The 57,280-nt window shown below is 53.6% G+C and carries 53 protein-coding genes, 1 tRNA gene and 1 other RNA gene (2 of these 55 only partly in view); 24 read left to right on the top strand and 31 right to left on the bottom strand.

Annotated features, from left to right (window positions below; genetic code table 11):
- From pdxY to anmK, 5 genes are all read right to left on the bottom strand, one after another.
- Positions 1–222, bottom strand: partial view of a pyridoxal kinase PdxY gene (gene pdxY, locus GSQ70_RS13165; RefSeq protein ID WP_158782960.1) — the 5' end (the start) only. The gene continues 639 nt to the left of window position 1, outside the view; only the first 222 of its 861 coding nucleotides appear in the window; its start codon is at positions 220–222; its stop codon lies off the left edge, out of view.
- A 57-nt stretch (positions 223–279) separates the two neighbouring features.
- Complete coding sequence (gene tyrS, locus GSQ70_RS13160) at positions 280–1,554, bottom strand: tyrosine--tRNA ligase (protein WP_158782959.1); 1,275 nt, start codon at positions 1,552–1,554, stop codon at positions 280–282.
- A 135-nt stretch (positions 1,555–1,689) separates the two neighbouring features.
- Positions 1,690–2,346, bottom strand: coding sequence for a pyridoxamine 5'-phosphate oxidase (pdxH, locus tag GSQ70_RS13155; protein WP_158782958.1), 657 nt, complete (start codon positions 2,344–2,346; stop codon positions 1,690–1,692).
- Between the two features lie 64 nt (positions 2,347–2,410).
- On the bottom strand, positions 2,411–2,722 hold the full coding sequence (locus GSQ70_RS13150) for an MliC family protein (RefSeq protein ID WP_158782957.1): 312 nt from the start codon (positions 2,720–2,722) through the stop codon (positions 2,411–2,413).
- 60 nt (positions 2,723–2,782) lie between these two features.
- Positions 2,783–3,904, bottom strand: a complete 1,122-nt coding sequence (gene anmK, locus GSQ70_RS13145; RefSeq protein WP_158782956.1) for an anhydro-N-acetylmuramic acid kinase — start codon at positions 3,902–3,904, stop codon at positions 2,783–2,785.
- Between the two features lie 274 nt (positions 3,905–4,178).
- On the opposite strand from anmK, the gene slyB reads away from it, so the two are divergent.
- Entirely contained in the window at positions 4,179–4,646 is a 468-nt protein-coding gene (gene slyB / locus GSQ70_RS13140; RefSeq protein WP_158782955.1) for an outer membrane lipoprotein SlyB, read from the top strand.
- Between the two features lie 31 nt (positions 4,647–4,677).
- Here slyB and slyA read toward each other — a convergent pair whose 3' ends face one another.
- The gene (gene slyA, locus GSQ70_RS13135; protein ID WP_199257258.1) at positions 4,678–5,121 is read right to left on the bottom strand and encodes a transcriptional regulator SlyA; all 444 of its coding nucleotides are present in this window, start codon (positions 5,119–5,121) and stop codon (positions 4,678–4,680) included.
- 142 nt (positions 5,122–5,263) lie between these two features.
- Between slyA and GSQ70_RS13130 the strand changes: the two genes are divergently transcribed.
- From GSQ70_RS13130 to GSQ70_RS13115, 4 genes are all read left to right on the top strand, one after another.
- Positions 5,264–5,500 (top strand): DUF1656 domain-containing protein, encoded by a 237-nt coding sequence (locus tag GSQ70_RS13130; RefSeq protein WP_158782953.1) that lies wholly within the window; start codon positions 5,264–5,266, stop codon positions 5,498–5,500.
- A gap of 4 nt (positions 5,501–5,504) precedes the next feature.
- The gene (locus tag GSQ70_RS13125; protein ID WP_158782952.1) at positions 5,505–6,362 is read left to right on the top strand and encodes an HlyD family secretion protein; all 858 of its coding nucleotides are present in this window, start codon (positions 5,505–5,507) and stop codon (positions 6,360–6,362) included.
- Positions 6,359–8,377 (top strand): FUSC family protein, encoded by a 2,019-nt coding sequence (locus tag GSQ70_RS13120; RefSeq protein WP_158782951.1) that lies wholly within the window; start codon positions 6,359–6,361, stop codon positions 8,375–8,377. Before GSQ70_RS13125 ends, GSQ70_RS13120 begins: the two co-directional genes overlap by 4 nt.
- 149 nt (positions 8,378–8,526) lie before the next feature.
- Positions 8,527–8,856: a NirD/YgiW/YdeI family stress tolerance protein gene (locus tag GSQ70_RS13115; RefSeq protein ID WP_158782950.1), complete on the top strand. Its 330-nt coding sequence runs from the start codon at positions 8,527–8,529 to the stop codon at positions 8,854–8,856.
- Here the strand turns inward: GSQ70_RS13115 and GSQ70_RS13110 are convergent, their stop codons facing one another.
- Complete coding sequence (locus GSQ70_RS13110) at positions 8,857–9,096, bottom strand: DUF1289 domain-containing protein (RefSeq protein WP_158782949.1); 240 nt, start codon at positions 9,094–9,096, stop codon at positions 8,857–8,859.
- 236 nt (positions 9,097–9,332) lie between these two features.
- On the opposite strand from GSQ70_RS13110, the gene eptA reads away from it, so the two are divergent.
- From eptA to GSQ70_RS13080, 6 genes are all read left to right on the top strand, one after another.
- On the top strand, positions 9,333–10,964 hold the full coding sequence (gene eptA / locus GSQ70_RS13105) for a phosphoethanolamine transferase EptA (RefSeq protein ID WP_158785307.1): 1,632 nt from the start codon (positions 9,333–9,335) through the stop codon (positions 10,962–10,964).
- Between the two features lie 46 nt (positions 10,965–11,010).
- Complete coding sequence (locus GSQ70_RS13100) at positions 11,011–11,604, top strand: TetR/AcrR family transcriptional regulator (protein WP_158782948.1); 594 nt, start codon at positions 11,011–11,013, stop codon at positions 11,602–11,604.
- Between the two features lie 43 nt (positions 11,605–11,647).
- Positions 11,648–12,751: an alkene reductase gene (locus GSQ70_RS13095; RefSeq protein WP_158782947.1), complete on the top strand. Its 1,104-nt coding sequence runs from the start codon at positions 11,648–11,650 to the stop codon at positions 12,749–12,751.
- Positions 12,752–12,806: 55 nt separating this feature from the next.
- The gene (gene gloA / locus GSQ70_RS13090) at positions 12,807–13,214 is read left to right on the top strand and encodes a lactoylglutathione lyase (protein WP_158782946.1); all 408 of its coding nucleotides are present in this window, start codon (positions 12,807–12,809) and stop codon (positions 13,212–13,214) included.
- A 104-nt stretch (positions 13,215–13,318) separates the two neighbouring features.
- Positions 13,319–13,969 (top strand): ribonuclease T, encoded by a 651-nt coding sequence (gene rnt, locus GSQ70_RS13085; protein ID WP_158782945.1) that lies wholly within the window; start codon positions 13,319–13,321, stop codon positions 13,967–13,969.
- Positions 13,970–14,092: 123 nt separating this feature from the next.
- Positions 14,093–14,953, top strand: coding sequence for an NAD(P)-dependent oxidoreductase (locus tag GSQ70_RS13080; RefSeq protein ID WP_158782944.1), 861 nt, complete (start codon positions 14,093–14,095; stop codon positions 14,951–14,953).
- A gap of 62 nt (positions 14,954–15,015) precedes the next feature.
- Here GSQ70_RS13080 and GSQ70_RS13075 read toward each other — a convergent pair whose 3' ends face one another.
- Positions 15,016–15,354: a Grx4 family monothiol glutaredoxin gene (locus tag GSQ70_RS13075; protein ID WP_158782943.1), complete on the bottom strand. Its 339-nt coding sequence runs from the start codon at positions 15,352–15,354 to the stop codon at positions 15,016–15,018.
- A gap of 370 nt (positions 15,355–15,724) precedes the next feature.
- Between GSQ70_RS13075 and GSQ70_RS13070 the strand changes: the two genes are divergently transcribed.
- A complete protein-coding gene (locus GSQ70_RS13070) occupies positions 15,725–16,555 on the top strand; it encodes a C40 family peptidase (protein WP_158785306.1) in 831 nt (276 codons plus the stop codon).
- Between the two features lie 48 nt (positions 16,556–16,603).
- Here the strand turns inward: GSQ70_RS13070 and GSQ70_RS26410 are convergent, their stop codons facing one another.
- Positions 16,604–16,693 carry a YnhF family membrane protein gene (locus tag GSQ70_RS26410; protein ID WP_158782942.1) on the bottom strand — a complete coding sequence of 30 codons (90 nt, stop codon included), beginning with the start codon at positions 16,691–16,693 and terminating at the stop codon, positions 16,604–16,606.
- A 292-nt stretch (positions 16,694–16,985) separates the two neighbouring features.
- Here GSQ70_RS26410 and purR point away from each other — a divergent pair, with 292 nt between their 5' ends.
- On the top strand, positions 16,986–18,011 hold the full coding sequence (purR, locus tag GSQ70_RS13060) for an HTH-type transcriptional repressor PurR (protein ID WP_158782941.1): 1,026 nt from the start codon (positions 16,986–16,988) through the stop codon (positions 18,009–18,011).
- Positions 18,012–18,083: 72 nt separating this feature from the next.
- On the opposite strand, the gene punR is transcribed toward purR, so the two are convergent.
- Complete coding sequence (gene punR / locus GSQ70_RS13055) at positions 18,084–18,995, bottom strand: DNA-binding transcriptional activator PunR (protein ID WP_158782940.1); 912 nt, start codon at positions 18,993–18,995, stop codon at positions 18,084–18,086.
- A gap of 111 nt (positions 18,996–19,106) precedes the next feature.
- Between punR and punC the strand changes: the two genes are divergently transcribed.
- On the top strand, positions 19,107–20,297 hold the full coding sequence (gene punC, locus GSQ70_RS13050; RefSeq protein ID WP_158782939.1) for a purine nucleoside transporter PunC: 1,191 nt from the start codon (positions 19,107–19,109) through the stop codon (positions 20,295–20,297).
- A gap of 293 nt (positions 20,298–20,590) precedes the next feature.
- Positions 20,591–21,739, top strand: coding sequence for a cyclopropane fatty acyl phospholipid synthase (gene cfa / locus GSQ70_RS13045; RefSeq protein WP_158782938.1), 1,149 nt, complete (start codon positions 20,591–20,593; stop codon positions 21,737–21,739).
- A 61-nt stretch (positions 21,740–21,800) separates the two neighbouring features.
- Here the strand turns inward: cfa and GSQ70_RS13040 are convergent, their stop codons facing one another.
- Positions 21,801–22,454: a riboflavin synthase subunit alpha gene (locus GSQ70_RS13040; protein WP_158782937.1), complete on the bottom strand. Its 654-nt coding sequence runs from the start codon at positions 22,452–22,454 to the stop codon at positions 21,801–21,803.
- Between the two features lie 231 nt (positions 22,455–22,685).
- Between GSQ70_RS13040 and GSQ70_RS13035 the strand changes: the two genes are divergently transcribed.
- Positions 22,686–24,059, top strand: coding sequence for an MATE family efflux transporter (locus GSQ70_RS13035; RefSeq protein ID WP_158782936.1), 1,374 nt, complete (start codon positions 22,686–22,688; stop codon positions 24,057–24,059).
- 150 nt (positions 24,060–24,209) lie between these two features.
- Positions 24,210–24,286 (top strand) — tRNA-Val (locus GSQ70_RS13030).
- 35 nt (positions 24,287–24,321) lie between these two features.
- Here the strand turns inward: GSQ70_RS13030 and GSQ70_RS13025 are convergent.
- From GSQ70_RS13025 to GSQ70_RS13010, 4 genes are all read right to left on the bottom strand, one after another.
- Entirely contained in the window at positions 24,322–25,194 is an 873-nt protein-coding gene (locus tag GSQ70_RS13025; RefSeq protein WP_233268304.1) for an alpha/beta hydrolase, read from the bottom strand.
- Positions 25,195–25,205: 11 nt separating this feature from the next.
- Positions 25,206–25,448: a phosphopantetheine-binding protein gene (locus GSQ70_RS13020; protein WP_158782935.1), complete on the bottom strand. Its 243-nt coding sequence runs from the start codon at positions 25,446–25,448 to the stop codon at positions 25,206–25,208.
- A 25-nt stretch (positions 25,449–25,473) separates the two neighbouring features.
- The gene (locus tag GSQ70_RS13015) at positions 25,474–29,394 is read right to left on the bottom strand and encodes a non-ribosomal peptide synthetase (protein ID WP_158782934.1); all 3,921 of its coding nucleotides are present in this window, start codon (positions 29,392–29,394) and stop codon (positions 25,474–25,476) included.
- Between the two features lie 74 nt (positions 29,395–29,468).
- Positions 29,469–31,754, bottom strand: a complete 2,286-nt coding sequence (locus GSQ70_RS13010; protein ID WP_158782933.1) for a TonB-dependent siderophore receptor — start codon at positions 31,752–31,754, stop codon at positions 29,469–29,471.
- A 506-nt stretch (positions 31,755–32,260) separates the two neighbouring features.
- Here GSQ70_RS13010 and pykF point away from each other — a divergent pair.
- A complete protein-coding gene (pykF, locus tag GSQ70_RS13005) occupies positions 32,261–33,673 on the top strand; it encodes a pyruvate kinase PykF (protein ID WP_158782932.1) in 1,413 nt (470 codons plus the stop codon).
- Between the two features lie 305 nt (positions 33,674–33,978).
- Complete coding sequence (locus tag GSQ70_RS13000; RefSeq protein ID WP_016169824.1) at positions 33,979–34,215, top strand: major outer membrane lipoprotein; 237 nt, start codon at positions 33,979–33,981, stop codon at positions 34,213–34,215.
- Between the two features lie 57 nt (positions 34,216–34,272).
- Here the strand turns inward: GSQ70_RS13000 and GSQ70_RS12995 are convergent, their stop codons facing one another.
- The 7 genes from GSQ70_RS12995 to sufA all read right to left on the bottom strand — a co-directional run bounded on the left by GSQ70_RS12995 (position 34,273) and on the right by sufA (position 40,900).
- Entirely contained in the window at positions 34,273–35,235 is a 963-nt protein-coding gene (locus GSQ70_RS12995; protein ID WP_158782931.1) for a L,D-transpeptidase family protein, read from the bottom strand.
- 72 nt (positions 35,236–35,307) lie between these two features.
- Entirely contained in the window at positions 35,308–35,730 is a 423-nt protein-coding gene (sufE, locus tag GSQ70_RS12990) for a cysteine desulfuration protein SufE (protein ID WP_158782930.1), read from the bottom strand.
- Between the two features lie 22 nt (positions 35,731–35,752).
- Positions 35,753–36,973, bottom strand: coding sequence for a cysteine desulfurase SufS (gene sufS, locus GSQ70_RS12985; protein WP_158782929.1), 1,221 nt, complete (start codon positions 36,971–36,973; stop codon positions 35,753–35,755).
- Positions 36,970–38,253 carry a Fe-S cluster assembly protein SufD gene (sufD, locus tag GSQ70_RS12980; protein WP_158782928.1) on the bottom strand — a complete coding sequence of 428 codons (1,284 nt, stop codon included), beginning with the start codon at positions 38,251–38,253 and terminating at the stop codon, positions 36,970–36,972. The genes sufS and sufD overlap by 4 nt, the downstream gene beginning before the upstream one ends.
- On the bottom strand, positions 38,228–38,974 hold the full coding sequence (gene sufC / locus GSQ70_RS12975) for a Fe-S cluster assembly ATPase SufC (protein WP_158782927.1): 747 nt from the start codon (positions 38,972–38,974) through the stop codon (positions 38,228–38,230). Before sufC ends, sufD begins: the two co-directional genes overlap by 26 nt.
- A gap of 52 nt (positions 38,975–39,026) precedes the next feature.
- Positions 39,027–40,520, bottom strand: a complete 1,494-nt coding sequence (gene sufB, locus GSQ70_RS12970) for a Fe-S cluster assembly protein SufB (protein ID WP_158782926.1) — start codon at positions 40,518–40,520, stop codon at positions 39,027–39,029.
- A gap of 5 nt (positions 40,521–40,525) precedes the next feature.
- Positions 40,526–40,900, bottom strand: a complete 375-nt coding sequence (sufA, locus tag GSQ70_RS12965; RefSeq protein WP_158782925.1) for a Fe-S cluster assembly scaffold SufA — start codon at positions 40,898–40,900, stop codon at positions 40,526–40,528.
- Positions 40,901–41,292: 392 nt separating this feature from the next.
- Here sufA and GSQ70_RS12960 point away from each other — a divergent pair, with 392 nt between their 5' ends.
- On the top strand, positions 41,293–41,697 hold the full coding sequence (locus GSQ70_RS12960; RefSeq protein WP_158782924.1) for a hypothetical protein: 405 nt from the start codon (positions 41,293–41,295) through the stop codon (positions 41,695–41,697).
- Positions 41,698–41,722: 25 nt separating this feature from the next.
- Here GSQ70_RS12960 and GSQ70_RS12955 read toward each other — a convergent pair whose 3' ends face one another.
- Positions 41,723–42,154, bottom strand: a complete 432-nt coding sequence (locus GSQ70_RS12955; RefSeq protein WP_158782923.1) for a hotdog fold thioesterase — start codon at positions 42,152–42,154, stop codon at positions 41,723–41,725.
- Positions 42,154–45,213, bottom strand: coding sequence for an FAD-binding and (Fe-S)-binding domain-containing protein (locus GSQ70_RS12950; RefSeq protein WP_158785304.1), 3,060 nt, complete (start codon positions 45,211–45,213; stop codon positions 42,154–42,156). The genes GSQ70_RS12955 and GSQ70_RS12950 overlap by 1 nt, the downstream gene beginning before the upstream one ends.
- Positions 45,214–45,433: 220 nt before the next feature.
- Here GSQ70_RS12950 and ydiK point away from each other — a divergent pair, with 220 nt between their 5' ends.
- The gene (gene ydiK / locus GSQ70_RS12945) at positions 45,434–46,546 is read left to right on the top strand and encodes an AI-2E family transporter YdiK (RefSeq protein ID WP_158782922.1); all 1,113 of its coding nucleotides are present in this window, start codon (positions 45,434–45,436) and stop codon (positions 46,544–46,546) included.
- 264 nt (positions 46,547–46,810) lie between these two features.
- Positions 46,811–46,918, top strand: an RNA gene (rprA, locus tag GSQ70_RS12940) — antisense sRNA RprA.
- Between the two features lie 61 nt (positions 46,919–46,979).
- Here the strand turns inward: rprA and ppsA are convergent.
- Complete coding sequence (ppsA, locus tag GSQ70_RS12935) at positions 46,980–49,361, bottom strand: phosphoenolpyruvate synthase (RefSeq protein ID WP_158782921.1); 2,382 nt, start codon at positions 49,359–49,361, stop codon at positions 46,980–46,982.
- 472 nt (positions 49,362–49,833) lie between these two features.
- Here ppsA and GSQ70_RS12930 point away from each other — a divergent pair, with 472 nt between their 5' ends.
- Together GSQ70_RS12930 and GSQ70_RS12925 are read left to right on the top strand one after the other, a co-directional pair.
- Entirely contained in the window at positions 49,834–50,667 is an 834-nt protein-coding gene (locus GSQ70_RS12930) for a pyruvate, water dikinase regulatory protein (RefSeq protein WP_158782920.1), read from the top strand.
- Between the two features lie 168 nt (positions 50,668–50,835).
- Positions 50,836–51,882 (top strand): 3-deoxy-7-phosphoheptulonate synthase, encoded by a 1,047-nt coding sequence (locus tag GSQ70_RS12925; RefSeq protein WP_158782919.1) that lies wholly within the window; start codon positions 50,836–50,838, stop codon positions 51,880–51,882.
- 498 nt (positions 51,883–52,380) lie between these two features.
- Here the strand turns inward: GSQ70_RS12925 and GSQ70_RS12920 are convergent, their stop codons facing one another.
- From GSQ70_RS12920 to btuC, 6 genes are all read right to left on the bottom strand, one after another.
- Entirely contained in the window at positions 52,381–53,820 is a 1,440-nt protein-coding gene (locus GSQ70_RS12920) for a protein adenylyltransferase SelO (RefSeq protein ID WP_158782918.1), read from the bottom strand.
- A gap of 106 nt (positions 53,821–53,926) precedes the next feature.
- Positions 53,927–54,667: an EAL domain-containing protein gene (locus tag GSQ70_RS12915; RefSeq protein ID WP_158782917.1), complete on the bottom strand. Its 741-nt coding sequence runs from the start codon at positions 54,665–54,667 to the stop codon at positions 53,927–53,929.
- Positions 54,668–55,053: 386 nt separating this feature from the next.
- Positions 55,054–55,512 carry a C40 family peptidase gene (locus tag GSQ70_RS12910; RefSeq protein ID WP_158782916.1) on the bottom strand — a complete coding sequence of 153 codons (459 nt, stop codon included), beginning with the start codon at positions 55,510–55,512 and terminating at the stop codon, positions 55,054–55,056.
- Between the two features lie 62 nt (positions 55,513–55,574).
- Entirely contained in the window at positions 55,575–56,315 is a 741-nt protein-coding gene (gene btuD, locus GSQ70_RS12905; protein ID WP_158782915.1) for a vitamin B12 ABC transporter ATP-binding protein BtuD, read from the bottom strand.
- Positions 56,316–56,861 (bottom strand): glutathione peroxidase, encoded by a 546-nt coding sequence (locus GSQ70_RS12900; protein WP_158782914.1) that lies wholly within the window; start codon positions 56,859–56,861, stop codon positions 56,316–56,318.
- 42 nt (positions 56,862–56,903) lie between these two features.
- Positions 56,904–57,280, bottom strand: partial view of a vitamin B12 ABC transporter permease BtuC gene (btuC, locus tag GSQ70_RS12895; protein ID WP_158782913.1) — the final stretch only. The gene runs 607 nt beyond the window's last position; the window shows 377 of its 984 coding nt (coding positions 608–984); its start codon lies off the right edge, out of view — the gene reads right to left on this strand; it ends in the stop codon at positions 56,904–56,906.

The raw sequence follows: 57,280 nt of genomic DNA, 5'->3' as shown, positions 1-57,280 counted from the left end.
GGTCCTGAGGCGGTCAATGTCCGCAATCCCTTTAACAATCTCCGTCAGGTGACTGGCCGGCATCACCATCCCGGTCCAGTGTCCGTACTGCGTGTGGTTAGAAAACTGCACGGTATTCAGCGGCCAGACGTTTGCCCCCATGCGGCGCATAGGGAATTCAGACGCGCTGTTGCCCGCATGACCGTAAACGGTATGCGACTGAACAGAAAGAATATTTTTCATAGCGAAACCCGAACCTTGCCAAAAAAGAGGCCGGTCAGACCGGCCTGTTGGGAGAGATTATTTCCAGACGATCAGGCAGTAATTTTTCTTACCGCGACGGAGCAGCGTAAAGCGACCGTGCAGGCGGTCTGCTGCATCGAAAGCGTATTCCGTATTTAACTGCACCTGGCCGTTAATGTTGACCGCTTTTGACTCAATCAGTTTGCGGGCCTGCCCACGGGAAGGAGCCAGATCGCCTGCCACCATCGCCTGTTGCAGATCTTCACCCTGTGCCAGCTCGACAAATGGCATACCGTCCTGCGCCAGCTGCTCAAAATCCGCTTCGGTCATCTCGCTCAGGCTGCCGGAGAACAGGCTTTTGGTGATACGCTCGGCCGCGGTCAGCCCTTCTGCACCGTGAACCAGGCGGGTCACCTGCTCGGCCAGCACATACTGGGCACGTGGCGCTTTACCACTGTTTTTATCTTCTTCTTCCAGCGCATTGATCTCTTCAATGCTCATAAAGGTGAAGAACTTCAGGAAGCGGTAGACGTCAGCATCTGCCGTGTTGATCCAGAACTGGTAGAACTTGTACGGGCTGGTTTTCTTCGCGTCCAGCCACACTGCGCCACCTTCGGTTTTACCGAACTTGGTGCCGTCAGATTTAGTGATCAACGGAACGGTCAGGCCAAATACCTGGTTCTGGTGCAGACGACGGGTCAGATCGATACCGGAGGTGATGTTGCCCCACTGATCGGAGCCGCCGATCTGCAGCGCCACGCCATGACGCTCGTTGAGGCAGGCAAAGTCGTACCCCTGCAGCAGGTTATAGGAGAACTCGGTAAAGGAGATCCCCTGATCGTCACGGTTCAGACGCTGCTTAACCGCTTCTTTATTGATCATCTGGTTGACCGAGAAGTGCTTGCCGATATCACGCAGGAAGGTCAGCACGTTCATGTCGCCGAACCAGTCGTAGTTGTTGGCCGCAATGGCGCTGTTGTCGCCACAGTCAAAGTCAAGGAACGGTGCCACCTGATGGCGGATTTTCTCTACCCACTCGTTGACGGTTTCGTTGGTGTTCAGCTTGCGCTCAGCGGCTTTAAAGCTCGGGTCGCCAATCAGGCCGGTCGCTCCACCCACCAGCGCCACCGGGCGGTGACCCGCATCCTGGAAGCGCTTCAGGCAGAGTAACGGCACCAGATGGCCCAAATGCAAGCTGTCGGCAGTCGGATCGAAGCCGCAATAGAGTGCGATTGGCCCTTGCGCCAGTCGTTCTGCTAACGCGGTCTCATCCGTTACCTGGGCGACTAAGCCCCGCTCTTGCAATTGTGTGATCAGGTTACTGCTGGCCATCTGTGACTCCATGTAGAAAAGTCTGCACCTTTGCTGGTACACAGCTTTCCGCTACTCGCGGACGAAAAAATAAGGCATATAGAATAAAGCGCTGACGCACTCTGTGCCAGCGCTTAACGGGATTATTTCGCGGATTTAGGGGGCGAGACGATCAATTTTCCAGGCTTCATCTTCACGCTGGTAGAAAAAACGGTCATGCAGCCGGTGTTCCCCGCCCTGCCAGAACTCCATTGAGTCTATTTTGATGCGGTAGCCGCCCCAGAAACTGGGCAGGGGAACTTCGCCCTGCTGGAACTTCTGCTTCAGCTCCAGAAACTTGCCTTCCAGCACACCACGAGCGGAAATCCGGCTGGACTGCTTCGACACCCACGCGCCAATCTGGCTTTCGCGCGGGCGGCTGTGGAAGTATTTCACCACATCGAGAATCGACAGCTTCTCCACCGTGCCCAGCACCATCACCTGTCGTTCCAGCATGTGCCACGGGAACAGTAAGCTGATGCGCGGATTTTTTTCCAGATGCTGAGCTTTACGGCTGCCCAGGTTGGTGTAGAACACCATCCCGCGCTGGTCAAAGTGCTTCAGCAACACAATGCGCTGATAGGGCTGGCCGCGCTCATCAACCGTCGCCACGCTCATCGCTGTGGCATCGGGCAGTTGCGCCTCTACGGCCTGGCCCAGCCAGCGTTCAAACAGCGCCAGCGGGTCGTCTGGAAGATCGTTACGGCGCAGGCCGCCACGGGTATATTCACGGCGCAGATGGGCAATCTGCTGCAGGTTATCGCTCTCGTTCATCGCTCAGGCTTCTGCTGGAAGGGGATAAAACATTGTGCGCCTCATCCCGATGGATTTCAACGGGTTAACCTGCGGTAAGACGGCAGTCATTGACGATCAATTTGCCGTTACGCTCGATAAAAGCCCCGTCGCCTTTGGACCAGAATACATAGTTACCATCGCTGTAGCGCGTGCCGGAAGCCGCTTCCTGCTGTTTCAGGGTCAGCGGATTGCCGTCCAGAATAAGGTTAACTTCCTGTCGTGAATTATCCTGAATCACCGTCAGTGGCAGAGTGCCGCAAGTGTAGTGCAGCGTTTTAGGCTTCTCCGGCTCGGAGTGGAACATGCTGCAGCCGGAAAGCAGCACCAGGCTGGAAGCGATCACAATTTTTTTCATACTGTCTCCTTGAGGTGAAGAGTAACTTTAGCAAACCGCTAAAGATTCGCCGTGATGCACTCAGCGATAGCGCGGCATGTTTGCCGGGTAGATCGCCCCGAGCACCGTCGCTTCGAGTGCACCCGTAACCGACGGCAGGTTCCCGGGCTCTCCGGATAAGGTCCGGTAGGCCAGCCAGGCAAAGGCCAGCCCTTCCATATCGTCGCCGCTGATGCCGACGCTATCGGTAGTACTGACTTCGGTTCCGGCCAGTTGGCTGGTCAGCCGCACCATCAGGTGGGGGTTGCGACTGCCGCCACCGCAAACCAGTAACCGCTCGCAGCCACCGCTCAGCATCACCTGTTCGGCAATGGTGGTGGCGGTGAGTTCCACCAGCGTGGCCTGAACATCCTGTGGAAGCAGGCCAGGGAAGTGGGCCAGTTGCTGTTCAACCCACCCCAGATTGAAATACTCGCGGCCAGTTGATTTGGGTGCGGGCAACGAGAACCAGGGATCGGCCAGCATCTGTTGCAATAGCGGATAAACTACCGTACCGCTGCTGCCCCATGCGCCATCCAGATCGTAGCTCTGGCCTTTATTTCGCCAGATCCACGCATCCAGCAGCATATTACCCGGCCCGGTGTCATAGCCGCCAACCGGCTTACCGGGGATCAACAGGGACAGGTTAGCGATGCCGCCTATATTCAGCACCATCCGACGCTCGACCGGATGCATCAGGATCGCCTGATGAAAGGCGGGAACGAGCGGTGCGCCCTGCCCGCCAAGGGCCATATCACGACGGCGAAAATCTCCCACCACAGTGATACCGGTGGCAGCCGCGATCTGATTATTGTCACCAATCTGCAGCGTATTAGGCGCTTCGCCCTGCGGTTCATGCCACACGGTCTGCCCGTGACAGCCGATCGCCGTGATATCTTCTTTATCCAGCCCTTCGCGCTGCAAGAGCGTTTTTACTGCCTCGGCAAACAGACGTCCGAGACGGGTATCCAACTGCCCAAGCTGGGACAGCGTCAGCGACTGGCCCTGACAGATGGCCAGAATGTCCTGCCGCAGAGCCGCAGGGATCGGGTGGCAGTAGCTGGCCTGCTGCGCCACCATCTGGCTGTCAATGGCTGCCATCACCACGTCCACACCGTCCAGACTGGTCCCTGACATCACCCCGATATAGCGTCCTGATTTCATGTTTTCTGCCTTAACCGCAAGATTTTTTCCTCTCTTTCCCTACAGCGTCGCAAAATTGTTTGTGCAATTCTATGATTAACTGTGCATTTTCAAACAGCGTGCTTCTTAAACGGCTTTTTTCAGCTGATTGAGTACCGGTTTAGGCCCGCTGCGCTATCTTTTGAACAACGTTTTTTTGCCGGAATTAAGCGACAAGCATTGCTTGTGCCATATAATTAAGTTATTGATCGCTGCGCAATTGACTGCAGCAATGAGAAAAAAAGGAGTTCTGACGATGTTTAAGCGTATTTTAATCGTGGCACTGACCGGTGTGACATTAGCAGGATGCACCAATACGAGCACACTTTCCGGCGATGTTTACAGTGCTTCTGAAGCGCGCCAGATACAGAACGTGACCTACGGTACGCTGGTCTCTGTTCGTCCGGTTCAGATTCAGGGCGGCGATGAAAGCAATGTGATCGGTGCAATCGGTGGTGCGGTGCTGGGTGGCTTCCTCGGTAACACTCTCGGTGGCGGTACAGGCCGCAGCCTGGCAACAGCAGCTGGTGCAGTGGCGGGTGGCGTAGCCGGACAGGGTGTTCAGGGCGCGATGAATAAAACCCAGGGTGTGGAACTGGAAATCCGTAAGGATGACGGCAACACCATTATGGTGGTGCAGAAACAAGCCGCCAGCCGCTTCTCCGTGGGGATGCGAGTGGCGATGGCCTCCAACGGCAGCCAGGTGACTGTTTCACCCCGCTAAAAGACAAAAAAACCGGCTGATGCCGGTTTTTTTATTCGTCGCGATTTTGCAGTTCGAGAATGTTTTTTTCCAGCCGGGCAATCAGCGTCACCATCTTGTCGATCTCCTGCTGAGAGATTCCGGACAGAATGTCATCCCGGGTGGCATCAATCACATGCTCAACCTCAGTGATAATCGGCGCAGCTTCCTCTGTCAGCTTAATCCGCTTTGCACGGCGATCGCTGGCGCAGGTGGTGCGGGTGATTAACCCCTTCTCTTCCAGCTGATCCAGCGTGCGAACCAGTGATGGTTGTTCTATACCTATAGCCTTGGCCAGCTGAATCTGCGACTGGTCCGGTGGCAACTGATGAATGTTATGTAGCGTTACCCAGTGAGTCTGGGTCAGTTCCAGCGGCTTCAGGCGTTGATCGATCAACGACCGCCAGATGCGCACTAATCTTGCGAGATCCGTTCCTAGTGGGGTATCCAATTTCATCTCCTTATAATTAGCTTGCTACCTATCAAGCCTCATTCTAGACTATTCTGCGAGTTTACAGGACAAAATACAAATTCATCAGTTATGAACCCGTATTGATAACCCTGCCCGCAACTGGCGGCCAGGCAAGAAGGATTTATCAGTGAGCCATTCAGTCCACACCTCTTCAACACCGCTGACCGATCTGATTTTCGGCGCATCGGTCTATTTTCCACCGCTGTTCAAAGCCGTGCTGTTGGGATTTTTCTTCTGGCTGCTGATCCATCCTCTGCTGAGGAACTGGATCTACTCCGGCGAAATCTGGCATCCCACTCTTCTGGATCTCTCTCTCTTTATTCTTTGCGTCAGCGCTTCGCTGTGGCTGCTTATCACCTGGTGATCTCATGAAATTCAGCACGTTAAAATACTTTTCCACTCTGATTTTTTTCGCCGCAGCGCTGTGTGCCGGATGGTGGCTGTGGAATTACTACATGCAGTCTCCGTGGACCCGTGACGGCAAGGTCCGCGCCGAGCTGGTCAATATCACCCCTCAGGTGTCGGGTCGTATTGAACAGCTGCCGATTCAAGACAACCAGTTTGTCACTAAAGGAACCAAACTGCTGGTACTGGATGATGAGCCTTACCGTATCGCGGTGCTCAACGCCGAGTCGCAGCTGGCTAAGGCCCAGTCGGATTTGATGAAAGCGCAGCATGAAGCCCGCCGTCGTCAGAATCTGCCGCGCAACGTAATTTCCGCTGAAGACCTGGACGCCGCCGATCTTAATGCCAAATCGATGGATGCCGCGGCGAAAGCCGCTCAGGCAGAGTTGGATCAGGCGAAGTGGAATCTTTCCCAGACGCAGATTTACGCGCCGACCGATGGCTGGATCAGCAACCTGGTGGTGCGTCCCGGTAATTATGCCACCAGCGGCACGCCGATTTTCGCGCTCGTCGACAGCCACTCTTTTTACGTGATGGGCTATTTCGAAGAGACCAAGCTGCGCCATATCCGTCCTGGTTATAAAGCGACTATCCGTCTGTACAGCGACAACCGTCAGTTAACGGGAGAAGTGGAAAGTATTGGCCGGGCGATTTACGACCAGAGCGTGGAAACCGACAGCGGACTGGTGCCGGATATCAAACCTAACGTGCCCTGGGTGCGCCTTGCGCAGCGCGTGCCGGTACGCATTCGCCTGACTAATGTGCCGCAGGATCTGCCGCTGGTCGCTGGTACCACCTGCACCGTTTCAATCCACCCATGAATCTGAGCTGGCTGGAGTGGCAGCAGCTGCCGTGGATCAAAGCGACCGGCGGCCAGTGGCGCTATGCCCTGCGCAACTCGATTGCGATGTGTCTGGCGCTGAGCATCGCTTACGGGCTGGATCTGGATGAGCCATACTGGGCGATGACCTCGGCGGCCGTGGTCAGTTTCCCCACGGTGGGCGGTGTGATCAGTAAAAGCCTGGGGCGAATCGCTGGCAGCCTGATCGGGGCCAGTGCGGCGCTGCTGATTGCCGGTCATACGCTGAATGAACCCTGGTTGTTCGCGCTGGCTATAGCCTCATGGCTGGCCCTCTGCACTTATATCGCCAATCATTATCAGAACAATGTCGCCTACGCATTCTCGCTGGCGGGTTACACCGCCGCGATCATCGCATTTACCACGGTAAATATCACTGATATCAGCGACCTGTGGGACATTACTCAGGCGAGGGTCTGTGAAGTGATCTCCGGTATTCTGTGTGGCGGGCTGATGATGATGATCCTGCCCAGCACCTCTGACGGCGACACGCTGATCAAATCCCTGAAGGATATGCACACCCGGCTGCTGGAACATGCGGGCCTGCTGCTGCAGAAGGAAACCACTGATAACGTGCGCAGCGCTCATGAAACGGTCATCAGTCAGATCCTGACCATGAATCTGCTGCGTATCCAGGCGTTCTGGAGCCACTACCGCTTTCGTCGCCAGAACAACGTGCTGAATTATGTGCTCCACCAGCAGCTGCGGCTGACCAGCGTGATCTCCAGTCTGCGCCGGATGTTGCTTAACTGGCCCGATCCTCCGGAAATTTTATTTACTGCCCTGCAGCAGTTGCTCAGTGAGCTGGCAAAAAGCGACTGTGACAAATACCGGCTGGCGCAAATTCTGAGAAGTGCCGCCCCGTTGGATGAAGGTGACTTTCGCCATCAGGCTTTCTGGCACCGCCTGCGTTACTTCTGCTGGATGTACCTGAACATCAGCCGCTGGCTGCGCCAGTTTGAGCGGGCCGATGCCGATACCACGCTCTCTCCTCCTCCGGTTCCGGCGCTGGCAAGACACAGCGACAGCGCCGAAGCGAGCTGGAGCGCATTCCGTACCTTTGTGGTGATCCTGCTGGGCTGTGCTTTCACCATCGCCACCCAGTGGGATTCAGGCGATGCGGCTCTCACGCTGGCAGCGATCAGCTGCGTGCTCTACTCGTCGGTGCCTTCCCCGACCAGCAGCGTATCCCTGCTGCTGAAGACGCTGCTGCTGCTGTCGGTCGCCACATTTCTGATCAAATTTGGCCTGATGGTGCAGATCAGCGTGCTGTGGCAGTTCCTGATCTTCCTGTTCCCACTGCTGATCACTTTGCAGCTGTTTAAGCTACAGCAGAAAAAGCGGGCCAGCCTCTGGGCACAGCTGATCGTCTTCGGCGGTTCTTTTCTGGCGGTGACCAACCCGCCAACCTATGACTACCAAAGCTTTCTCAATGATAATATCGCTAAAGTCTGCGGCGTGATGCTGGTGTGGCTGGCCTTCCAGATCCTGCGTCCCAGCTCCGACAAGCGCCGCAGTCGCCGCCATATCCGCGCCCTGCGCCGCGAATTTCTCGATCAGCTCAGCCGCCATCCTCACCTGAGCCAGAGCCGGTTTGAGTCGCGGATTTATCACCGAATTAATCAGCTGGTGGCCAGCCGCGATGAATCCGCCAGAGTCTGGCTGCTGCGCTGGGGAGTGGTGCTGCTGAACTGTTCGCATATCGTCTGGCAACTGCGTGACTGGAAAACCGACTCCCCGACGCTGGCCAGAATGCGCGACGCAACCCTGAAAGATTTGCACCGAATCATTAGCGAACGCGGCGTTAAACACAGTTCGCTGAATGAAACGCTTGATGAATTGCAGGATATGGTGACGGTGCTTGCAGCGGAGGACAACGCACGGGGAACCGAGCTGGCGGGCATCATCTGGCGGCTTTACTGCTCGCTGGCGCAGCTCAAACAAGCGCTGCCTGAAGAAGCCCGGGAAGCTCGCTGATTTCCATCAAACCGCAGCGGGAGCATGGCTGTTATGAGCAAAAATCCGGATTGCGAATTTCTTACAAACATGAGACTACATAATGCTGCGGATCTGATTTATAGTTTCAGACCTGCGCATTAATGGATTTTGATTTGTAAGGATACACAATGAAGAAACTGGTTATTACTGCCTGCCTGGTGGCCTGCTCTTTCATGGCGTACGCCAATGAACGAGCTAAATCCGTAACCGTTAAACAGGCTCAATCGATGCGTGATGACAGCCACGTTTCGCTGACGGGAAAAATCACCGGCCATGCGGGTGATGATGATAAATACTGGCTACAGGACAGTACCGGTCGCATCAGGATTGATGTTGACGATGATGACTGGGATGACGAAAACGTCGCTATTGGTAAGACCGTCCGCGTGGTAGGCGACACGGACAGAGATGACGGTCACACCGAAATCGATGTCGACCATATCCGCGTGGTCAACTAGTTAAAACAGCGAAGGCTGATCCGGCTCGTCGGGAAGGTCTTTTTTCCCGGCGCGCCGGAGGCGCAGAAAACGCTGGTGACACAGCCGCAGCACGTCCCGCTTCTGCGCGTCACTGAATTTCATCCAGTTAAAACGCTCATCGCGACTCCGCATACAGCCCCGGCAATAGCCGCGGTCATCAGACTGGCAAATCCCCCGACAGGGACTTGGAACCGGGAAAAATTCAAGTTGCTCAGCCACCCTCACTCCTGATCCGTTCACAGCTCTTTATTGAAGATCGGTTATTCTTTCTGCGCAAGTAGCCGCAGGGATTATTTGCTCTCCGTCAGCTGACACTCATAATGAACAAACTGTAAGCTATTCATGCAAGGATTGTAATATAAGTGTTAGTAACTTCTCGTTGTTGAACCCCGGTTAAGGTTTCACTAAGGTTACAACGCTATTCTCCAGGCAGAATTATTTGTCTCTGGAAAGCCATAAACCTGTTGAATAAGTTACGTTGTAACGAAAACACTTTTAATCTCTTTGCTGCGCTGTTCTTCACTTTTATTCTTAATGCTGTCTTTCTCAGCCGTGCCTGGGAGACCATTCCCTACACTTCAGCGCGGGACTATCTTTTTGCCGCCACGTTGCCGGTGGTGCTGTTCAGCGCCTTCCTCTTTATCTTCAGCGTGGCCGCCGTTCCCTGGCTTCGTAAACCCCTGCTTATCATTTTGGTACTTGCCAGCGCTGCCGCTAACTATTTTATCTACAGTTTCGGCACGGTTATCGACACCAATAAGATTCAGAACGTGTTCGAGACTGATGCTCAGGAAGCCACCGCCCTGTTCAGCCTGCGCTATCTGGTGTGGATGACCGTGATTGGTGTGATCCCGGCGGTCTTTATCGCGCTGATCCGTATCGGCACCAACCGGCCATGGTGGATGAATATTACCTTTCGGGCAGTGACCGCGCTGGCTTCAGTGCTGTTGGTGTTACTGGTTGCCGCGCTGTTCTATAAAGATTACGCCTCGCTGGTGCGCAATAATAAAGGCCTGGTGAAGATGATCACTCCGGCCAACGTGGTCAGTAGCGTGGGTCACTATGCGGATAACCGCTGGTTTGCCGGTGACCAGACGCTGGAGCAAATTGGCCTGGATGCGAAAAAAGGCCCGCTGATCAACGCTGAAAAGAAAAAAACGCTGGTGATTTTCGTACTGGGTGAAACCGGTCGGGCAGAAGACTTTTTACTGGGTGGCTACGCCCGGGAAACCAATCCGAAGCTGAAGCAGGACAACGTCATCTATTATCCTTACGCCAGCTCCTGCGGCACGGAAACGGCTATTTCGGTGCCCTGCATGTTCTCCAACATGCCGCGTGAGCATTACGATGCCAGCCTGGCACACCACCAGGAAGGCGTGCTGGACGTGATGGTCCATGCCGGCGTGAACGTGCTGTGGCGTGAAAACGACGGTGGTTGTAAAGGTGCCTGCGACCGCGTACCGCACACCGATATGACCAAATGGAAGGTCAGCGGGCTGTGCAGGAGAGATTACTGCCTGGACGACGTGTTGCTGCACCGCCTGAATAATTACATCGACAGCGTGAAGGATGACACGGTGATTGTGCTGCACCAGATGGGCAGCCATGGTCCCGCTTATTACCTGCGCTATCCCGAAGAGATGCGTAAGTTTACGCCTACCTGCGACAGCAACCAGATTCAGGACTGCGACCATCAGGCGCTGGTGAACACCTATGACAACTCGATCCTGTACACCGATTCAATGGTCGATAACACCATCAGCCTGCTGAAATCTTACAGCGATAAATTTAACGTGGCGCTGGTTTATCTGTCCGATCACGGTGAATCGCTGGGCGAGCACGGCATGTATCTGCACGGCGCACCTTACGTTTTCGCCCCGAGCCAGCAGACGCACATTCCGTTGCTGCTATGGATGTCACCGGATTACGCCAGCACTTACGGCATTAATCAGCAATGTTTGCAACAGTCGGCGAAAACTTCCGCAGTTTCGCAGAACAATGTTTTCCATACCCTGCTTGGGATGATGAACGTACAGACGAAGGAGTACCAGCCGTCGCTGGATTTAATCAAATCGTGCCAGGTTTAATCCCGGCGATTTGTATCAGACCGATCGGTCTGTTATGGTAACGGCCATGAAAACGACCCGGTACGACACCCGAGAACATATCCTGATGACTGGTGAGCAGCTGTGCGTGCAGCGCGGCTTCAACGGTATGGGATTGATCGAGCTGCTGAAAGTGGCTGAGGTGCCGAAAGGGTCGTTTTATCACTACTTCTCGTCGAAAGAGGCGTTTGGGGTAGCGATGCTTGAACGTTATTTTGCCCTTTATCATCAGCGACTTCGCGAATATCTTGAAGAGAGCCAGGGGAATCAGCGTCAACGTATCCTTGATTATTATCAGCAGTCACTGAACACTTTCTGCCAGGAACATGCTTTTGCGGGCTGCCTGTCGGTAAAACTTTCTGCTGAAGTTTGCGACCTGTCGGAACCGATGCGTATCGCGCTCGACGCAGGGTCAAAAGCGCTGATCTCCACGCTGACCGCAGCGCTGGAACGTGCTGAGCAACAGGGGAGCTTACGGCTGATCAATACCCCCGAAGCCTGCGCGCAGAATCTCTATATGTTGTGGCTGGGTGCCAGCCTGCAAAGCAAAATCTCCCGTGACAGCACGCCGCTGGTGAACGCATGGCAGGAGATGACGCGGATGCTGCCTGAGCCACTTTAAAAAAAACACCGTTACTAGTCGACCGGTCTACCAGGAGTGAAGCATGGAACTGAAAAAGCTGTTTACCCCATTAAAAACCGGGGCAATCACCGTACCGAACCGCGTATTTATGGCCCCGCTGACACGTCTGCGCAGCATTGAGCCGGGAGACATCCCCACGCCGTTGATGGGCGAATACTACCGCCAGCGTGCCAGCGCCGGTCTGATTATCACCGAAGCAACCCAGATCTCTTTCCAGGCCAAAGGCTATGCCGGTGCGCCGGGTCTGCACTCCCCTGAGCAGATTGCCGCGTGGAAAGCGATCAATGCGGGTATCCATGAAGCTAACGGTCACAGTGCGGTTCAGCTGTGGCATACCGGCCGTATCTCGCACACCAGCGTACAGCCGGATGGTAAAGCACCGGTCTCCTCTTCTGCTATTAACGCAGAAACCCGCACCTCGCTGCGTGATGCCAATGGCAACCCTGTGCGCGAAGCCACCTCCACGCCTCGCGAGCTTGAGCTGAGTGAAATTGGTTCTGTGGTAAACGATTTCCGCCAGGCAGTGATCAATGCCCGTGAAGCCGATTTTGACCTGGTGGAGTTGCACTCTGCCCACGGTTACCTGATCCATCAGTTTCTGTCTCCTGCTTCCAACCAGCGTACTGACGCCTATGGCGGCAGCGTGGAAAACCGTACCCGCTTTGCACTGGAAGTGGTCGATGCCGCCATTAACGGCTGGAGCGCCGACCGTATCGGCATCCGTATCTCTCCTCTGGGGCCGTTCAATGGCCTGGATAATGGCGAAGATCAGGAAGCCGCCGCGCTCTATTACATCGCCGAGCTGGCGAAACGTAATCTGGCCTTCCTGCATATCTCCGAGCCGGACTGGGCTGGTGGCAAGCCTTACAGCCTGGAGTTCCGTAAAGCAATCCGCGCCGTGTACCCTGGCGTGATCGTCGGTGCAGGCGCTTATACTGCTGAAAAAGCCGAAGATCTGATTGAACAAGGGCTGATTGATGCCGCTGCCTTTGGCCGTGTGTATATTGCTAACCCGGACCTGGTAGAGCGTTTCCAGCAGAACGCTCCGCTGAACGAGCAGCGTCCTGAATTGTTCTACGGCGGCGGCGCTGAAGGCTATACTGATTACCCGACTCTTGCGGGTTAATCTATACTGTTTTTTTTGCGTCACCGGCCGGTGACGCTTTCACAAAGAGGATGTTATGCGCTTACTCCATACCATGCTGCGCGTTGGCGATCTGCAACGCTCCGTTGATTTTTATACTAAAGTTCTGGGGATGCGCCTGCTGCGTACCAGCGAGAATACCGAATACAAATACACTCTGGCTTTCGTGGGTTATACCGAAGAGAGCGAAGGTGCGGTGATCGAGCTGACCTGGAACTGGGGCGTGGACAAATACACCCTCGGCGATGCCTATGGTCATATCGCGCTGGGCGTGGATGACGTGGCTGCCACCTGTGACCGAATCCGAAAAGATGGCGGCAACGTGACCCGCGAAGCGGGTCCGGTTAAAGGCGGCACCACTATCATTGCCTTCGTTGAAGATCCCGACGGTTATAAAATCGAGCTGATCGAGAACAAACATGCGGGCCACGGCCTGGGTGCATAAAGTTCAGGGTGCCACAGGCACCCTTCATTCCTCCTTTCCCCTGCTGCATCCCGTGGTGAAATTTGCCATAATACGCGCTGCTTTTTTTCGCCTATGAGATCCTGATGTCTGAATCGAACGAACTGAACGCCCTCAGCAGCCGTTTTCGCGGTTTTTATCCGGTTGTAATTGATGTGGAAACCGCCGGGTTTGACGCGAAGACCAATGCATTACTGGAAGTGGCCGCCGTCACGCTGAAAATGGATCCGCAGGGCTGGCTGGAGAAAGACGAAACGCTCCATTTCCACGTTGAGCCGTTCGAAGGGTCCGTGCTGCAACCTGAAGCGCTGGCGTTTAACGGTATCGATCCGCACAATCCTCTGCGCGGTGCAGTCAGCGAATATGAAGCGCTGCATGCCATTTTTAAGCTGGTGCGCAAAGGCATCAAGGACCAGGGCTGTAACCGCGCCATTATGGTTGCGCACAATGCCACTTTCGATCTCAATTTTATGAATGCCGCAGCGGAAAGGGCTGGCCTCAAGCGTAACCCGTTCCACCCCTTTGTCACCTTTGATACCGCAGCCCTCAGCGGTCTGGTGCTTGGTCAGACGGTACTGGCCAAAGCCTGTACGGCCGCCGGGATGCCTTTTGACAATACGCAGGCGCATTCAGCGCTCTACGATACGGTGCAGACAGCAGACCTGTTTTGCGAGCTGGTAAATCGCTGGAAACGTCTCGGCGGTTGGCCGCTGCCTGACCGTGCTGGTGGCAACTGATCTCTGTTGTCCGGTGCCCGTGATAAAAAGTGACAGCGTAACCTGTTAACCCTTGTTACGCTTTCCCGCCCCACTTTACTTCCCTTCAGCCATACTCAGCTTCAGTTAACCTGGAGAAACCCAATGAAAACCATTGCTATCGTTGCGCCTGGCGCGATGGGCTCAGCCCTTGCCGGGGTGCTGAATTATCATCACCTGGAGGTACTGACTTTGCTGGATGGGCGTTCATTTGCTTCGGCTGAGCGGGCAAAAAAAGCCGGCATGATGCCGGTCAGCGCTGAGGAGCTGATGCAGGCAGAAGTGCTGCTGTCTGTGGTGCCACCCGCCTTTGCCATATCGCTGGCTGAGCAGTTGGCTCCTGCTCTCAGCGCGGCAGCCCACAAGCCGCTGTATGTGGATTGTAATGCCATCAGTGAACAGACCGTTGATCAGGTGAAAACGCTGATTACCGCCACCGGTGCCGGATTTGTCGACGGCGCGATTATTGGCCTGCCACCTGCCTCACCGCAGGGCAGCGTTCCGCGTTTGTGGTTTGCCGGTGAGCAGGCAAGCCAGCTGAAGGAGCTGGAGAATTTTGGTCTGCAGGTCAGCATTATGCAGGCGGAAACAGGCGCGGCTTCAGCTCTGAAGATGTCCTATGCCGGGATAAATAAAGGGATCACCCTGATGTGCGCTCTGATGCTGATCAACGCCAGCCGGGTGGGCGCAGCTGACGCACTACTGCAGCAGATGGAAGAAAGCCAGCCTGCTTTGTTGGCGCGCCTGAGAAAAAGCATTCCTGACATGTACAGTAAAGCCTGGCGGTGGGCACCGGAAATGGAAGAGATAGCCAGCCTGAATGCAGGTGAACTTTCCGGTGAGGCTCTGTATCAGGCGCTGGCCACCTTTTGCCGTCAGATGGCGGAGGATCAGCAGCGTGACGGGGATTTTGTCTCCCTGTTGGATGCCTTCTTACAGGCGGATCAGCGGAAGTCACAGCCATAAATCAGGCAACAAAAAAGGGCAGAAATCATCAGACTTCTGCCCTTTCAGAACGATAACGCGGCTTATTCGGCCGCGTCTGAAGGATACTTCTGCGCGGTCTCTTTAATCAGCTGCTGCAGTTCGCCGCGTTGATACATTTCGATAATGATGTCGCAGCCGCCAACCAGTTCGCCATCCACCCACAGCTGAGGGAAAGTCGGCCAGTTTGCGTATTTCGGCAGTTCGGCACGAATTTCCGGATTCTGCAGAATATCAACATAAGCGAAGCGTTCGCCACAGGCAGAGAGTGCCTGAACAGCCTGTGCGGAAAAGCCGCAGCTTGGCAGTTTTGGTGAGCCTTTCATGTACAGCAGAATCGGATTTTCTGCTATCTGGCGCTCAATTTTCTCAACAGTACTCATAAATGGCTTCCTTAATCGGATACTTCGTGTCTATTTATTGTAGCGACTCTGAACCGCCGATGAAAATGACATTTTCAGCAGAGTAACTGCCCGGTTCTGGTGCCACAGCGGAGTGCGTAAGACCAAAATAACATTTTCCTGTGCTTTGCGCTGCCCCGACTTGTCAAATGGATGCCAAAATTGTGCAGATAACCAGCTGATTAGGCTTATTTTTACAGGTTTTACTTGTTCTGGATCATTGAAACAAAAAAGGCCTAACCTTTTATCGGAAAGTTCGATTAGAATCGTCTGAACCGTCTGCCTTTTAGCAGATCTCCTTAAATTAATCACGCTCTGGCCCCGGCAGGAGCACAAACTGTTAATGGTAACGATGCGTTTACTTATCACGCTCATCATGCTGGCCACAGCCCAGCTGTTCCTGAATATGGCGCACGCATCGCCACATGCCCCTATTAATGCAAACCATCACAAAGTCGACAACCCTACGGCAGCCAGTGAAGACCAGCGTCGCAAGCGACGTCCGGTTAAAGCCAGCCCTGCCAAGAAAACGCCCGTTAAAGTCATTTCCGGCAAGAAAGTTAAAGAGTCCAGCCCGAAAAAGTCCCGCTTAACCTCTGTTCAGAAATTTAAACTCAAAAAACGAGACTCTCTTAAAACGGCCTCGGCAGAACGTGAAAAGCTGGTGTACAAAAGACGCTACGGTCGCCATCGCGGCAATCCGGTCGAAGAGACTGAAGAACTGACCTACGGTGCAGCAGCGCCGCTGAAGCTTAGCAAAGCACACCGCGCCCGCTATCAGAAAGCTCGTGAAACGGCGATGAACAAACTGATGGGGCAGTTGGGTAAACCGTACCAGTGGGGTGGCACCTCTCCAGAAACCGGTTTCGACTGCAGCGGCCTGGTCTGGTATGCCTATAAAGACCTGGTGAAGTTTAAAATCCCCCGCACTGCCAATGAAATGTATCACCTGCGCGATGCGGCTAATATCAAACGTGGCGAGCTGGAGAAAGGCGATCTGGTGTTTTTCCGCATCAATGGTCGCGGCACAGCTGACCACGTTGGCGTGTATCTGGGCAATGGTAAATTCATTCAGTCACCGCGCACTGGCAAGGATATTCAGGTTAGTGCTCTGAGTGATGATTACTGGCAGCGCCACTATATTGGTGCCCGCAGGATGATGACGCCGAAAACGATTCGCTAACGAGTCGGCAGAAAAAACGGGGCCGTTCTGATGAGCGGCCCGTGAGGCTTAGTGCATTACTGCGGTAAAACTGAAAGCGACAATCATCAGCAAAGCGCAAACGGTTGTCAGTATTGAAAACTTCAGATCGGTATCCATCACTACTCCTTAATACCCTTACAGTTTTTAACGTCATCGATTTTCCCATACTTGTCGGTAAAAATCTCGTTTTCTGTGCTGAGGCTTGTTAGAATTCTTTTTTTGTTGCGCAACCCCCGGCAGACTGCGTGCCGTGTGCGCAACGACGGGTTGAAATACCCTTTTTTCCTTCCTGACGTCTCCGGAATCCACCGCAAAAAGTGCCCCCAGACGCCCGGTTTTTGCGTATCAAGGCAAACGTTTAACAATATGCTTATCAGTGAGTTAAGATAAGCGCAGGAGTAGCTAGTTAATGGCAACAATAAAAGATGTGGCTAAACGTGCAGGGGTATCCACCACCACTGTCTCCCACGTCATCAATAAAACCCGCTTTGTCGCTGAAGAGACGCGGGAAGCCGTATGGGCCGCAATCAAAGAATTGCATTATTCTCCCAGCGCTGTCGCCCGCAGCCTGAAGGTTAACCATACCAAAACCATTGGCCTGCTGGCCACTTCCAGCGAAGCGCCCTATTTTGCCGAGATCATCGAAGCAGTGGAGAACTGCTGCTTTGATCAGGGTTATACCCTGATCCTGGGCAATGCCCACAACGATCTACAAAAGCAGCAGGCGTATCTGTCGATGATGGCGCAAAAGCGCGTCGATGGTCTGCTGGTGATGTGCTCGGAATATCCGGAACCGCTGATCGCTATGCTGGAAAACAATCGCAATATCCCAATGGTGGTAATGGACTGGGGCGAATCACGCGGCGATTTCACCGATACCGTGCTGGATAATGCCTTTGAAGGAGGCTATATGGCGGGCCGCTATCTGATTGACCGCGGTCACCGTGATATCGGGGTGATCCCGGGACAAATGGAACGTAATACTGGCGGTGGCCGCCATGCCGGTTTTCTGAAAGCACTTTCCGAAGCGGGAATTTCAGTTCGGGATGAGTGGCTGGTACAGGGAGATTTCGAACCGGAGTCTGGCTACCGTGCCATGCAGCAGATTCTGTCTCAGAAGCAGCGCCCCACGGCGGTCTTCTGCGGCGGCGATGTGATGGCCATGGGGGCCATCTGCGCGGCGGATGAGATGGGCCTGCGTGTACCGCAGGATATTTCGGTGATCGGTTATGATAACGTGCGCAATGCCCGCTATTTCACCCCGGCGCTGACCACGGTTCACCAGCCTAAACAACAGCTGGGCGAAACTGCCTTTGCAATGCTGCTCGACCGCATTACCAGCAAGCGCGAAGAGCCACAAACCATTGAAGTGCATCCCAACCTGATCGAACGCCGCTCGGTGGCAGACGGTCCGTTTGTCGATTACCGCCGCTAGACGTTAAGGGCGGAATGAATTCCACCCTTACAATCGTGCAGATTTCAGCTGAGGGGAGAATTTATTCGCCCCTCAGGTTTCTTCCCGCAGCCACTCACTGTTCATCGTGCCGGTTTCCCCCAGATACTCCAGCAGCCAGCTCAGTGCTGGTGAAGCCTGCTGCTCCGCCCAGCTGACGCAGCACGGGCTGTCCGGAAATACTGACTCAAGCGCCAGCTCAACCAGTTCTCCATTCTGCAAAAATGGCCGGGCAAAATGCCCCGGTACCATTCCAACACACAGCCCGGCCAGCAGACAGTCAAACGCACTTTCCCAGTCCGGCACCACCAGCCTGCGCTGATTATCCAGCGTCCACGTAGTCCGTTTGGGTAAAGCACGGGAGGTATCTTCCAGCACCAGCGAGGGCCAGTCGCCAATCTCCTCATCGCTGATCTCCTCCTCCAGCTGAGCAAGTGGATGATCGGCCTTCACCACACAGCGCCAGTTCAGCATCCCCATATCGCGGAAGGCGAAGCGCCCCCCCACCGGGATAGCCTGCGTTGCGCCGATTGCCACATCCACCCGCCCGTCGGCCAGTGCATCCCAGACGCCGTTAAACACTTCCGACGTCAGATGCAGCTCCATATCAGGAAAATGGCGGTAAAAATCTACCACCAGCTGGCGGCTCCTCGCCGGTTTAACAATGCGATCGACAGCGATATTGATCTGCCCCCGCCAGCCATTAGCGACCTGCTGACACTGACGCCGGGTGGAAAGCATTTTTTTGATAACACTACGCCCTTCCTGACTAAAAAGCCGTCCGGCATCCGTCAGCACCACATCGCGGTGACGCCGCTCAAACAGAGGAACAGCCAGCCACTCTTCCAGTTGACGGATGGTATAGCTGATAGCAGAAGGAACGCGGTGCAGCTCTGCCGCCGCCGCGGTGAAACTGCCGGTGCGCGCCACGGCATCAACCACTTCAAGGGAATGTTCTGACCACATAATCTGCCTGCAATTTTTTTGAACGCAACCTGCAAATATTACCGTTTCACAAGCGCTTTGCCACTCAATTACACTGCGCAGCGTTTCATTCACCTGATAAAGAGCAACAGAATGCCATCTAAGGGATTTATTATTTACCTCGCGCTGCTCAGCGTTGCAGGTTTTCTCGCCACTGATATGTACCTGCCAGCTTTTGGTGCGATGCAGCAAGATTTGCAGACTGAAGCCGGAAAAATCAGTGCCAGTCTGAGTCTGTTCCTGGCCGGATTTGCCAGCGCCCAGTTGATGTGGGGACCACTCTCTGACCGGATTGGTCGTAAGCCCGTTCTGCTGATGGGGCTCGGTCTGTTCGCCGTCAGCTGTGGCGCAATGTGGTGGGTTGACTCTACCGTGACCCTGCTGACGCTGCGCTTCCTTCAGGCTGTAGGGATTTGCGCCGCCGCGGTGACCTGGCAGGCACTGGTTATTGATCGCTATCCTGCCGCCCAGGCTAACCGCGTATTTGCCACTATCATGCCGCTGGTCGCCCTTTCTCCTGCCCTGGCTCCTCTGCTCGGTGCCTGGCTGCTGAATCACTTTACCTGGCGGGCGATCTTTATCGCTCTGTTACTGGTTGCGGTCTGCCTGCTGATTTGCACTCTGTTTCTGGCCACGCCTGGCAGGCAGGCCAAATCAGATAAAAGCGAGAAAACCAGCTTCTCCACTCTGCTGAAATCACCGTTGTACAGCGGTAACGTACTGATCTACGCCGCCTGCTCTGCCAGTTTCTTCGCCTGGCTGACCGGCTCGCCGTTTATTCTGGGTGCACTGGGCATGTCACCAGCCGATATCGGTCTGAGCTATGTCCCTCAGACGCTGGCTTTCCTGATTGGGGGTTATGGTTGTCGCACGTTACTGAAGCACTCTGAAGGCACTTTACTGCTTCCCTGGCTGCTGGTTATTTATACCCTGAGCATCGTGGCATTTTTCATCGCCGCGCAGATGGAAGAGCCTTCGGTAACGGCTTTACTGTTGCCATTTTGTGGCATGGCGTTAGCAAATGGTGCGGTTTATCCGGTGGTGGTGGCCAGTGCCTTACTGCCTTTCCCCCAGGCCAGCGGCAAGGCTGCCGCCCTGCAGAATACGCTCCAGCTGGGGCTTTGCTGTGCTGCCAGCCTGGTGATCTCCACCTTTATCAGCACCCCGTTACTGACCACCTCAGTGGTGATGCTGGCGACTGTTTTTCTGGCGATCATCGGCTATATTTTACAGCGGGCAAAGGCACAGGTGATGGCGCTTTCTACCGCACACAATGACCATTAAGGGCCTGATTTTATATAGTTAGCAACCTAACAATAAACAATTGAATTGTGCCTGGCGTGAGCATATACTCATTTCCAGCAGTTAAAAAAAACAAATTTGTAGCATTTTTTCGAGTCATGACAGGGTGGTCAGGGCAGGTTTCTGCGTCATCCTCACAAGCACTCTGCAAGTTTCAAATCAATCCTCTGTAGCGCCGGATATTTGCGAGGTTACTCCGTGCGTTTTCTCACAATCCTGTAGAAATTGACTATTCTATTTCTCAGGTTTCAATCACACAGGGTGATGGAGAAGCTATGAGTTCATCGTGTATAGAAGAAGTGAATCTGGGAGAGAATCAGTGGTACCGAATCGTCCAGGAAATGTTGCGCAATGCAGATATTGAAATCAACGGCACCCGACCGTGGGATATCCAGGTAAATAACACCGAGTTTTTTAAGCGCGTTCTGCAGGAAGGCTCACTGGGACTGGGTGAAAGTTATATGGATGGCTGGTGGGAATGCGAGCGGCTGGATACTTTTTTTCATCGCGTGTTGCAGGCAAAACTGGATCAGCAACTTCCCCACCATTTCAAAGATACCCTTCGCGTTGCGGCAGCCCGCCTGACTAATCTTCAGTCACGTAAACGTGCCTGGATAGTGGGTAAAGAGCATTATGACCTGGGTAACGATCTTTTCACCCTGATGCTCGATCCGCATATGCAGTACTCCTGTGGCTACTGGAAAGAAGCCGAAACGCTTGATCAGGCACAGAATGCTAAATTAAAAATGATCTGCGAAAAACTTCAGCTGGAACCGGGTATGTCTCTGTTGGATATAGGCTGTGGCTGGGGTGGACTGGCGGAATACGCCGCGCGCAATTATGGCGTCAGCGTATTTGGCGTGACTATTTCAGCCGAGCAGCAAAAATTGGCACAACAACGTTGTGAAGGACTGGATGTCACAATTTTGCTGCAGGACTACCGCGATCTGAATCAGCAATATGACCGGATAGTTTCAGTAGGGATGTTTGAACACGTCGGGCCGAAAAATTACGCCACTTATTTCGATGTGGTTAACCGCAACCTTAAGGCGGATGGCATTTTCCTGCTGCACACTATCGGGGCCAATAAGACCAACGATAATGTCGATCCCTGGATCAATAAATACATCTTCCCCAACGGCTGCCTGCCTTCCGTCCAGCATATTGCTGAAGCGCATGAACCTTATTTTGTGATGGAAGACTGGCATAACTTTGGCGCGGATTATGACACCACATTGTTGGCCTGGTATGAACGCTTTATCGCAGCATGGCCGCAGCTGGCAGAGAATTATGGCGACCGCTTCAAACGCATGTTCACCTACTATCTGAACGCCTGCGCCGGAGCCTTCCGCGCACGTGATATTCAGCTGTGGCAGGTGGTCTTCACTCACGGTAAAGAGGGTGGACTGCGCGTGCCGCACTGATCGCCAGTGGCGCAAATAAAAAGGGCCGGTAATTTCAACATTACCGGCCCTTTTTCATCATTTACTCTGATTCAGTTTCTGCCGCCGCCGCTGCCAGTAATGCCGCTTCACGCTGAGCCAGAACGCGCTCTACAGTTTCCACAATTGCCTGAGTGTGCGGATCAATTTCAATATTCACTTTGTGACCCAGACGTTTATTACCCAGAGTGGTTCTCGCCAGGGTTTCCGGGATCAGGTGCACGCAGAATCTGGTTTTGGTGACTTCGCCCACGGTCAGACTGATGCCGTCAATGCCAATAAACCCTTTATGAAGGATATATTTCATCTGTTCTGCGTCCTGCGGTTTGAACCAGATTTCCCGGTTATTCTCTGAGGTCAGAATTTTACTGATTTCGGCGGTGGTCATAATATGGCCCGACATCAGATGGCCGCCAATTTCATCGCTGAACTTCGCCGCACGCTCAACGTTAATTTTATCCCCCACCTGCAGATCGCCGAGGTTAGTAATACGCAGCGTCTCTTTAACCAGGTCAAAACTCACCTGGTCGCCATTCACTTCCGTCACCGTCAGGCAGCAGCCATTGTGAGAAACAGAGGCTCCGAGTTCCAGGCCGGGTAACATTTCCGCAGGCAAACGAACAATATGCGTGCGAAAGTTAGGTTTCTCTTCAATTGCCAGCACCTCAGCGGTGCCCTGCACAATACCGGTAAACATAGTTGTGGCCTCATTAATATTATCCTTGCCCTAGTTTGCCCTGGGCAGGGGATAAAACCAAATGGTGGCGCACAATCCTGCATGGCACAAAGAGCTATTCTTTCCGCCGGAGATTGGCTTATTGCACTGCGAACATTACACTATGCCGCCTGCCCTGCTGTTTATTTGCAAAGTCAGCGTTTTTTGACATCGCAGTGCTCTCCCCTACAGTGAAAATAATAAGGTGTATTCGTGCAGAAGTACCTGACAGAAGCGCGTCAACTTTTAGCGCTGGCAATCCCGGTTATTCTTGCGCAGGTTGCGCAAACCGCCATGGGATTTGTTGATACCATTATGGCCGGATCGGTCAGCGCCACCGATATGGCGGCGGTTGCCGTGGGCACCTCTATCTGGCTGCCGACCATTCTGTTCGGCCATGGCCTGCTGCTGTCGCTGACGCCTGTGGTCGCCCAGTATAACGGTTCAGGACGCCGTGACCGCGTGGCTTACCAGGTTCGTCAGGGCTACTGGCTGGCAGCCTTTGCCGCCATTCTGGTAATGGTGGTGCTGTATAACGCCGGCTTTATGATCCGCGCCATGCACGATATCGATCCGTCCCTTGCTGATAAGGCGGTGGGTTATCTGCACGCACTGTTGTGGGGTGCGCCAGGGTATCTGTTCTTCCAGGTCGCCCGTAATCAGTGTGAAGGCCTGTCAAAAACTAAACCCGGTATGGTAATGGGATTTCTCGGCCTGCTGGTCAACATTCCGGTCAACTACATCTTCATCTATGGCCATTTCGGCATGCCTGCTCTGGGTGGAGTGGGCTGTGGCGTGGCGACTGCTTCGGTATACTGGGTGATGTTTATCGCCATGAAATACTGGGTCGGCCGCGCCCGCTCTATGCGTGATATTCGCCTGACGGCAAGCTTCAGCAAACCCGATGTCAGCGCGCTCTGGCGCCTGTTTAAACTGGGCCTGCCGGTTGCGCTGGCACTGTTCTTTGAAGTGACACTGTTTGCAGTTGTTGCACTGCTGGTTTCCCCAATGGGCATCGTGAAAGTGGCCGGGCACCAGATTGCCCTGAACTTCAGCTCACTAATGTTTGTCCTGCCGCTGTCACTTGGCGTTGCCACGACTATTCGCGTCGGGTTCCGTCTTGGGCAGGGATCGGTTGAGGGCGCGCGAGTTGCTTCATGGACCGCGCAGGGTGTGGGTATGACCATGGCATTGCTGACCGCCCTGTTCACCATCACCTTCCGGCAGCAAATTGCGCTGTTGTATACCGATAACCCTGAAGTGGTCACGCTGGCAGCTCAACTGATGCTGCTGGCCGCAATCTATCAGTTCTCGGATTCCATTCAGGTTATCGGTAGCGGCATCCTGCGTGGCTACAAGGATACGCGGTCAATATTCTTTATAACCTTTGTCGCCTACTGGATCCTTGGCCTGCCCAGTGGCTATATCCTGGCGCTGACGGACTGGGTGGTACCGGCGATGGGTCCGGCCGGTTTCTGGATTGGTTTTATTATTGGTCTCACCTCTTCTGCGGTGATGATGGTATGGCGGATGCGCCGGATGCAAAGGCAACCGGCAGAGCTGATTATGGCGCGTGCAGCACGCTAATTTTACGGTGATTTTCTCATTTCCGTGCCTAAAATTGCTGCGCTTCGCACAGATGCGCAGCAGTCGCACTGAAAAAAGCGGATTTCCGCTTGCCAGCCGGTAAGGCTGTCGTTAATATTCGTCCCCGCTGTCAACATGACATCAATCAGTGCGTTCTTAGCTCAGTTGGTTAGAGCACCACCTTGACATGGTGGGGGTCGGAGGTTCGAGTCCTCTAGAACGCACCATCCTTCCCCCTGTTCACCTTTTTTGTTCTCTGTTCTTAACCGCGCTTAAAATGATGCATCATAGCCTTCTGTAACGAACACAGAGGGACGGACTGATGCGACTGCCCCTGATGGATAAACAGCTCCACCTGAAGCGCGCTGATGTGTCCAACTTGCAACAACGAAGCCAGTTCCCTGACCCCATCGACCATGCGACGTTGCCAACGATGTTCGACAAGATACTGACGAGTATCAGCAGGCAGAGACAGCTCCCACTCTTCAAGCGACTGCTCATGTTCGCCTACGGAAAGAAACAAGACCCGTTCAGGGGGCACGGACCTGATTGCACTCTGCTGGATAAAACGTTGTGCTGATTTAACTATGTAGCTGCCGTTCCACCACACGGAGGGACTCGAAGCATAATAATGCCGGAAACTCTCTGCCTGGGTGAACAGCGTGTTGAGGGTAAACAGTCCCCCATAGGAGTGCCCGAATAAGGCCTCTCTGTGGTTGTCGATGGGTAACATGTTGCGGATCATCGGCTTCAGTTCGTGCCGGATAAATGCCAGAAATGCTTCAGCACACCCTTCTCCTCCGGCAGGATAAACTCCTCCACGGGGGTCCGGTTCCGGAATCAATTCAGCGACATAAGGCCGATAATCTCGGTCCCTTCGGGTCTCCTCAGGATAATCAATTGCAACAATAACTCCGGGGACCATGCAGCAGCGTGGTCTGCCCAACGTGCGCATTAACGTCGCTGCAACTGGAAAATGGTGAGCACCATCCAGGATGTAGATAACCGGCCAGCCATCATTTGGAGGGGCGCCATCAGGCCAGCAAATCGTCACGCGATAATCACCGCATGCAGATGAAGTGATCATTTCCTCCCTGACGGAGTGCAGATGCTCCATAGTTTCCTCATCAGACATTAAACGCTTTTTCAGAGACCCAGTCGCCCGACCCAGGCGGAAAAGGTGGCATCTTTAGCCATCTCAATGAAACCCACCTTTATTCCCCGCGAATTCAGCTGGGCAACCAGGGCCATCAGGTCAACGGAATTCAGACCATAGTCGAACAAGTTTTCATGATCCCCAAAGGGGCCGTCTGACATATCGAGTTTTTCAGTGAGGAACCCTTTCAGTTCATCCGCCGTGAAAGCAGGAAGTCCGGTATGCATATTCATTATCGCTGTCCTTAAGTTAATGGGATTAAGCTGACGGAGATGACCGCAACAAGTCCTCTAACAGAGTTTTCATGGCACCAGAGCGGCTCAGTTCATTCATCAGCAGATCGTGATCCCCCTCAAATTGATGGCAATGCAGTCTTTCAGGGATCAATTCCCGCCACTCATCACCCGGAGCAGAAAAACCGTAGTAATAGACCTGTCCGGAAATGGAAAGCGGCTGGAGTTCGGGCTGATGATCGGATCCCCGGTTGAAGCTGAACCGCAACGCGGGCAGTAACTGTTTCTTCGTCATCAACCGCAGGGGGCCTTTCTGCATAAGTTCAGAGGCAACAGCCTCCAGTTGCTCCTCCTCATCCAGTGCGCTTATCTTGCCAAGATATTCACTGCCGAACCTCTCTCTCACCATCGTATGCAGTGGATTCGCCATTTTTGCAACGTGCTGTGGAGGGCGGCAGTCCAGCATTCCCAGATAGCTGACCTCCAGCCCCTGATCACTAAGTAACCTGGCGACCAGATAAGCTATATTGCCGCCCAGCGAATAACCTGTCAGATAATATGGCCCCTCCTCCTGTTCGTGACGGATTGCGCGGGTATAGAGCTTTGCCAGATCGTGAAGGGTCCGGTATTCCGTTGCGTCTCCTGTTACAAAGGGAGCCTGAAACGCCCACAGGTCGAAATACTGACTGACCTTTTCCGCCAGCAACCTGTAACAGTCAACGTGGCCGGTCCAGGGATGGAAGGCCCAAAGTTTTCGACTGCGCTGGTTGTTTTGCAGCTTCACCACCAGTTCCAGCTCCGGCAAGGCGTGCTGAACGTCTGTACCCGCCTGCAGCCAGGCCTGATATAACTGATGTATCGTCCGGTTTTCAAGTAGCAGCCGGGGGGCTATGGATAATCCCTGACTGACCAGACGCGCATGCACGGAAAATAAATTCAGTGAGCTGCCGCCCAGTGCGTAGAAGTCCTGATGAACTCCGACGCTCTGCAGTGAAAGTTCTTTTTGCCATGTCTCTGCAACCAGCCTCTCAAAATCCGTTCTTTCAGCCTGGCAGGCAGAGCTGTCGTGACTGGCTTCTGATTTCGGCAGGCGTTTTTCGTCGATTTTTCCGCTGGGAGTCAGCGGGAACTCATCCAGAATAACGATCTGGTTTGGCAGCATATATTGCGGGAGTCGCTGCTGTAAGTACGCCCCGACATGCCGGACTGACGTCCCTGAACCCGCCTCCAGCTGAACATAAAGCATCAGGCGTCCATTCCCTTCAGGCCACATGACCGCGCGGGTTTCTTTCACCCCTGGGACCGCCTGACTGCAATCGCGAATTTCATTGAGATCGACACGATAGCCGCGGAATTTCACCTGGCGATCAATGCGCCCGATATAAACAATTTCCCCCTGGAGGTTCTGCCTTACCCTGTCACCCGTTTTATAAGCTCGCAGGGTTTCCTCACCCAACGCCAGCCTGACAAAACTTTCCTGTGTCATCTCAGCACTGTTAATGTAGCCGCTGGAAAGTGTCGGTCCGGCAAGATAGAGTTCCCCTGCGCTTCCCTGCCTGACCGGGCGCTGCGCATCATCAAGGATCAGGCAGCTAAGCCCTGCAAGCGGTAATCCAATCGAGCGCAGATCCGATGTCTCCGGATCAAACCCTTCGCCAGCCAGTACTTTCCAGGTAAAAACAATTGTCCCTTCCGTTGGGCCATAGGTATTGATCAAGCGGACACGCTCGCCCATCAATGCTTTCCACTGTGATAAGCGCTGCTGAGAAAGGGCTTCACCGCCAACAATCAGGGTCTTCACCGCAGACGGCCAGGCCACCGGTTGTTCGCTCAGTGAAAGTGTGAGGGTGTGCCAGAACGTCGTCGGCAAATCCAGTATGGTAATAGCATGTTTAGTGATGAAAGTGAGAAAGGCATCAAGCGAACCGCCCATCTCTTCCGTTCGCGGGACAACGCAGGCTCCCCGACAAAGAGGAATGAATATCTCTTCCAGGCATGCATCAAACGTTAAGGCTGAAAACTGCAGGACTTTGTCTTCAGCCTGAATGTTGTAAGCCTTGCCAGCCGCCTCCACAAACCAGCTGAGCGCCTGATGAGGAATAGCCACCCCTTTTGGCTTGCCCGTTGAACCGGAAGTGAAAATGATAAAGCTGGTCATCTCTGGTTGAATAGCTCGCGGTTTAACGCCCGGTTGCGGAAGACTGCCCAGCAATACCGGGGCAAACAGAGGCTCAACACCCAGTGCGCAGCGTTCGTCTTCAGATCCGGTGACGACGACATAGCACGCCTTACACTCGGTCATTGCCTGCGCCAGCCGGTCGTCTGGAAATGAGGTATCCAGTACGAAACAGCTCGCTCCGGCGGCCAGGATACCCAACATGATCATAATCGTCTCGGTTCTGTCGGGCAGGCAGACTGCCACGACTTTTTCCGGCTGAACGCCATATCCGGTGAGCTCAAGAGCAATACTGTCAAACCTGCTGACCAGCTGCGAATAGCTCAGGCTGGCGTTATCCGACTCCAGCGCAATAGCTTGCGGCGTGAGCGTAGCCTGTCGTCGGATGCGGGAGATAACATCCTGCCAGACAAAATTCCCCGGTTCGCTGCTTTTTATAACGTGATCAGCTAACTTAAACCATGAGTGCTGAGCGAGGCTGCTCATACTGGCCTTTGGATGCGTCAGGCAAAACGCGCACCAGTCCGTCAGCTCTGCACTGATGGCCTGTAACTCCTCAGGCTGGTAGCTGGCGGGGTTGGCATCGATATGAATATGCAAATCGCTGTCATCAGCGTGGCTGGCAGGAACGACACGAAGCGCGCAGTCATCCACCGGGCCGCCATAAACATTTTCAACCACTCCAGCCACACCGTGCAGATCCAGCTCGTCATAAAAGGGCAGAACATTCACTACCGGCCCAAAAAGCGGTTCGTCATCAGCTCTCAGACGCAGCAGCTGCATGCCGCGAAACTGACTGTGCGGCTTGATTTTATCAATTTCCTGACGAGCTTTCCGCGCCAATGATAAAAGGTCATCATCAGGCAATACGGGCAGACTTAATGGCAGGATGTTGACCATCATCCCCGGTAATTTAAATAACGCGCCTTCGTTACGATTCATGAAAGGCAGTCCCAGCACAATGCCGCTCTTCTGCGTTTTCCATGACAGATAACTGGCAAAAACCGCCAGCCAGACGTCAACCCAGCAAACCCCCGCCTCTTCTGCCAGCACTTTCATTCTGACAAATTGCCCGGCAGGGAGGATCGCTACGTTGCGGTTCACGGTATCATTCACTTCACCACAAACAGGACTGAGGCGAGGCGGCGAATCCAGCTGTTGACAATAATCCTGCCAGAAACGCTCGTCCTGCTTAAATTGGGGAGATTCTTTGTACTTCTGCTCTTTTTTGACCAGATAGTCCAGCCCGGTAAACGCAGGCACCGCGGTATTTTTACCCTGCATCATCAGGGAATAGGTCATGGAAATCTCACGCAGTACCATGGCCACACCGTATCCATCCAGCGCGATATGGTGTGTACGCTGATACCAGCGATATTCCTGAGTAGCCAGCTGAATTAAGGCTACGCAGTATAACGATCCTTTTTGCAAATTAACGGGCTGTTTGATGTCATGTTTTATCCAGCGCTGAAGGCTGTGTTCAGGGTTTTTATCCTCAGTAAAGTCCAGGAATTGATAATTGATCCTCTCCCTGTCAGACAGTATTTGCAGCAGTTCACCGTTCTGTAATTCGTACTGACAATTAAGCGCTTCAATCTGCTTCATGACCTGGTTCACCGCTTTTTCAAAGCAGTCCGCAGAGATTTCCCCTTTGATCCTGACGCACTCCGCCGTGTTATATCGAGGGCTGAATTCAATGACCTGCTGCGCGATCCAGATTTCTTTTTGCCCTTCGGTAAGCGGCAACTTCCTGTTATGACTTAACGCCATGTACTGACTCCTTATCGTTATCGATTACAAAAAGTTGCCTGGTGATTGGCGGAGAAATAAACCGAACTCTCTCTTCAGAAATGGGTATTCAGGCTGACATAATAAGTTCTGCCTGGCTCGTTATAGGTCGCAGCGCCTGCGCCATATACCGTGCTGGTCACGCCCCCTGACGTATTCGATACCGACTGGGCGCTACCCGCTCTGAACTGTCTTTTATCAAAGAGGTTATCCACCCCAACGGTCATGCTGGCATATTTATTGATGTCGTAGGTTCCGCTCAGCCCTATCACCGCATAAGGCGAAACTTCATGTCTGTCCACGCCCGAAGTGGGTTCACCCTTATAATTATATTTTTTTGGCTTCTGGCGGCCGTACCAGGCCATCTCAGCCTGTAATGAAAGGTCCTCTGTCGCCTGCAAGCTGACTGAAGAGTTCAACGTGAACTGAGGCGTAATGGATAAATAGTCTCCGGACGTTTTATTTTCAGACTTCAGCATCCAGGTGAGGTTATTGTTCCATTTGATTTTATCGCTAACGGGAAAATTCAGTGTTCCTTCCAGTCCCTCTACCAGTGATTTATCCACGTTTTCCCATTGAAGGATCCTTGAGTTCAGCGTGGAAGTTGACCCTACGGCATGCGTACCGGATTCAATTTTATTGCGGTAATCATTGCGAAACCAGGTTACACCCGCCTGAAAATCATCACGGTGAAACTCAACACCGATCTCTTTATTGATGCTGGTTTCCGCTTTTAAATTTTTGTTCCCCATCAGATAACAGCCATTCGTTCCCGCCACGCTGCAGCCATTTCCCCGGCTGTAGAGAAGATAATCCGGATTCAACTGATAAAGGTTTGGGGCTTTATAAGCCCGGGCGATCCCCAGCTTCAGGGTGAAGTCGTCACCCATCTCTTGCGAAACATTGAGTGATGGGCTCCAGTTATTCCCTGCCTGGCTGTGATGATTGAACCGTAACCCGGGGGTGACCATCATACTGCTGGTGACTTCGACATTATCCTCGGCGAAAACAGAGGCAATTTGAGCCGACATACTCTCACTTCGTTGACCAGTGGGATATCCCGGGATCGCTCCGCCCTGCTGGCTTTGTTTTGTCGAGGAAGGATCCGTCATTTTCTGACCAGACCACTCCATCCCCAGGGTAGCGGTCTGATCAAACCCAACGTTGAAGGGAATATTAATTTCGCTATGCCCGGTAAAAGCATCGAGCGTGATGGTGGTAAAATTATCGCCCTGTGGACGGCCAGCAGGCCCACCAGCCAGGGCTTCAGAGATACGTGTATTATGGGTGTTTTCATATTGCAGCCAGGATAAAACATTGAGCCCGCTCTCCCAATATCCCCGATGCGTCAGCGTATAGTTATGCCGATACATCCGGTTGGTTTCCTGACCATATTTAGAAATGGAATCAATGCTACTGTTATTGTTTTCCGTATCACCGGCATAGATATTCCCCTGACGACTGAACCCCGCCTCCAACTCCAGCGTCTGATGGGGCATAAATGTCCAACGCAGCAGGCTGTTGATGTCCTTGTTGCGCACACCTTCCCGCCCGGCAGGAATATTGGTGGCCAGTGGGCTGAGCTGATGCCCTGCATTAATATCCACTGCATCCGCCTGCGTTTTATTGATATTGCCATACAGACGAAAACTCAGATTATCCGTCAGCCCGCCCATCAGGCTGAAATCTGTTCGTTTTGTCGCGCCTTCGGATTTATGCTCGGGGAAGTTCATGTAAGCATTCAGGCTGCCGTGCAGTTCATCTGTAGGTTGTCTGGTAATAATATTTATCACGCCGCCTGCAGCACCATTCCCGTAGAGTGCCGCCGCAGGACCGCGCAATACTTCAATTCGCTCGATCATCTCAGCGGGTACCCAATTGGTGTCTCCACGGGTATCCCGTTCTCCACGCCAGCCGTAGCGAACGGCAGAGCGGCTCGATATTGGCTTACCATCGACCAGGATAAGCGTATTTTCCGGCCCCATTCCCCGCAGATCGATCTGACGGTTATTGCCTCTGGAACCACTGTTAGAGTTTCCGGTGAGATTCACTCCAGGCATAGTTCGTATTAAATCCGCCAGATCGTTTGCTGGTGGATGCTTCCTGATATCTTCTGCGGTGATCACTGAAACACCAGGAGCCTGCCTCACCTGCTCCATTGCCGTGACGATAAGCGTGTCATTCTCATCATCCTTTACAGTCTGTTTTTCCGATTTTTCAGCACCCCGCACCGCCACGGTTTCCTCTACCGTCTCTGCCCCGGTGGTGGTTGAAAGCAAAGAAACACTTAATCCACACAGCGTTACTGCGAAATAGCGCGAAACTTTCCATTTCCCTGTCATTTTTCTGCCCTGAGTTTCTGACTGATCCAGATAATTCACTATTTGATAATGATTATCAATTCGATTTAAGTCAATACCAGCTCAGGAGGCAAAACCTTGATGCAGATCAACAACAGAGGGATTTAGTGGTGGCAAGAGGCAGTAATGTGAGTGGCTTCTCAGATTTTATTTTGCGCAACAACCTGATCTGACGCAACCTTTCGGCTTCAGCTGAGCTTTTTAATTGGTTTTCGCGCACTTAGAGACTATAATACGGAACGTTGTTTCACTTGAATGGTTTCAGCGTATGGTTGACCCTTTAGCAAAAACGATAACTTGTTGCGCAACTGAGTTTTGCGCTCGCGTTGAAACCGCGTTACAACTTCCTCTGCACGCTTTTCTACTGTCACCTATTCTTTATTCTGTATCGCAGTTCGCCATTCAGGCAAAAATTCTTCACCGGCGCGAAACACCAGGCCCCGGATTCACGCTTCTCTCATCCATCACAACTTAACAGATAACTCGTCATGAAAAAGACCAAGATTGTTTGTACTATCGGTCCAAAAACCGAATCGGAAGAAATGCTGACCAATCTGCTGGACGCGGGCATGAACGTCATGCGTCTTAACTTCTCACACGGTGATTACGAAGAGCACGGTAAACGTATTTCGAACCTGCGCGCGGTGATGAGCAAAACCGGTCACCAGGCCGCGATTCTGCTGGACACCAAAGGTCCTGAAATCCGTACCATGAAGCTGGAAGGCGGTGCTGATGCTGCACTTAAAGCTGGCCAGACCTTCACCTTCACTACTGACCAGTCAGTGATCGGCAACACCGAGCGCGTGGCGGTAACCTACCCTGGTTTTGCTTCTGACCTGAAAATCGGTAACACCGTACTGGTGGACGATGGTCTGATTGGGATGGAAGTCACTGAAGTCACCGAAAACACCGTGGTGTGTAAAGTGCTGAACAATGGCGACCTGGGCGAAAACAAAGGCGTTAACCTGCCGGGCGTTTCAATCCAGCTGCCTGCGCTGGCAGAGAAAGACAAACGCGATCTGATCTTCGGTTGCGAGCAGGGTGTGGATTTTGTTGCCGCTTCCTTTATCCGTAAGCGTTCTGACGTGCTGGAAATTCGCGAGCACCTGAAGCAGCATGGCGGTGAGCATATCCAGATCATCTCTAAAATTGAGAACCAGGAAGGCCTGAACAACTTCGACGAAATCCTTGACGCTTCTGACGGCATCATGGTGGCTCGTGGTGACCTCGGCGTGGAAATTCCGGTTGAGGAAGTGATCTTCGCTCAGAAGATGATGATCAAAAAATGTAACCGTGCGCGTAAAGTGGTGATCACCGCCACCCAGATGCTCGATTCCATGATCAAGAACCCGCGCCCTACCCGTGCTGAAGCTGGTGACGTAGCTAACGCCATCCTCGACGGTACCGATGCAGTTATGCTGTCCGGTGAAAGTGCAAAAGGGAAATATCCGCTGGAGTCTGTGACCATCATGGCCACCATCTGCGAACGTACCGATCGCGTGATGAAGAGCCGCATTGATTCTCAGCATGACAATCGCAAAATGCGCATTACCGAAGCAGTATGCCGTGGCGCTGTTGAAACTGCCGAGAATCTGGAAGCGCCACTGATTGTTGTCGCGACCGAAGGCGGCAAGTCAGCGAAATCCGTGCGTAAGTACTTCCCTAACGCGACGATTCTGGCACTGACCACCAACGAGCAGACTGCCCGTCAGTTGATCCTCAGCAAAGGCATCATCACTTCAGTGGTGAAAGAGATTGCCTCTACCGATGATTTCTACCGTATTGGAAAGGAAGCAGCGGTTGCCAGCGGCTACGGTCAGCGTGGTGACGTGGTGGTGATGGTTTCTGGTGCGCTGGTACCAAGTGGAACCACGAATACTGCCTCTGTACACGTGCTGTAATCGAAGATTACGCCTCGCATTGATAAAGCGCCCTGAGTGGCGCTTTTTTTACAACTTCAATAAAGACTTTTCTTAAAACTTCCAATCGAAATAAACTATTCAACTCGGCAATAAGTGTGGGTGGTTCCGATTAAAGTCGCCTGTTTTCGCTAAATTTTTTACACCAATCTGGAAAGACGGTGCTTCTTTGAGCGAACGATCAAATTTAAGCACGTTCTCACTAAAAATTTATTCTCATTAGAAAAAACTTTGTGTAATACTTGTAACGCTACATGGAGATTAACTCAATCTAGAGGGTATAAATAATGAATCGTACTAAACTGGTACTGGGCGCGGTAATCCTTGGTTCAACTCTGCTGGCTGGTTGCTCAAGCAACGCTAAAATCGACCAGCTGTCTACCGACGTTCAGACTCTGAACGCGAAAGTTGATCAGCTGAGCAACGACGTGAACGCAATCCGTTCTGACGTTCAGGCTGCTAAAGATGACGCAGCTCGTGCTAACCAGCGTCTGGACAACCAGGCTCACTCTTACCGTAAGTAAGAGTTCTGGTAATAAAAATGGCGCACACTGTGCGCCATTTTTTTTGTCCTGAATTTATCACTGCAGGATGGCAGGCATCCCCTGACTGTCATCGATCTTCTCACCCGAATTCACCAGCACCGGCATGCCCGAACGGCGTGCAATCGCTTCCTTTATCACCGCAGTGTCGCTGTCATCGCTTTTAACGAACTTTTTAGCGTGGGTAGTCAAAGTTATTGGCATGGTCTGCGGGTCGTCTTTATCGTTGTGTGAGAGCGGCTGATGCACCTCCATGTAGCGTTTCCCATCCGGCTCCACGGCATATTTGACTGGCTGGTTGATAATCTGCACGCGAGTGCCCTTCGGTACGCTGCTAAACAGCGCCTCTATATCATCAGGCCGCAGGCGAATACAGCCGGAGCTGACGCGCATTCCGATGCCGAAATCAGCATTCGTGCCATGGATCAGATAGTGTCCCTGGCCGTAAGCCAGGCGCATCGCATAAAGCCCCATAGGATTGTCCGGTCCGGCAGGCACGGTTACCGGCAGCTTTTTCCCTTCCGCAGCATAGCGCTTGCGAATGTTAGGCGTGGGTGTCCAGGTCGGATTAGGGATTTTCTGGCTGATGCTGGTGACCATCGCTGGCGTATTCGCGCCGAGCTGACCAATGCCTATCGGGTAGACGATCACTTTGTTCGCGCCTTTCGGATAGTAATAGAGACGCAGCTCTGCCACGTTCACCACAATCCCCTCTCTTTTGGTATCCGGCAGCAGCATCTGGGTGGGGATGGTCAGTTGCGAACCCGCTTTTGGCAGCCACGGATCGGTACCGGGATTCGCTTCCAGCATGCCCAGCAGCCCGATCTTGTATTCCGCCGCCACCTTTTCCAGCGACCGGCCATCATTGGGCACAGTATAAGTACTGTTCTCACCAATCAGGCGGCTGTTGCCTGGCGGCAGAGGATATTCTGTAGCGCGGGCAGTGTGCGCAAAAGAGAGGGTAATCAGTAACAGAGAGGCAAATTGGGACAATGGTTTCATGCTTATTTCTCGTGTCAGGATAAGAAAACTTCCCACCAGCGAGGCGGGAAGCCTGTCGAGAAGTGTAGCAAGTCAGCCCGCGGAAAGGGCCTGTGCTTTGTGACGGATGGCACGGATCATCGCTTCCAGCCCCTGAGAACGGGACGGCGTCAGATGCTGGGTCAGGGCCAACTGGGCAAACCACGGACGGACATCAAAGGCCAGAATTTCTGCCGGAGTCATCTGCTGATACAGAATAAACACTACGGCAATCAGGCCCTTAACAATAGCGGCATCGCTGTCACCACGCAGAACCACACGACCATTATCATCGGTATCCATCAGGATCCACACCTGGCTCTGGCAGCCTGAAATGGTGTTTTCCGGCTGATGTAATGATTCGGACAATTCTGGCAGCAGCGCGCCCAGTTCAATCACATACAGATACTTCTCTTCCCAGTTAGCGCAACGTGTAAAGTTGCGCACCAGTTTTTCTTTGTCTGGCAGGGTTGCCATTCTTCCTCCCTTGCTGCCGGGTTTACCCCAGCAGGCGGTGTATACGTGTCAGGCCAGCCGCCAGGCGATCGGCCTCTTCTTCGCTATTATACAGAACAAAGGAGGCACGGCACATCGCCGGGACGCCGTAATGGTGCATCAGCGGCATCGCGCAGTGGTGGCCGGTACGAATGGCAATCCCGTACTGGTCGAGGAAACTGCCGACATCATAAGCATGATGCTGGCCGAGGTTAAAGGCTATCACCCCTGCCCGTTCCTGAGGACCATAGATCTTCAGGTCCGGCACGGAAGAGAGTTTATCCATGGCGTAACGCATCAGCGCCTGTTCACGCTGGTGGATCGCCTCCAGCCCAATCTCGCTGACATAGCTCAGCGCCGCACCCAGACCAATAATGCCACCGGTATTGGGAGAACCCGCTTCAAAGCGCCACGGCGCTGCAGCATAGGTAGTGCCTTCCGTCAGCGACACAGTGGCAATCATCGAACCACCGCCTTCCCACGGTGGCATCTGATCGAGCATGGCTTTGCGGCCATACAGGATGCCGATCCCGGAAGGACCGTAAATCTTATGCCCGGAGAAGGCGTAAAAATCACAACCGATATCCTGCACATCGATCTGCCCGTGCATTACAGCCTGAGCACCATCGATCAGCGTAGCTACCCCAGCGGCCTTAGCCCGCGCCACCAGCTCTTTCACCGGGTTCACGGTGCCCAACACGTTGGAAACCTGAGTCACCGCCAGCATGCGGGTGCGGCTGTCGATAAGCGAAGGCAGTGCAGAAAGATCCAGCTCACCGGTTTCCGACAGCGGGATAAACCGCACTTCGGCGCCGGTGCGCTGGGCAACCATCTGCCACGGCACGATGTTGGCATGGTGCTCCATCGCTGTGATCAGGATATTGTCGCCCGGCTTCAACTGGCTGCCACCCCAGCTGCTGGCGACCAGGTTGATCGCCTCAGTGGTGCCTTTGACGAAAACAATCTCTTCCGGTGAAGCCGCGTTAAGGAAACGGGCGGCCTGCTCACGGACGTTTTCCATTTCCGTCGTCGCTTCAGCACTCAGGGTATGAATACCCCGGTGCACCGCCGCGTAGCCATGCTGATAAAAATGGCTCTCCGCATCGATCACTACCTGCGGCTTCTGGGCGCTGGCCGCGCTGTCGAGATAGGCCAGCGGCTGGCCATTTACTTCTCGCGCAAGAACCGGGAAATCAGCCCTGACGCGCGTCAGGTCAAAACTCATTTAATGCCTCCGGGGAAACGCTGAGCGATACGCTGCATCACCGCTTCCTTCAGCACTTCATCCGTGATCGCTTCGGTCAGTTCGGCGGCAAAGGCAAAGATGATCATGCGCTGGGCAGACTCATCGCTGATACCGCGGGCGCGCAGATAGAACATCTGCTCGTCATCGATACGGCCAATGGTCGCACCGTGGCTGCACTTCACGTCGTCGGCGTAGATTTCCAGCTGTGGTTTGGTGTCCACTTCCGCCAGGCGTCCCAACAGCAGGTTGTTGTTGGTCATCTGCCCATCAGTTTTCAGCGCGTACCTGGCTACTTTAATATGACCGTTAAATACCGCGCGGGCTTTATCACGCACGATGGTTTTATGCATCTGGCGGCTCAGACAGTGGCCCTTGTTGTGCTCCAGATAGGTCCGGCTGTCACAAACTTCTTTTTCCACTGGCAGCATCAGGCTGTTGATACCCAGCTCTGAACCTTCACCATTCAGCTGCACGCTGGTGTTATGGCGGGCCAGGCCGCTGCCCAGCAGGAAGTTGTGGCTCTGCACACGAGCATCACGTCCAATTACCATATCGTTGTGTGAGAAGTGGTAGCTGCTGCTGTGCTCGAAGGCCAGATTGTAATGCGTCAGCTGAGCGTTGTTACCCACGCTGACGGTAAAGCGCGCGCCGGTGAAATGCGTGGCTTCGTTCAGGCTGACATAATGTTCAATTACCGTAGCTTCTGCGCCGTCGTCCAGCTGCAGATGGTGGCGATAATGAGAGGTGTTCATCTTCTCCTGCGCGCTGCCGCTGCTGATATGCAGCATGTAGAGCGCACGGGCGGCTGACTTACCGCGCGGCAGATGAATGGTGGTCACCTCTTCTGCCAGGCTTTCGGTCAGATGCAGAAAGACTTCCGGCTGGACCGGTGCACTCAGCTCACGGCGTTCCGCCGCCTGGGACACCTGAACATCAAACAGATCAAAGGCTTTATCGCTCAGTTCCGCATTGAAGCGGCCATCGACAAATACCATTTTCACCGCATCAACATCCAGCGCCATAGCAGCAACGTCAGCAGACGTCAGATCCGGTGCGGTTGGCAGCACGAAGTTATGTGCCAACAGCCCTTCCAGCGGGGTATATTTCCAGTTCTCGTGCTTGCGGGTCGGCAGACCCAGACGCAGAACCTGCTGCCAGTGCTGCTGCGCCTGCAGTGAGCGGTGCTCACCGTGGCTTTCAAACAGATGATGCCACTGCTGCAGCGCGTTATCGTTACTCCTGGTCGGTAAGCCAGCCATAGCCTTGCTCCTCCAGTTGTTTCACCAGCGTAAAGTCGCCGGACTTCACGATTTTGCCCTGATATAACACGTGGACGAAGTCTGGCTTGATGTAGTCCAGAATACGCTGGTAGTGCGTGACGATAATGAATGAGCGTTTGCCATCGCGCAGCGTGTTGACGCCGTTAGCCACGATTTTCAGCGCATCGATGTCCAGACCGGAGTCAGTTTCATCAAGAATGCAGAGTTCAGGCTCCAGCGCCGCCATCTGCAGGATGTCGTTACGTTTTTTCTCACCGCCGGAGAAGCCCACGTTGACCGAACGGGTCAGCAGATCTTCAGGCATTTTCAGCAGGTGAATTTTATCTTCGATAAAGTCCTGGAAGTCGAAGCGATCAAGTGCTTCCTGCTCACGGTATTTACGCACCGAGTTAACGGCTGTTTGCAGGAAGAACTGATTGCTGACGCCCGGAATTTCAACCGGGTACTGGAAGGCCATAAAGATCCCTTCACCGGCGCGATCTTCCGGCGACAGTTCCAGCAGGTCCTTGCCTTTAAAGTTCACCGAACCACCGGTGATCTCGTACTCTTCACGGCCTGCCAGCGTGGCAGACAGGGTACTCTTCCCGGAGCCATTCGGTCCCATAATGGCGTGAACTTCACCCGGTTTGACCTCAAGGTCCAGCCCGCGCAGGATCTCTTTATCTTCGATACTTACCTGTAAATCTTTGATACTTAACATAGTGTTTCCTGAACAATACTCTGCGGCATGTCGCAATGATCGTAATCGGGGATTAACCCACGCTGTGTTCGAGGCTGATCGCCAGCAATTTCTGAGCTTCAACCGCAAACTCCAGCGGCAGCTCGGAGAAGACGTCTTTACAGAAGCCGTTCACAATCATTGAAATCGCGTCATCTTCACTGATCCCACGCTGCAGGCAGTAGAACAACTGATCTTCGCCGATTCGCGAGGTGGTAGCTTCGTGCTCCAGTTGCGCGGTGTTGTTGCGCGCTTCCACATACGGGAAGGTGTGCGCACCGCACTCGGCACCAATCAGCATCGAGTCACACTGGGTGAAGTTACGGGCATTGGTGGCGGTTGGCATAATCTTCACCAGCCCACGGTAGGTATTCTGGCTTTTACCGGCCGAGATCCCTTTGGAGATGATGGTGGATTTGGTGTTTTTGCCAATGTGGATCATCTTGGTGCCGGTATCGGCCTGCTGATGACCACTGGTCAGCGCCACGGAGAAGAATTCACCGATGGAGTTGTCGCCGCGCAGGATCACACTTGGGTATTTCCAGGTGATCGCCGAGCCGGTTTCAGACTGCGTCCAGGACATTTTGCTGTTCTCACCTTCGCACAGCGCACGCTTGGTCACGAAGTTGAGGATGCCGCCTTCAGATTCGCCGCCGGAGAACCAGTTCTGCACGGTGGAGTATTTTACTTCAGCGTCTTTGTGGATGATAACTTCCACCACCGCAGCGTGGAGCTGATAGCTGTCACGAACCGGCGCGGAGCACCCTTCGATGTAGCTGACGTAGCTGCCTTCATCGGCGATAAGGATGGTACGTTCGAACTGGCCGGTCTTCGCCGCATTGATACGGAAATAGGTCGACAGCTCCATCGGGCAACGCACGCCTTTCGGGATGTAAACGAAGGTGCCGTCAGAGGCCACCGCCGAGTTCAGCGCGGCGAAGAAGTTGTCGTTCGCCGGAACCACTGTGCCCAGATACTGCTTCACCAGTTCCGGGTGGTCGTGTATTGCTTCGCCGAAGGAGCAGAAAATGATCCCCTGCTCTGCCAGTTTGCCACGATAAGTGGTGGAAACGGACACGGAGTCGAAGATAGCATCCACGGCGACTTCCTGACCTTCACGAACCGGCACGCCCAGCTGTTTAAAGGCGTTTTCCACTTCTTCAGTCAGGTAATTTGGGGCCTGAGCACCAGACGTTTGCTGAGCGCCGGGTTCCGAAGCGCAACTGTCGTCACAGTTTCCGCAGGACGGTGCTGAATAGTAGCTGTAGTCCTGGTAGTTCAGTGATTTGTAGTTGGCTTTCAGCCAGTGCGGCTCTTCCATTTCCAGCCATGCAGCATAGGCTTTCAGACGGAATTCCAGCATCCACTCAGGCTCGTTGCGCTTGGCAGAAATCGCGCGTACGACGTCTTCGCTGATGCCATGTTCAAACTCTTCGGTCTGCAGTTGGGTGAAGAAACCTTCTTTATACTTCTGATGGTTTCCTTCCCAAACCTGCACATCGTCCGATGTTTCAGTGTTTCGGGACATAAATTTTACTCAACGCCAAAGCTCTCACCACAGCCACAGGCGTGTTGAGCTTTAGGATTATTAAATTTGAAAATCTGGTTCAGGCCTTCACGAACGAAATCCACTTCCGTCCCGTCGATGAACGGCATTGCCTGCAGGGGCACGTACAGCGATGCGCCCTCGTGGGTAAAGACCAAATCATCGTCAGCAGGCTCTTTAATCAAATCCATGGTATAGCCAAAACCGGCGCAGCCCGAGGTTTTCACGCCCAGCTTTAGCCCCAGCACACCGGGATCGCCAGCGGCCAGGGTGGTAATTTGTTTAGCGGCGCTGTCAGTGAGCGTCAGGCCTTTCCAGACATAGTCGTCCGGAGAAAAAGAAGCAGTCGTTGCTGATGGCATAACATTACCTCGCGAGTCGATAGCCCTGCGGGCTAATACCCCTATGTTAGTGATAATGAAAGTCTCTTCAACCTCTTGTTTTGCAGGGATTAGCGCCAACAGGGGTTTTTGGGGCCTCTTTATTCAGTTTAGACCCTCTGAAGAGGATAGCGATCTGTGTCACGCCGAGATTTAACGAAATGGTAACACATTGAAAAGTGACCAGTAAATAACGGCAGTTCCGCGGCGACCGGGAATAATGGATATTTTAACTTCTCAACCTCAACCTCGTATCGTTATTACCAATTTATTTAAGAGGCAGCATAAATCGATAAATTTTCTTCGCGGCGGCGTTGAATATTACACCAGTTATAATATGATAATGATTATCATTAACGCGAATAGGGGAAGGAATGAATCGGTCGATGAGTGCCTGGCTGCAACACAAGATTGACGAGTACAAATTTTCCGTCCGCGATATCACCGTCGATTACTATATGGCTCAGGCCAAACTTAACCGGCCTGAGTGTACTCTGGAGCAGTTGCGCAGATTCAACGATACCTGTCTGGATATGGCCGAACTCTGCCAGCTCAACGGCGATGACCAGAGTTATCTGCACGCGCTGGGCAAATTACACCAGCGTCTGCTGCAGGAGTTGGGCAACGCCGAACGTGAGCGGCTGTTCCGTATGCAGGCCTGGCAACTGGCCCGCCACTCGCTGACCCGGCTGTGTCATCAGTTAGCCATGAATGGCGAATGGGACAAAGCTGCCGTCCTTCAAAGCGATTTTGTTAAGCATGCATCCTGGATCATGTGAGGCCAGCCAGGGTGGTTTTAAAGGGTCAGCCTTTTGCCTTCGCCGACAGCACCGCCGTGGTTAACCGGGAAGTACAGCAGAGCTTCTGATGCCGATCAAAGATCTCGATCTGCCAGACCTGGTGCGTACGCCCCAGATGGACCGCGCGACAAACTCCGCGCACCTGCCCTTCCCGTGCTGATCGGACGTGGTTGGCATTAATCTCCAGCCCCACGATGTAGTCATCCCCTTCGGTACACAGGTAGCCAGCCATCGATCCCAGCGTCTCTGCCAGCACCGCTGAAGCGCCGCCGTGCAGCAGACCAAATGGCTGACGGGTACGTTCATCCACCGGCATAGTGGCCTGAAGACTCTCCGGCTCCATCGCGGTGAACACGATGCCAACATGCGCGACCATTGTACCCTGGCTGCGCTGATTTATCTGCTCCAGCGTGCTGTTCCGTTTCCAGATAGCCATCAGATGATCTCCAGTAAAGCCTGCAGGGGATGACGCATCCCGTTCCCCTCAATGCGCTTCACCTGACTGCGGCAGGAGTAACCGGTAGCCAGACAACGCTGACGCGGCAGTTTCTGCAGCGCCTGGTGCCAGGAGAGCTCATAGATACCGAGCGAATTATCCAGATTTTTCGCCTCATGACCATATGTTCCGGCCATTCCGCAGCAGCCCACGCTCACATTTTCGAGTTTTGCGCCAAATCTGGCGAATATGCCTTCCCACTGTTTACCGGAAGCCGGTAATGCGGTGACCTCGGTACAGTGTCCGAACAGGTACCAGGCTTCACCGCTCTGGCTGCTGGCTGCTGCTCCAACTGCAGGCAACGCCTGCTGTAGCCATTCGTGCACCAGCTGAACGTGGAAATTGCCCCGTTTCTCAGCAAGGATTTCCTTATATTCATCGCGGTAGCATAGCACCAGCGCCGGATCGACCCCCACCAGCGGCAGCTCCAGTTTTGCCACGCGGTTCAGGAAGTCAGCCGTTTTCTGCGCCGTGCGCGCGAAGCGCTGCAGGAATCCTTTGATATGCTGGGCTTTACCGTTAGGTGAGAACGGCAGTACCACCGGTTGATAACCCAGTTTTTCAATCAACGATACGAAGTCGGTGACCAGCTGCGCCTCGTAATAACTGGTGAACGGATCCTGTACCACCAGCACATGGCGCTGGCGATCGCTGGCAGTCATCGCTTCCAGCTGTTCCAGCGTGATGCTGATGGCGCGCTGCCCGGCCAGCTGCTGCTTCAGGTTTGGTGAAGAAAGCAGAGGCAGGTCGACCATGCCAATATGCTGTCGACTCATGTCCCGCACCAACGGCTGGCGCAGGAAGAAGTTAAAGAATTTGGGCGCTTTGGCCATCAGCGGCGCATAGCTTTCCACGGTGGCAACCAGATAATCACTGGCCGGGCGCAGATAGCGGGTGTGATACAGCTGCAGGAAGCGCGATCGGAAGCCCGGAACGTCAATTTTGATCGGGCACTGGGTGGAGCAGGCTTTACAGGCCAGGCAGCCTGACATGGCCTCTTTCACTTCATGGGAGAAATCATACTCGCCGCGCTTTGCGTACCAACTGTTGCGCGTGCGCTCGATCATATCGCGCAGGCTGACCTTCGCTTCCGGCAGGCGCTTTTCCAGCTCAAGCGGATCAACGCCCTGCTCCGCCAGCAGGCGCAGCCATTCGCGGGTCAGTGTTGCACGGCCTTTTGGTGAATGAATGCGATTGCCGGTGATCTTCATCGACGGGCACATCGGGCTTTTTACGTCAAAGTTAAAGCACAGGCCGTTACCGTTACACTCCATCGCCCCGCGCCAGCCGGTTCTGACGTTGACCGGGATCTGGCGATCCCAGGTACCGCGCTTGACCGCATCCACTTTCATCATCGGGTCATCCACACCCAACGGCGCACAGATTTTCCCCGGATTGAGCCGGTTAGCAGGATCGAAAGCGGCTTTAATCCGGCGCAAATCATTAAACAGCTCTTCGCCGAAGAAAGCCGGACTGTATTCAGCACGGAAGCCTTTGCCGTGTTCGCCCCACAGTAAGCCACCATAGCGGGCGGTCAACTCAACCACCTCATCGGAGATCTGCTTCATCAGTATCTCCTGCTGCGGATCGCACATATCCAGCGCGGGACGCACGTGCAGCACTCCGGCATCCACGTGGCCAAACATACCGTAACTCAGGTTATGCCCGTCCAGCAGCGCACGAAACTCAACGATATAGTCTGCCAGATGCTGAGGCGGCACGCAGGTATCTTCCACAAACGGGATGGGCTTGGCGCGACCTTTGGCATTGCCCAGCAGGCCCACCGCCTTTTTGCGCATCGCATAGATACGCTCTATACCGCCCAGGTCGTCACACAGCTGATAGCCAATCACCCCTGCTTGCTGGGTTGCCATCAGCCCTTCCAGCCGCTCACAAAGCGACTCAAGCTGGCCGTCGATCAGCGCCTTATCATTCCCGGCGAACTCGACAATGTTCAGGCCGAGCATATCGCGGTCAGGCACATCGGTGATCAGTTCGCTGACCGAGTGCCAGACAATATCTTCACGCGCCAGGTTAAGGACTTTGGAATCGACCGTTTCCACCGACAACGCCTTCGCTTCGACCATAAATGCCGCGCTGCGGAGGGCTGAATCAAACGAATCGTATTTAATGTTCACCAGACGGCGCACTTTTGGGATCGGCGTGATATCCAGTTTAGCTTCCGTAATAAAGGCCAGGGTTCCTTCTGCTCCACACAACAGGCGGGTCAAATCGACCTGCTGCAGGTTGTCGCTGATCACGTGGCGCAAATCATAACCGGTCAGGAAGCGGTTGAGCTCAGGAAATTTATCGAGGATCAGCTGGCGGCGATCACGGCAGCGCTCCAGCACGGTACGGTAGATTTTCCCTTCGCTGTTCTGCTCTGCGGCGAGCTGTTCGGCCAGAGTGACAGGAATACTGCGCGTGTCCAGGATTTCGCCACCCAACAGCACGGCACGCAGTCCCATCACGTGATCGGACGTTTTGCCATAGACCAGCGAGCCCTGCCCGGAAGCGTCAGTGTTGATCATCCCGCCCAGCGTGGCGCGGTTACTGGTAGACAGCTCAGGAGAGAAGAAATAGCCGAACGGTTTCAGGTAAGCGTTGAGCTGATCTTTAATCACGCCAGCTTCAACTTTCACCCAACCCTGCTCAACGTTAATTTCCAGGATGCGGTTCATATGGCGGGACATATCCACCACGATGCCCTGATTCAGCGACTGTCCGTTGGTGCCGGTACCGCCACCGCGTGGCGTAAACACCAGACTGCGAAAACGCTCTTCACCCGCCAGCCGGGCAATCAGAGTGACATCGGCGGTGGAGCGGGGAAACAGCACAGCATCCGGGAGAAGCTGGTAAATGCTGTTGTCGGTGGACATCGTAAGACGGTCAGCATAGCTGGTAGCGGTATCGCCGGTGAAACCCTGCTGCTCCAACGCCTGCAAAAAATTCAGCACCAGTTGAACGAGGCCCGGCGCCTGGGAAATCTGTGGGATCATTATCGGGTGACCAAAATGTTGTGTATAACGAATGCTCTTTGGCAAAAGTTTTATCACATTTTTATATGACCTGCCGCGATTTAAAAAAGCACGTGAAAAGAATAACGTGCCGTTTCTGTCGAAAATGCGTCTAATACATCATGCTTAGGGTGCCAGGCATAAGAAATGCCTGCGTCCGTGAGGGACCACCCGTTTTTTTACCAGAGGTTAATGTTCATAAATGAAGAATGCGCACAAAGGATGGGATTTGCCGCAAATCGTCTTCTCCCTGCTGTTTACTACGCTGATGATCGTCGCCTGTTTCTGGGTGGTGCAGCCGTTCGTGCTGGGGTTTGCCTGGGCCAGCATGGTGGTCATAGCCACCTGGCCGCTGATGATCAAAATTCAGGGTTGGTTATGGGGAAGACGCTCGCTTGCGGTGGTCGCCATGACATTGATCCTGCTACTGCTGTTTATTATTCCGATCGCAGTGCTGGTCAACAGCCTGATTGAAAATAGCGGGCCAGTAGTGGCCTGGGCCACCTCAAAGCATCTGCAGTTGCCGGAACTGGACTGGCTGAGAAGCATTCCACTGGTCGGTAAAAAACTCGCCTCATTCTGGCATAACCTGGTGCAGGGGGGCGGCAGCGCACTGATGGCCAGTATTCAACCTTATATCGGGCGCACCAGCGGCTTCCTGTTTGCCCAGGCCGGTCACTTTGGCCGCTTTATGATGCATCTGGGCGTGATGCTGCTGTTCAGCGTGCTGCTTTACTGGCGCGGTGAACAGGTTGGTCATGGCATCCGCCATTTTGCCTATCGCCTGGCATCCCGCCGCGGAGATGCGGCGGTTCTGCTGGCCGGTCAGGCTATTCGCGCGGTGGCATTGGGCGTGGTGGTGACGGCGCTGGTGCAGGGTGTGCTGGGCGGCATCGGCCTGGCGATCTCCGGCATCCCTTACGCCACGGTGCTGACGGTGCTGATGATTTTCTGCTGTCTGGTTCAGCTTGGCCCGCTGGTGGTACTGATCCCGGCGATCATCTGGCTCTACTGGAGCGGTGACACCACCTGGGGCACTGTGCTGCTGGTATGGAGCTGCGTAGTGGGTACGCTGGACAACGTGCTGCGTCCAATGCTGATCCGCATGGGGGCAGATTTACCGATGATCCTGATACTTTCGGGCGTTATCGGCGGTCTGATCGCTTTTGGCATGATAGGCCTGTTTATCGGCCCGGTGGTTCTTGCAGTCTCTTACCGCCTCGTCTCTGTCTGGGTCCATGAGGCTCCGGCACCGGAAGAAGATCCACAGGATGTGGTGGAAGAACTGGCCGAATTCGATCAGGAACCCCGCTAAAACAGTCCTTTCAGCGCGGTCAGCCTGCCTGACCGCCCTTTCTGCAAAAAAACCTCACGTCACGTTTTAAATACTTTTGATAAATAACTTTTACCAGAAATCCCCTCATTCCGCCCTTTTCAGTCTCTCTTATGGTGAATTGATTACCATCAGTACAGTTTCGCAGCTTAACTGACGACATTTCTGTCACAAAAGATTATGGATTTTAAACTAATAAGAGGATTCTTAATGACTCGGTCTCCCCGTCTGAATAGTATGAATCCTACGTTTACGATCAAAGTGCTGATTTCTAAACAACCTTTTTCCCCTGAGTAAAGTAAAGAATTGCTGTGTGTAGTCTTTGCCCATCCCATGTGATGGGCTTTTTTTTTGCACGCAGAAAAGTAAAAAGGCCAGATAATCTGGCCTTTAGCGTATGTCATCGCCAACTGTGCTATTTATTCGGCATTTCTGCCAGGCTCAGCCAGGTTTGTACCACCGTGTCCGGGTTGAGTGACAGGCTGTCGATTCCCTCTTCCATCAGCCATGCGGCAAAGTCCTCATGGTCCGACGGTCCCTGACCACAAATACCGACATATTTACCCTGTTTCTTCGCCGCTTTGATCGCCATCGACAACAGTGCTTTCACCGCATCGTTGCGCTCATCAAACAGTTCGGATACCACGCCAGAGTCACGGTCCAGACCCAGCGCCAGCTGCGTCATATCGTTGGAGCCGATAGAGAAGCCGTCAAAGTACTGCAGGAACTCTTCAGCCAGCAGAGCATTGGACGGGATCTCACACATCATGATGATTTTCAGACCGTTTTCACCGCGCTTCAGGCCCTGACGCTCCAGCTCTTCCACTACCGCCTTCGCTTGAGCCACGGTGCGGACGAACGGCACCATAATCTCAACGTTGTTCAGCCCCATCTCATTACGCACACGTTTGACGGCGGCGCACTCCAGAGCAAAGCAGTCACGGAAGCTGTCAGCCACGTAGCGACCCGCGCCACGGAAGCCCAGCATCGGGTTCTCTTCTTCCGGCTCGTAACGCTCGCCGCCCACCAGGTTAGCGTATTCGTTGGTTTTGAAGTCGGAGAGACGCACAATCACCCGCTTCGGCGCGAAGGCAGCCCCCAATGTGGCAATCCCTTCGGTCAGGCGTGCAATGTAGAACTCGACCGGATCGTCGAAACCCTTCATCATTGTGCGGATCTGTTTCTGCAGCTCCGGCGTTTGCTGATCAAACTCAAGCAACGCTTTAGGATGCACGCCAATCATTCTGTTAATGATAAATTCCAGACGCGCCAGGCCAACACCCTCGTTTGGTAAGCAGGCGAAATCAAACGCGCGGTCCGGGTTACCCACATTCATCATTATTTTCAGTGGCAGAGACGGCAAATCATCGACCTGAGAGCTTTTCACTTCGAAGTCGAGTAAATCGTCATAGACATAGCCAGTATCGCCTTCCGCGCAGGATACCGTGACCTTGTGGCCATCTTTCAGCCGGTCAGTGGCATCGCCGCAACCCACCACGGCTGGAATACCCAGTTCACGCGCGATGATTGCCGCATGGCAGGTACGACCGCCGCGATTAGTGACGATTGCTGAAGCTTTCTTCATGATCGGCTCCCAATCCGGGTCGGTCATGTCAGTCACCAGCACGTCGCCTTTCTGGATCCGGTTCATTTCGCTAATATCATGGATGACTTTTACTTCACCGGCACCGATACGATGGCCGATGGCGCGGCCTTCCACCACTACTTTGCCATTGCCCTGCAGTGTGTAACGCTCCATCACCTGGCCGTTGGAACGGACGGTTTCCGGACGAGCCTGCACGATAAACAGCTTGCCGGTGTGACCGTCTTTCGCCCACTCAATGTCCATCGGACGCTGGTAATGTTTTTCGATCTGCACAGCCTGCGCCGCCAGCGCTTCCACTTCTTCGCTGCTCAGACAGAAACGATCGCGCTCGGCTTCCGGCACGTCCTCAATCCTCACCTGCTCGCCGTGCTCCTGCGAATCGGCATAGACCATGCGGATTTTTTTAGAGCCCATATTGCGGCGAACAATGGCCGGACGGCCTGCTGCCAGAGTCGGTTTATGCACGTAGAACTCGTCCGGGTTGACCGCCCCCTGAACCACCATTTCTCCGAGTCCCAGAGCCGCGGTAATAAACACCACCTGATCGAAACCAGATTCGGTATCGATGGTGAACATCACGCCCGCTGCGCCCACATCTGAACGCACCATACGCTGAACACCAGCAGACAGTGCCACGCCGCGATGGTCATAACCCTGATGCACGCGGTAAGAGATTGCACGGTCGTTAAACAGCGAAGCGTAAACGTGCTTCACCGCAATCAGCACGGCATCAAAACCCTGCACGTTAAGGAAGGTTTCCTGCTGCCCGGCAAACGAAGCATCAGGCATATCTTCTGCAGTGGCGGAGGAGCGCACGGCAAAGGAGGCTTCAGCATCGTCGGAGGAAAGCTGCTGATACGCTTCCCGGATCGCGGCTTCCAGATGCGGCTGGAAGGGAGTGTCCACAATCCACTGGCGGATTTGTTTGCCCGCTTTGGCCAGCTCGTCAACATCATCAATATCGGTCTTATCAAGCAGGTCGTAGATACGCTGATTGACGCCGCTTTGATCGAGGAACTGATTGAATGCATCTGAGGTCGTCGCAAAACCGTTCGGAACGGAAACGCCGAGCGAGGACAAATTAGTAATCATTTCACCCAGAGAGGCATTTTTGCCTCCCACCCGATCAACATCGTTCATGCCAAGCTGGTTATACCAGAGCACAAGCGGCAGTTCGCCTTTATTGGACATTGAAGCAATCCTTTTGAGATTTAATTAAGTAATGAGGACAGAGTAATACTTTTTGAGCCTGGCACATTACGGTGGAGGAAAGAAACTGTTGAATCGTTCTAGCAGTTAAAAAAAACACTTTTAAGAAAACTCCGCCTGCTTTCAGGACGTTGCGCAACAAAGGGAATAAGATAACTCTTTATCTATCATCCACCTGCTCACACTCCTGACGTTATCAGCGCAATCTGTTTGCGCAACCAGATTTGATTCGTATTCAGAATGCTTTTTAGATAAATCTCTATTTTTACGAATACTAAAAGGAAACATCATTTCATTAATGCGGCTTTTTTTACCCATAGCGTCATTTTACAAAAATAAAAAGTTCATATCATTAACTTATGAAGTGTTTATTTTGTTTTGTAAACTAAGTCACTATTTGCTTTCTCGTGACCGATTAATTTAGTCTGCTAAGAACAATCTGTTGGGAGACGAAATGGACGTGAACAGCGAACGAAGTGTTTTTTATATCTCGGACGGCACAGCGATCACTGCTGAAGTGCTTGGGCACGCGGTACTGTCGCAGTTTCCCGTGGGCATTAACAGCGTCACCCTGCCATTTGTTGAGAACGTGCAGCGAGCACAGGCGGTGAAGGCTCAGATCAATGCTTTGTATCAGAAGAGCGGCGTGCGCCCGCTGGTGTTCATTTCCATCGTCACGCCGGAGATCCGCGAAATCATTCTGCAAAGCGACGGGTTTTGCCAGGACATCGTACAGTCGCTGGTGGCACCGCTGCAGCATGAGCTGGGGATCGATCCGGCACCGGTGGCAAACCGGACGCACGGGCTGACGGCGGGCAACCTCGGTAAGTATGATGCGCGTATCGCCGCGATTGATTACACTCTCGCCCATGATGACGGGATTTCATTACGCGGGCTGGAAGAGTCGCAGGTTATTTTACTGGGCGTCTCGCGCTGCGGTAAAACACCCACCAGCCTCTATCTGGCAATGCAGTTCGGTATCCGTGCCGCAAACTATCCTTTTATTGCTGACGATATGGATAACCTGAAACTGCCGCCCGCACTGAAGCCCTTTCAGAATAAATTGTTCGGCCTGACCATCGATCCTGAACGGCTGGCCGCGATCCGCCAGGAACGTGCAGAGAACACCCGCTACGCTTCAATGCGCCAGTGTCGTCTGGAGGTGGGCGAAGTGGAAGCGCTGTTCCGCACTAATCAAATCCGCTATCTGAACAGCACCAATTACTCGGTGGAAGAGATTGCCACTAAAATCCTCGATATTATGGGGCTGACCCGCAGAATGTACTGATGCTGAGCCAGTGCATTTATTGATCGTTCTGCAGAAAGAGTGATATTTATCCCGTTGCGCCCGAATTGCGGGCGTTTCGGGTTGAAATCACCGCTGTTTGGTTTATTGTGATCCCCATCACTTCCCGGTACTTCTGCCGCTGCGAAGAAAAAAATTTCAGAGATGGTTATGAACAAAACAGATGAACTGCGGACCGCGCGCATCGAGAGCCTGATTACGCCTGATGAGCTGGCGAAGCGGCACCCGATCACCCCGGCCATTGCAGCCAGCGTCACCGACTCCCGCAAACGGATTGCCCGTATTCTTTCTGGTGAAGATCGCCGCCTGCTGGTGGTGATTGGTCCTTGCTCTTTGCACGATCCCAAAGCCGCGGTGGAGTATGCTGCCAGGCTGAATGGGCTGCGTGAAAAATATCAGTCGCGTCTTGAAATCGTCATGCGGACCTACTTCGAAAAACCCCGCACCGTGGTCGGCTGGAAAGGCCTGATTTCCGATCCCGATCTTGACGGCAGTTTCCGCGTCAATCATGGACTGGAGATCGCCCGTAAGCTGCTGCTCGATATTAATGCGCTGGGGATGCCAACGGCCACCGAGTTTCTGGACATGGTGGTGGGTCAATTTATTGCCGATCTTATTAGCTGGGGCGCAATTGGTGCCCGCACGACGCAGAGTCAGATCCACCGGGAAATGGCGTCAGCTCTCTCCTGCCCGGTAGGCTTTAAGAACGGTACGGATGGCAATATTCAGATCGCTGTTGATGCGATCCGCGCTTCCCGTGCCAGCCATATGTTCTTATCGCCGGATAAGCATGGTCAGATGACTATTTACCAGACCAGCGGTAACCCTTCCGGCCATGTGATTATGCGCGGTGGCAAGCAGCCTAACTATCATCCGGAAGATATCGCGGCGGCCGCAGAGAGCCTGCGCCAGTGTAGATTGCCGGAACAGCTGGTGATCGACTTCAGCCACGGGAACTGCCTGAAACAGCATCGCCGCCAGAAAAACGTGGCGGAATCTGTTGCACAGCAGATCCGTGACGGGTCGAGGGCGATTGCGGGCGTGATGGTTGAGAGTTTTCTGCAGGAAGGCACGCAGAAAGTTGAGGCGGGTAAACCGCTGGTGTACGGCCAGTCGATTACCGATCCGTGCCTGGGCTGGGAAGACAGCGAGGAGGTGCTGGCGCTGCTGGCTGAGGCTGTTGATTCACGTTTCTGAAGCGGATCGGGGTTGGTGGGCTAAAGGCCAGATTCGGTGATCGTTGTTGATAAGGTCAAAACCGGCTCCGGTTATCGGCGTCAGTGAGGAGGAACTCATCCGGTATGCCGTGAACCCATCCATGGGGGCTTGATTGCGGCGTCCATGCCGCAACCACCCGGCTGAGTTCCCCTCAACGCCCCACTAGTTTCCGCGTTGTTGGTGAGTTAAAAAATCCAGTTCAAAAGCAACCCTCTTACTCATCAATACTGCGGTTGTTGGCAGAAGAAGCTTCTTGTAACAGCCATTCCGTGGCCGCTGGCAGGAGGGGTTATCCGGATAAGCGGACTGTGTCGCGCAGGGACGCGCGACTCAAGCCATCAGGGATGATTTCACGGCGTGTCCGTGTTCCGGATAACCCCTCCAGCTGACACAGGACATGGCAGCTACATCACTCCGGATAACCCTTCCTGCTATCACCGGACATTTCAGCGGCCTGACTCAGCCCCCTGAATTTGCTCAGCTCGAACAACTCACTTCCAGCTTCTTGCCCCAGTCCGGTGGCCGCCGCATCAAATCCGCAAATTCCGGCGCATCGTCGAATGGTTTGCTCAGCGCCTGATGCAGCCGCGTTAACACGCTGATATCATCCTTTTCCGCCAGCTCAATCGCCTGCTGCGCCAGATAATTTCGCAAGACTATCGCCGGGTTAGCCTGCTTCATCTCCTGCTGGCGCTCCGCATCGCTGCGATCTTCCTTAATCAACCGCTGCCGGTAAATGTTGTACCAGCTGTCAAATGCCTCACGATCGATAAACTCGTCCCGCAACGGTGACTTCAACTGCTGCTGCTCCGTCTCGCTCAGTTTTCGGAACGTCAGAGTGTAATCGCTGCCCTCCTTGGTCATCAGCGCTAACAGCCCGGTCAGAATATCGTTGTCGTCACGATCCTGGGTCTTCAACCCCAGCCTGGCCCTCATCTGCTCGCCCCAGCTGCGCATCAGCTCCGGTTCGTACTCTGCCAGCGCCTGCTTCAGCTGTGCGGTATCCAGTAATCCCGACAGCGAATGCGCCAGGCGATTCAGGTTCCACAGCCCCACCACCGGCTGATTATCAAAACTGTAACGCCCCTGATAGTCAGAATGGTTGCAGATAAAGCCCGGTTGATAATCATCCAGGAATCCGTAAGGTCCATAGTCCAGGGTCAGGCCCAGAATCGACATATTATCGGTATTCATCACCCCATGGGCGAAACCCACGCACTGCCAGTGAGCAATCAGTCGTGCCGTTCGCCTGACCACATCACTGAACCACAGCAGATAACGATCGGCCTCTTCCTGCCATTGCGGCCAGTGGTGGCGGATCACATAGTCAGCAAGCTCACGCACTTTCTCAGGCTGTCCGGCATAGAAGAAATGCTCAAAATGACCAAATCTGACATGGCTTTCCGCCACGCGCAGCAACATTGCACCACGTTCGGAAGTTTCACGGTAGACCGGCTCATCGCTGGTCACCACCGTCAGCGCACGAGACGTCGGCACGCCAAGGGCATGCATCGCCTCAGAGGCCAGAAACTCACGCAGGGTGGAACGCAGTACCGCCCGGCCATCTCCCATGCGGGAATAAGGTGTCAGACCAGCCCCTTTCAGATGCCAGTCCATTTTGCGACCATCGTCCAGCTGCTGCTCACCCAGCAACAGACCCCGCCCGTCACCTAATTGCCCCGCCCAGACGCCAAACTGATGCCCGCTATAGACCTGCGCCAGAGGCTGCATGCCAGGCAGCAGCGCCTGTCCACTCCAGAGCGCGGTCTTCTGTTCCGAGAACCAACTTTGATCCAGTCCAAGATCCCGTGCCAGAGCCGGACTGTGGAACAGCAGGCGCGGATTTTTTAGCGGAGTTGGCTGCAACGCCGTATAGAAACCCGTCAGTTCCTGATACCAGGTATTGTTGAATTGCATGACTTCCCCTTACGTTTTGCCGCGGCCATCGTGGATACCGTGCTCAGGCATGACGCCCAGTGTAAACCTCCTGAGAGGAGGTAAACACGGACTCATTAAGGGGGTATTAGTGCGGGTCGCCTACCAACTCTTTAGGGGGATCAATCAAAGATGAAAGCGCATCTTCTCCCACCGGAGAGAAAAGAGAACTCTGAATACCGTCAAAATCGTAATGGCTGATTTTTTCCAGGCCGGGTAAATCATCAATTCCCTGCACGATAACCTGCTGGCAATGTGGTTTAATGTGATCCAGAATTGTACTAATGAATGGCCTGAAGGAGAGGCGATTAATATTATGTTGAATAAAGCCTTTGTCCAGTTTGATCCTGGAAAACAGATCGTCATATACGGCTTTTGAAGGCGCCTTACCGGCCCCGTAATTTTCCAGACTTAAGTCGAAGCGCTGACTCAGAGCCATCAGACTGGGATTGTCTTTTCCCAATTTCAGATCAGGGAAACTTTCGTTAATTTCCAGTTCCAGCCATTCCAGCGCATCCAGTTTACGGGCCAGGAATTCACTTTCCAGGATCGCTTTCGCAAGGATATCGTCTATTTTCAGGGCAACTTTAACGCCCTGCTGACGAAAGAAGTCATGGTGTTTTTCAATGCTGTTGATTTGCGTTTGCAACAGAGTGATTCGCTGATCGGTAGTGAGCTGGGGCAGCAGAATATGCTGAGGGATCGCCACGTTTGCGGTACTGTGCGAGAAATGTGTCAGCAGCTCGACCGAGATCAATTGACCGTCGAAGCTGTAGACCGGGTAGAATGCTGTGTAACTCTTATAATCCGCTTCCAGATGGATTTTCATTTTTATTTCAGCCGTGATGAAGTGGCAATTCGCGCAGCCTGAATCGACATTGTCATGGCCCAATCAGTGCCATTATAAATTTCAATTGTCGTCAGAATGCAGAAACAGGGCGAAAAACCCTGACTAAAACGCTAAGCTACCATAACTCCCACATGAAAGATGCTTAACAATTGAATCACAAACTAGCGATTCATAGCCATTCATACATTTACTTTAATCACCCTTTACAAAAATCTGACATAAGGTTGTTTCCGGAAACACCCTTAAGGGCAATTGGTTCAATTATGCAGGAGAAACGTGGTTATTGCTTATTATCATCCCATAAATCAAATGCCGAATAAATGAGCATTTTCCCAAATGCTTAGCAGACTATAAATAAGTCGAAATTAAATGCGTCTTGCCTGCCAGAAAACTTTTTTCCAGTAGACGTTATTTAAAGATGAGCGAATAACCCCCTGGCTGGTAGAAGCATGAATAAACTGGTTATCGGTATCGTAGATCCCCACGTGCAGCCCATTATCTCCCCCTCCGGTTTTGAAGAAAACCAGGTCGCCAGGTAACAGATCATCCTTGCTGATGCGGGTACCGATATCGGTCTGCGCCACCGTGGTTCTGGGCAGTTGCAAATCGAAGCGGTCGCGGAAGGTCATATAAACGAAGCCGGAACAGTCAATCCCACCCCGGCTCATGCCGCCGTAGCGGTAAGGGGTGCCACGCCACTGGCTGAGCTGTTCATTAAGTTGGGCAATCACGGTAATAGAATCGGAAAGGCGTCCATTTGGCGGCGGCGCATGGCTGCTGCAACCCGCAAGAATAACAATGATCAGCAGAAGCCAGTAGCGCATAAAGGAGATCCTTCAGAAGAGAAGACTACTCTACCTGGAAAACAGGCTGACAGGCAATATCCTCAGAGGAATGTGGTCAGCATTTCGTGACCTTCAACGGCCAGCCTTCTGAAAGAGACGCCATAGGTTACGCTCAGTATTTCAGGCTGAAGCACCTCACTGGCACTGCCCTGCTGCACCAGTTCGCCGTTTTTCAGCAGCCATACGCGCTGCGCATTATGCAGGCTGTGGTTGATATCGTGGCCGCTCATGATCACCGTCAGCCCAGCTGCTACTCTGCTCTGCAGATAGCGATCAAACGCGGCCTGCTGAGCGAGGTCGAGCCCGCTCAGTGGCTCATCCAGCAGGAGCAGTTGTCCTTCTGGCTGAGCCATCTGGCCGAACACCGCCGCCAGCCGCACCCGCTGCCACTCGCCACCGGAAAGCTGGCTGAGAGGACGGGCGAGTTTGTCTTTTAGCTGGAGGGTGTCACAAATGGCCATAACGGTCTGCTCATCGGCCGGTGTGCTGCCAGTCAGGTGCAGGCTCAGATAGTGCCAGACCGGCATATTACTCACTGGCTGCTGCTGCTGAGCAAGCCAGGCACGATGGCAGGCCAGCTCAGTGCCGGACCACTCTGCCAGCGGCCTGCCGTTAAACAAAATTTGCCCCTGTGCCGGCAGCAGTCCGGAAAGACAGGTGAGCAGCGAACTCTTGCCTGCGCCATTGGGCCCCAGCAGGTGGATCAGTTCACCCTGCTTCGCTGAGGCGCTGAAAGGAGCAAGGCGTCGTGCAACCGTAACACCTTCACACTGCAACAGCATCTATTTTGCCAGCGCCTGTTTAATACTGTCGACGATCAACGGGTTTTCAGGCTCCATATCCGGCGAAAAACGCTGTATAACCGTGCCGTCACGACCAATCAGGAATTTTTCGAAATTCCACAGGATATCGCCAGGCTCTTTGGGTGCACGTCCTTTGCTGACCATCCGTTCCAGAAAACCGCTGTCCTGCGGGGCAATGGCTTCAGGCTGTGCCGCCACCAGCTGTTTATACAGCGGATGCCGCTGCGGGCCATTGACTTCCATTTTGCTGAACATCGGGAAAGTCACACCGTACGTGGTGCTGCAGAAGGTTTTGATCTCTTCTTCACTGCCCGGCTCCTGGCCCAGGAAGGCATTACACGGGAAGCCCAGAACAGAGAATCCCTGTCCGTGCAGGTTCTTCTGTAATTTTTCCAGCTGCTCGTACTGCGGGGTCAGGCCGCATTTCGAGGCCACGTTCACCACCAGCAACACTTCTCCTTTCCACTTCGCAAGCGTGGTGTGTTCACTATCCAGCGTAACCAGTTCTGTGTCGAAAATACTCATTGGTTTTTCCTGTTTCAGTAGAGAGAATTTGCCGACCGGCGTTTAAGGCCGGTTGCGTAAGAGTAACCAGATAAAGACCGGGGCACCTAACGTTGCCGTCACCACCCCGATGGGTAATTCTGCTGAAGTCATCGCCACCCGGGCGACAATATCCGCAGCCAGTAAAACGCCACCGCCCGCCAGTGCACAGGCAGGCAACAGCATACGATGATCGCTGAGGCCATTAAGACGCAGGATATGCGGTATGACCAGCCCGATAAAGCCAATCGCGCCTGCCAGCGCCACGCTGACGCCGGTCAGCCAGCCAATCGCCAGCACCAGCAAATTGCGCCAGAGGATCAGTGGCAGGCCCAACTGGCGGGCGGACACTTCGCCCAGCGCAATCAGGTTAAGCACCCGCCAGCGTGAGCAGAGCCACA

The organism is Pantoea sp. BAV 3049, assembly GCF_009765445.1.
Classification (GTDB): domain Bacteria; phylum Pseudomonadota; class Gammaproteobacteria; order Enterobacterales; family Enterobacteriaceae; genus Erwinia.
Note: the sequence above shows the minus strand (reverse complement) of the source record. Positions and strands in the feature narration are given on the sequence as shown.

What these genes read in the sequence shown, in the direction of transcription:
- GSQ70_RS12900 (WP_158782914.1), bottom strand. Translation starts at nt 56,861, where the DNA reads ATGAGTATTTTCGACACAGAACTGGTTACGCTGGATAGTGAACACACC.
- GSQ70_RS13025 (WP_233268304.1), bottom strand. Translation starts at nt 25,194, where the DNA reads ATGTCTGATGAGGAAACTATGGAGCATCTGCACTCCGTCAGGGAGGAA.
- GSQ70_RS12910 (WP_158782916.1), bottom strand. Translation starts at nt 55,512, where the DNA reads ATGCGCTACTGGCTTCTGCTGATCATTGTTATTCTTGCGGGTTGCAGC.
- tyrS (WP_158782959.1), bottom strand. Translation starts at nt 1,554, where the DNA reads ATGGCCAGCAGTAACCTGATCACACAATTGCAAGAGCGGGGCTTAGTC.
- GSQ70_RS12995 (WP_158782931.1), bottom strand. Translation starts at nt 35,235, where the DNA reads ATGAAACCATTGTCCCAATTTGCCTCTCTGTTACTGATTACCCTCTCT.
- pdxH (WP_158782958.1), bottom strand. Translation starts at nt 2,346, where the DNA reads ATGAACGAGAGCGATAACCTGCAGCAGATTGCCCATCTGCGCCGTGAA.
- GSQ70_RS13010 (WP_158782933.1), bottom strand. Translation starts at nt 31,754, where the DNA reads ATGACAGGGAAATGGAAAGTTTCGCGCTATTTCGCAGTAACGCTGTGT.
- GSQ70_RS13120 (WP_158782951.1), top strand. Translation starts at nt 6,359, where the DNA reads ATGAATCTGAGCTGGCTGGAGTGGCAGCAGCTGCCGTGGATCAAAGCG.
- sufS (WP_158782929.1), bottom strand. Translation starts at nt 36,973, where the DNA reads ATGAGTTTTGACCTGACGCGCGTCAGGGCTGATTTCCCGGTTCTTGCG.
- pykF (WP_158782932.1), top strand. Translation starts at nt 32,261, where the DNA reads ATGAAAAAGACCAAGATTGTTTGTACTATCGGTCCAAAAACCGAATCG.
- GSQ70_RS12915 (WP_158782917.1), bottom strand. Translation starts at nt 54,667, where the DNA reads ATGAAAATCCATCTGGAAGCGGATTATAAGAGTTACACAGCATTCTAC.
- gloA (WP_158782946.1), top strand. Translation starts at nt 12,807, where the DNA reads ATGCGCTTACTCCATACCATGCTGCGCGTTGGCGATCTGCAACGCTCC.
- GSQ70_RS13115 (WP_158782950.1), top strand. Translation starts at nt 8,527, where the DNA reads ATGAAGAAACTGGTTATTACTGCCTGCCTGGTGGCCTGCTCTTTCATG.
- rnt (WP_158782945.1), top strand. Translation starts at nt 13,319, where the DNA reads ATGTCTGAATCGAACGAACTGAACGCCCTCAGCAGCCGTTTTCGCGGT.
- GSQ70_RS12925 (WP_158782919.1), top strand. Translation starts at nt 50,836, where the DNA reads ATGAACAAAACAGATGAACTGCGGACCGCGCGCATCGAGAGCCTGATT.
- purR (WP_158782941.1), top strand. Translation starts at nt 16,986, where the DNA reads ATGGCAACAATAAAAGATGTGGCTAAACGTGCAGGGGTATCCACCACC.
- sufA (WP_158782925.1), bottom strand. Translation starts at nt 40,900, where the DNA reads ATGCCATCAGCAACGACTGCTTCTTTTTCTCCGGACGACTATGTCTGG.
- GSQ70_RS13100 (WP_158782948.1), top strand. Translation starts at nt 11,011, where the DNA reads ATGAAAACGACCCGGTACGACACCCGAGAACATATCCTGATGACTGGT.
- GSQ70_RS13020 (WP_158782935.1), bottom strand. Translation starts at nt 25,448, where the DNA reads ATGAATATGCATACCGGACTTCCTGCTTTCACGGCGGATGAACTGAAA.
- GSQ70_RS13125 (WP_158782952.1), top strand. Translation starts at nt 5,505, where the DNA reads ATGAAATTCAGCACGTTAAAATACTTTTCCACTCTGATTTTTTTCGCC.
- GSQ70_RS13000 (WP_016169824.1), top strand. Translation starts at nt 33,979, where the DNA reads ATGAATCGTACTAAACTGGTACTGGGCGCGGTAATCCTTGGTTCAACT.
- GSQ70_RS13150 (WP_158782957.1), bottom strand. Translation starts at nt 2,722, where the DNA reads ATGAAAAAAATTGTGATCGCTTCCAGCCTGGTGCTGCTTTCCGGCTGC.
- GSQ70_RS26410 (WP_158782942.1), bottom strand. Translation starts at nt 16,693, where the DNA reads ATGGATACCGATCTGAAGTTTTCAATACTGACAACCGTTTGCGCTTTG.
- cfa (WP_158782938.1), top strand. Translation starts at nt 20,591, where the DNA reads ATGAGTTCATCGTGTATAGAAGAAGTGAATCTGGGAGAGAATCAGTGG.
- GSQ70_RS13080 (WP_158782944.1), top strand. Translation starts at nt 14,093, where the DNA reads ATGAAAACCATTGCTATCGTTGCGCCTGGCGCGATGGGCTCAGCCCTT.
- punC (WP_158782939.1), top strand. Translation starts at nt 19,107, where the DNA reads ATGCCATCTAAGGGATTTATTATTTACCTCGCGCTGCTCAGCGTTGCA.
- slyA (WP_199257258.1), bottom strand. Translation starts at nt 5,121, where the DNA reads ATGAAATTGGATACCCCACTAGGAACGGATCTCGCAAGATTAGTGCGC.
- GSQ70_RS12960 (WP_158782924.1), top strand. Translation starts at nt 41,293, where the DNA reads ATGAATCGGTCGATGAGTGCCTGGCTGCAACACAAGATTGACGAGTAC.
- GSQ70_RS12950 (WP_158785304.1), bottom strand. Translation starts at nt 45,213, where the DNA reads ATGATCCCACAGATTTCCCAGGCGCCGGGCCTCGTTCAACTGGTGCTG.
- GSQ70_RS13070 (WP_158785306.1), top strand. Translation starts at nt 15,725, where the DNA reads ATGCGTTTACTTATCACGCTCATCATGCTGGCCACAGCCCAGCTGTTC.
- btuD (WP_158782915.1), bottom strand. Translation starts at nt 56,315, where the DNA reads ATGCTGTTGCAGTGTGAAGGTGTTACGGTTGCACGACGCCTTGCTCCT.
- ppsA (WP_158782921.1), bottom strand. Translation starts at nt 49,361, where the DNA reads ATGTCCAATAAAGGCGAACTGCCGCTTGTGCTCTGGTATAACCAGCTT.
- punR (WP_158782940.1), bottom strand. Translation starts at nt 18,995, where the DNA reads ATGTGGTCAGAACATTCCCTTGAAGTGGTTGATGCCGTGGCGCGCACC.
- GSQ70_RS13095 (WP_158782947.1), top strand. Translation starts at nt 11,648, where the DNA reads ATGGAACTGAAAAAGCTGTTTACCCCATTAAAAACCGGGGCAATCACC.
- sufB (WP_158782926.1), bottom strand. Translation starts at nt 40,520, where the DNA reads ATGTCCCGAAACACTGAAACATCGGACGATGTGCAGGTTTGGGAAGGA.
- GSQ70_RS12930 (WP_158782920.1), top strand. Translation starts at nt 49,834, where the DNA reads ATGGACGTGAACAGCGAACGAAGTGTTTTTTATATCTCGGACGGCACA.
- GSQ70_RS12955 (WP_158782923.1), bottom strand. Translation starts at nt 42,154, where the DNA reads ATGGCTATCTGGAAACGGAACAGCACGCTGGAGCAGATAAATCAGCGC.
- sufD (WP_158782928.1), bottom strand. Translation starts at nt 38,253, where the DNA reads ATGGCTGGCTTACCGACCAGGAGTAACGATAACGCGCTGCAGCAGTGG.
- GSQ70_RS13075 (WP_158782943.1), bottom strand. Translation starts at nt 15,354, where the DNA reads ATGAGTACTGTTGAGAAAATTGAGCGCCAGATAGCAGAAAATCCGATT.
- sufE (WP_158782930.1), bottom strand. Translation starts at nt 35,730, where the DNA reads ATGGCAACCCTGCCAGACAAAGAAAAACTGGTGCGCAACTTTACACGT.
- GSQ70_RS13015 (WP_158782934.1), bottom strand. Translation starts at nt 29,394, where the DNA reads ATGGCGTTAAGTCATAACAGGAAGTTGCCGCTTACCGAAGGGCAAAAA.
- GSQ70_RS12920 (WP_158782918.1), bottom strand. Translation starts at nt 53,820, where the DNA reads ATGCAATTCAACAATACCTGGTATCAGGAACTGACGGGTTTCTATACG.
- GSQ70_RS13040 (WP_158782937.1), bottom strand. Translation starts at nt 22,454, where the DNA reads ATGTTTACCGGTATTGTGCAGGGCACCGCTGAGGTGCTGGCAATTGAA.
- anmK (WP_158782956.1), bottom strand. Translation starts at nt 3,904, where the DNA reads ATGAAATCAGGACGCTATATCGGGGTGATGTCAGGGACCAGTCTGGAC.
- sufC (WP_158782927.1), bottom strand. Translation starts at nt 38,974, where the DNA reads ATGTTAAGTATCAAAGATTTACAGGTAAGTATCGAAGATAAAGAGATC.
- slyB (WP_158782955.1), top strand. Translation starts at nt 4,179, where the DNA reads ATGTTTAAGCGTATTTTAATCGTGGCACTGACCGGTGTGACATTAGCA.
- ydiK (WP_158782922.1), top strand. Translation starts at nt 45,434, where the DNA reads ATGAAGAATGCGCACAAAGGATGGGATTTGCCGCAAATCGTCTTCTCC.